Below are 48,666 nucleotides of genomic sequence, written 5' to 3'. Positions count from 1 at the left end.
GGCACGGAACCGTGCGGCGAGCGGCCTTGCCGTGACCAGCACGAACGCGCCGAACAGCGACTGCGGCACGAGGCCCGTCAGGCCCTCGCCGGTGGTGGCGAGCACGGTCCCGTTCACCGCGACGTCCGCGACCATCACCACCACGCCCAGGACCACCCCGGCCCGACGGCGCAGCAGGAGCAGCGCCACGACCAGCGGGTCGACAAGGGTCAGCGCCACCCAGAACGCGCGGACGCCGGCGGGGAACCCGGCGTAGACGTCGGCGCCTCCCAGCACCAGGTCGACCACGTGGGTCGTGGTGCCCACGAGGAACCCGGCCATCCAGAGCAGGCGCACCACTCCCAGGGCGCGTACGGACCACCGTGACGGGGGCACCACCCCAGAATGAGGCATGGCCCGCCTGCTGCACGTCGTCCGGTCCGTCGTCGCGCCGATCACCCGGACGCGCGCGTTCCGGGCCGTCGCCCCCGCCGCAATGCCGCCCCTGGAGCGCGCGCTGGCGCGGCTCACGCGCGGCCGGTTCCAGCTCTCCGCCGTGCTGGTGCCCTCGCTGGTGCTGCACACCGTCGGGGCCCGGTCCGGCGAGCCGCGCGACACCTACCTCATGTACACGCCCGTGGGCGGCGGCCGGCTCGTGGTCGCGGGCACGTCGTTCGCGCGCGACCGGCACCCCGCGTGGACGTACAACCTGCTCGCGCACCCGGACGCCGCCGTCAGCATCCGCGGCCGGCGCTTCGACGTCCGCGCGACACCCGTCACCGACGACGGCGAGCGGGACGCGCTGTGGGCGCGCATCGAGGCGCAGTGGCCCGGGTATCGCGCCTACGAGCGCGAGTCGGGTCGGGTGGTGCGGCTGTTCGTGCTCGAGCGGGCGGCCTGACGGTCAGGCGCCCCGAGCCCGGTACGCGGTGGGCGACATCCCGTGCGTCCGGGCGAACCGGCGCGAGAAGTACAGCGCGTCGTCGTACCCGCACGCCTGCGCGACGGCGGCGACGGGCAGGTCGGTGGAGTCGAGCAGCTCGCGGGCCCGCGCGAGCCGGAGCCCGGTCTGGTACTGCAGCGGCGACGTGCCCACCCGGGCGCGGAAGCGCGCCCCGAGCTGGGACGGGCTGAGGCCGACCATCGCCGCGAGCGACCCGACCGACGTGCGGTGCGGCGTCGTCGCCCGCAGGTGCTCGACGACCCGCTCGACCGGGTCGGGGGCCGGGCCGGGGGAGCGCCGCCCCGTCGCGACGACGTGCGCGAGCGCGTGCCACGCCGCCCCCGCGGCCCCGACCAGGCCGCCGGCCGTGCCGTCGTCGAGCGCGTCGATCACCTGCGAGACGAGGCTCGCGAGGGCGGCCGGGTCGCGCAGGTGGGAGACCGGCCCGCCGGCGGCGGCGCGGGCGGCCCCCGCGAGCTCGTCGGCGTCCCGGCCCGCCGTGTGCAGCCACCAGAGGGTCCACGGGTCGCGCTCGGCGGCGGCGTACTCGTGCGGCGTCCCGGCCGGCACGAGCACCACGTCCCCGGGCCGGACGTCGAACCGGCCGTCCGGTGTGCGGCACCAGCCGGCGCCGTCGGTGCAGACGAGCAGGACGTGCTCCCGGGCGCCGTCGGGTCGCGACCGCCCGTGGCGGGCGGCGTGCGGGAAGAACCCGGCGTCCGTCACCACGAGCCGGCCCGTCACCGGGCGCGCGAGCGCCGTGCGGACCGTCGGGCGCGGCACGACGACCATGCGCTGACCGGCGAAGCCGTCGCGCAGCGCGCCGCCGCTCTCGACCGTGCGCTCGACCGTCGTTTCGTCCATGTGCGCCAGGGAATCGCCCATCGTGCGGCGCCGTCAAGCGGCCTACGTTCGTCGCATGCCAGGAGAAGAGTCGCGGATCGTCCTGCCGTCCGCCCCGGACAGCCTCGCCGACCGGCCCGTGCGCGGGTGGCGCGAGCCGGTGTCCATCGACACGTATGACGTCGGCGAGCCGGACCGGTACCCGGCATACCTGGACCAGCGGGTGTACCAGGGGTCGTCGGGGGCGGTGTACCCGATGCCGTTCGTGGACCGCGTCGAGCAGACCAAGGCACCCCGCGAGTGGGACGCGATCCACCTCGAGAACGCGTACGTACGCCTCATGGTGCTGCCCGAGCTCGGCGGGCGCATCCACGTGGGCGTGGACCGCACGCGCGGCTACGACTTCTTCTACCGCAACGACGTCATCAAGCCGGCGCTGGTCGGCCTGCTCGGGCCGTGGCTCTCGGGCGGCGTCGAGCTGAACTGGCCGCAGCACCACCGCCCCGCGACGTTCCTCCCGACGGAGGCGTGGGTCGAGCACGAGCCGGACGGGGCGGTGACGGCGTGGTGCTCCGACCACGACCCGTTCGCGCGCATGCAGGGGATGCACGGCGTGCGGCTGCGCCCGGACAGCGCGCTCGTCGAGCTGCGGGTCCGGCTCGTCAACCGGACCGACGACGTGCAGACGTTCCTGTGGTGGGCCAACGTCGCCGCCGCGGTGCACGACGACTACCAGGCGTTCTTCCCGACCGACGTCGCCGTCGTCGCCGACCACGCCAAGCGCGCCGTCACCACCTTCCCCGCGGCGTCGGGCCGCTACTACGGCGTCGACTACCCGGCGCAGCGCACCCCGGAGCGCCCCGACGGCGACCGCCTGGACCGGTACCGCAACATCCCCGTACCGACGTCGTACATGTGCCTCGGCTCCCAGGACAACTTCTTCGGCGGCTACGACCACGCCGCCAGCGCCGGGTTCGTGCACTGGGCGGACCACCGGGTCTCGCCCGGCAAGAAGATGTGGACGTGGGGGAACGCGCCGTTCGGCTGGGCCTGGGACCGGCACCTCACCGACACGAACGGCCCGTACGTGGAGCTCATGGCGGGCGTCTTCACCGACAACCAGCCCGACTTCGCGTTCCTGCGCCCGGGCGAGACGACGGCCTTCTCGCAGTACTGGTACCCGATCCAGGACGTCGGCCCGGTGCACCAGGCGACGCGGGACGCCGCGGTGCGGCTCGACGTCGAGCCGTCGTCGGCCGAGCCTGTCGCGACCACGCTCGTCCGTCTCGGCGTGGCAGTGACGTCCCCGCGGCCGGGGGCGCGGGTGGTGCTGCGCGCGGGTGGCGAGGTGCTGCTGGACGAGCGGGTCGACGTCGCGCCGGGCGCTCCGTGCGTGCGCGAGCTGGCCGGGCAGGCCGGCGTCGACGCCACCACCTACGAGCTGGTCGTGGAGCACGACGGCGCGACCCTCGTGAGCTGGCGCCCGCGGCCCGCGGCGGACCCGGACGCCGCGGTCCCGGGGCCCGCCACCGAGCCGCCCGCGCCCGCGGAGATCGGCTCCGTCGACGAGCTGTACGTCACGGGGCTGCACCTGGAGCAGTACCGGCACGCGACGCGGTCGCCGGAGCGGTACTGGGCGGAGGCGCTGCGCCGCGACCCCGGGGACGCACGCTGCGCGACGGCGCTCGCGGCCCGGCGGGCGCGCGCGGGCCGGCTCGACGAGGCCGAGCGGCTGCTGCGCACCGCCGTCGCACGCCTCACGGCGCGCAACCCCAACCCGCGCGACGGCGAGGCGCACTACCGGCTGGGCGTGGTCCTCGCCCGGCAGGGCCGGGCGGCCGAGGCGCGTGAGGCGCTGGGGACGGCGTCCTGGGACCAGGCGTGGCGGGACGCCGCGGCCGTCGCCACGGCTCGCCTCGACCTCGCCGAGGGGCGCGACGCCGATGCCGCGGAGCAGCTGGACGCGCTGCTGCGCCGCAGCCCCGAGCACGTGCAGGGGCGCAACCTCGCGGCGATCGCCGCGCGACGGGTCGGGGAGCCGGACCGCGCCCGCGACCTCGTGCGCGGGGCGCTCGCCGTCGACCCCCTCGACGCGTGGGCGCGCGACCTCGGCGCCCGGCTCGGGCTCGCCGTCCCGGTCGGCCCGACCTCCGAACCGACCATCGCGCTCGACGTCGCGCTGGAGCACGCGTCGGCGGGAGAGGCGGCGGCCGCCGTCGGGCTGCTGGAGGACGTCGCGACGCGCCCGTCCCCCCGCGGGCAGCGGGACGTGCGGGCCCTCGCCCTGCTGCACCGCGCCGACCTGGAGCTGGCCCGTGGCGACCGGGCGGCCGCGGCGGACGCGCTCGCGCGGGCCCGGCGCGCCCCGCGCGACTGGGCGTTCCCGGCCGCCACGGACGACGACGCCCTCGCGCGGCTGCGCCGGGCGTGGCCGCAGGACCCGCTCGTGGCCGGGCTGGCCGGCCACCGCCTCTACGCGGCGGGCCGGCGCGAGGACGCGGTGGCGGCCTGGGAGGTCGCGGCGTCGGGCGACGGGACCGACCCCGTCGTGCTGCGGAACCTCGGGGTCGCGGCGTACAACGTGCGCGGGGACGCCGCGGCGGCCGCCGGCTGGTACGCCCGTGCGCGGGCCCTCGCCCCCGACGACGCCCGCCTGCTCTACGAGGCGGACCAGCTCGAGGGGCGGCGGGGCACGCCCCCGGAACGACGGCTGGCGACGTTGCTCGACCGGCCCGACCTGGTCGGCGCGCGGGACGACCTGTCGGTCCAGCTCGCGGAGCTGCTCACCGCGCGCGGCCGCGCGGCCGAGGCGCTCGACGTCCTGGGCGGCCGGGCCTTCCAGCCGTGGGAGGGCGGCGAGGGCCGGGTGCTGGCCGCCTGGGACGCCGCGCACCTGGCCCTCGGCCGCCAGGCCCTGGACGGCGGCGACGCCACCTCCGCGCTGGCGCACGCCACCGCGGCCCTGACGCCCCCGGAGTCCCTGGGGGAGGCGCGCCACCCGCTCGCAAACACCGCCGACCTGCACCTGCTGCTCGGCGACGCCCTCGCCGCGCTCGGGCGCGGCGACGAGGCCCGGGACGCCTGGCGCACCGCGGCCGACCAGCAGGGCGACTTCGAGGGCATGGCCGTCCAGGAGTTCTCGGAGCGGACGGCCGCCTCCGTGGTCGCGCTGCGCCGGCTGGGCCGTGACGACGACGCGCGGCGCCTGCGCGACGGGCTCGCGCGCTACGTCGAGGAGGAGGCGGGCCGCCGGGCGACCGTCGACTACTTCGCGACGTCGCTGCCCGCCATGCTGCTGTTCGCCCACGACGTGCAGGAGGACCACGACGACCGGGTCCGGGCCCTGCGCGACCAGCTCGCCGCCCTCGACCGGCACGCCGCTCCCGCCTCGGCCTGACCCGCCCGACCCGACCCCGCTTCTCGAAGGAGAGAGCCCATGCCCGACGCCCTCGACAGCCGACGGACCGTCACGCACCGCGTGCGGGTCGACCGCCCGTCCCCGCCACACCGCGACCACCTCGAGCTGGGAGACCCGCCAGGCGCGTCGGACGCGGTGGCGGTGACCAGCCGGTACCTCGAGCGGGCGGGGCTGCCCTGGTTCCCCGTGACGGGCGAGGTGCACTACTCGCGCATCCCGCGCGAGCGCTGGTCCGAGGTGCTGGGGCACGCGAAGGCGGGCGGGCTGGACTCCGTCGCCACCTACGTGCTCTGGCAGGCGCACGAGCCCGCGCCGGGCGACTTCCGCTGGGACGGGAACCTCGACCTGCGCGCCTTCGTCGAGACGGCCGGCCGGCACGGGCTCGACGTCGTCGTGCGGCTGGGGCCCTGGGCGCACGGCGAGGCACGGTACGGCGGCTTCCCCGACTGGCTGGTCGAGCGCGGGCTGGCCACGCGCACGAACGACCCCGCGTACCTCGAGCTGGTGCGGGCCTACTACGCGCAGGCGGTCGCGCAGCTCGACGGCCTGACGCACGCCGAGGGCGGGCCGGTCGTCGGGGCGCAGGTGGACAACGAGCTCTACGACCAGCCCGAGCACCTCGCCACCCTGCGGTCCCTCGCCGAGGAGCTGGGCCTGCGGGTGCCGGTCTGGACGGCGACGGGGTGGGGCGGGGCGCAGGTGCCCGCCACCCTGCTGCCGCTGTACAGCGCGTACGCGGACGGGTTCTGGGAGGACGCCGAGACGGAGTGGCCGCCGTTCTCGCCCGTGCACTTCCGGTACAGCACCGTGCGCGACGACCTCAGCGTGGGCGCCGACCTGCGCGAGGCCCTCGACGGCATCGTCGTCGCGCCGGGTGCGGTCCCGCTCAAGGACGACGACGCCCTGCCGTACGCGACCTGCGAGCTGGGCGGTGGGATGCACGTCGCCTACCACCGGCGGCCGCTCGTCACGCCCGACGACGTCGCGGCGCTCGCGCTCGCGAAGATCGGCAGCGGCTCCGTCTGGCAGGGGTACTACATGTACGCGGGCGGCACCCAGCGCGTCGGACCGCAGGGCACGGAGCAGGAGTCGCACGCCACCGGGTACCCCAACGACGTGCCCACCCGCACCTACGACTTCGGCGCCCCCGTCGGCGAGCACGGCCAGGTGCGGCGTCACCACCACCTGCTGCGCCGTCAGCACCTGTGGCTCCAGGCCGACGGCGCGGCGCTCGCGGCCATGACCACGACGGTGGGCGGGGGGAGCGCGGACGCTGACGAGCTGCGCTGGTCGGTACGGTCGGACGGGCACCGCGGGTACGTCTTCCTCACCACGTACCAGCCCGCGCGCCGGCCGCTGCCGCCGCAGCCGGGCGTCCAGGTCGCCGTCGAGCTCGACGACGCGAGCGTGACCGTGCCCGTGCGTCCCGTCGACCTGCCCGCGGGCGTCTCGGTCGCGTGGCCGGTGCGGTACCCGCTCGGCGAGGGGCTGGTGCTGCGCAGCGCGACGGCGCAGGTGCTCACGCGGATCGACGTCGGGACAGGCGGCGGGGCCGGACGGGAACTCGTCGTGCTGGTCGCGACCGACGGCGTGCCGGTGGAGCTGGTGCTCGAGCGGGACGGCGGCGGGGAGGTCGGGGCGAGCGGGCCGGTCGAGGCGCGCACCGAGGCCGGCGCGACCGTCCTCGACCTGGTCGGCGACCCAGGGCCGAGCGCGGTCGTGCGCCTGCGCGGCCCGTCCGGCGACGTCGACGTCCTGGTGCTCGACGAGGGGTCCGCGAACCGCCTGTACCGGCTCGACGTCGGCGGGCGCGAGCGGCTGGTGCTCGCCGACGCCCCGGTGCACGCGCTCGACGGTGCGCTCGTCGTGCACACCGAGGACCCGGCGGTGACGGTGTCGATGCTGCCCGCGCCGGCGTCCCTGACGGCGTCGACCGCGGGCGCCGACGTCACCGCCGACGCCGCCACCGGCACGCCCTGGTCCACGTGGACGCTCTCCGTCCCCGGGGCCGGGCGCCGCCGGCTCGCGACGGACCTGCACCCGGACGCCCCCGCCCCGCCGGCGCCGGCGCACGGCGGGCCGATGGGCCGGCTCAGCGCGCCGACCGACTACTCGGGCGCCGCCCGCGTGCACCTGGACGTGCCCGCCGACGCGCTGGACGGCGTCGACCGCGCGCTGCTGCGGGTCGCGTGGACGGGCGACGTCGGGCGGGCGGTGGTGGGAGGGGAGGTCGTGAGCGACCACTTCTGGCACGGCCGCGACTGGGACGTCGACCTCACGCCGTGGCGCGACGACGTCGCCCGCGACGGCCTGACGCTGGAGCTGCTGCCGTGGCGCGCCGCGACCGGCGTCTGGGTGGACCCGTCCGTGCGTGCCGTGCCCGACGGGATCGCGGTCGCCGCGGTCGACGTCGTGCGGGTGGCGCGGGTGGTGCTCACCGCGGGGGAGGGACGGTCGTGGACCTGAACCGGCGCGACCTGCTGCGGCTGCTCGGCGTCGCCGGCCTCGGTGTCGCGAGCGGCGGGATCCTCGGGGGCTGCTCGTCCACCACCGCGGCCGCGCCGGTCCGTGCGGGGGCGGTGTCCCTGGGGCTGTGGACGCACGACCCGGGCTACGCGAGCTACTTCACGCAGGCGGCGACGGACGCCGCCGTCGTCGGCGGCAGCGCGTGGACCTTCGGCGTGGACGTCACGTCCGTCGCGCCGGCCGACATCGTGTCTCGCCTGGTGACGCAGGCGGTCGCGCAGCGGCCGCTGCCGGACCTGGCCGGGCTGGTGATCGACCAGTTCCCGCGCGTCATGCGAGCGGGGATCGCGGAGAACCTGTTCGTCGACCTCACCTCGCTCACGGCGTCCTTGGGCGACCGGCTGCTGAAGACCCAGCCGTACACCGTGGACGGGAAGGTGTACGCGCTGGAGTCGGACAACTCGATCTCGGTGATGTTCTACCGGGCCGACCTCTTCGACGAGCTGGGGATCCCGGCGGACGTCGGGACCTGGGAGGAGCTCCTCGAGGTCGGGGCCGAGGTCGCCGCGGACACCGGGCAGGCCATCGGCATGGTCGCCAACGGCGACAACGGGTCCATCGTCAACGGGTTCACGCAGCTGCTGCTGCAGCGCGGCGGGAACCTCTACGACGCCGACGGGAACCTCGCGGTCCTGTCCGACGAGGCCGTCGAGGTGCTCGAGCTCATGGCCGAGGGCGTCCGGACGGGCGCGTTCGTCGCGCTGGCGGACCCGTACGGCGGCGCCGCCGCGGCGGCCCTCAAGGGGAGCCGGCTCGTCGCGACCGTCATGCCGAACTGGTACGAGGTGTACGGCCTCCAGGCCAACGCCCCCGACCAGGAGGGGCTGTGGCGCGCCCGCACGATCCCGCGGTTCGCGGGCGGCGGGCACGTCGCCTCCACGATGGGCGGCACCGCTTTCGCGGTGCTCAAGGACCAGCCCCGCACCGACGCCGCGACCGACTTCCTGCAGCGGGCCTACCTGTCCGAGGAGGGTCAGCTCGCGCGATACTTCGCCGGCGCGTACATGCCCACCCTGGTGGACCTCTACGACGCTCCCGAGTTCCAGGAGATCACCGACCCGTACCTCGGCGGCCAGCGCGTCTTCGAGGTCTTCTCCGCCGCCGCGGCCGACATGCCGCTCTTCTACCAGTCCGCGGGCGCCTCGGTGCTGCGCGACAGCCTCGGCGGTCCCATCCTGCGCGCCATCAACGGACAGGTCGGTGCCGAGGAGGCGCTGCGGGCCGGGGTGCGCACGTACGAGAGGCAGGTGCAGCAGTGAGCATCCTGACCAGGCCGTCGACGGGGACGGCCACCCGGGACGCCCTGCGCGCCCCCCGACGCGGGAACCGGCGGCAGTGGGCGCCCTACCTCTTCATCTCCCCGTTCTTCCTGCTGTTCACCGTCTTCATGGTGGTGCCGGTCGGCGCGGGGATCTTCCTCAGCCTCACCGACTGGGCCGGCCTGGGCAGTCCCGAGTTCGTGGGGCTGGCGAACTACTCCCGCCTGCTGCGCGACGCGAGCTTCGGCGCCGCTCTCGCGAACACGGCCTTCTACACCGTGTTCGCGATGGTCGTGGTGCTGCCGCTGGCGCTGCTGATCGCGCTGGCCCTCGACGCGAAGGGGCTGCGGCTGCGGGACTTCTTCCGCCTCACGTACTTCATGCCGGTGGTGCTCTCGCCGATCGTCATCGCCCTGATCTTCGGGCTGATCTTCGACGGCGAGTACGGGCTGCTCAACGCCACCCTCGAGGCCCTCTTCGGGTTCGGCGGCGTCTCGTGGCTCACCGACCCGTGGTGGGCGCGCGTCGTCGTGGTGGTGCTGGTGCTGTGGCGCTGGACCGGGTACCTCACGATCTTCTTCCTCGCCGGCCTGCAGAACATCCCGCGCGAGCTGCACGAGGCGGCCGAGCTGGACGGCGCGGGCGTGGTGCGCCGCTTCTTCGCCGTCACGCTGCCGCAGCTCAAGCCGGTGACGGCCTTCATCGCCGTGACCATGCTGGTGAGCACCGCGCAGATCTTCGAGGAGCCGTTCCTGCTCACGCAGGGCGGCCCCGGCGAGGCGACCCTGTCCGTCTCGATGTTCGTCTACCGGGCCGGGTTCCAGCGGCAGGAGCTCGGCTACGCCGCGGCCGCCGGCGTCGTCATGTTCGTCATCGTCTTCGTGCTGGGCCGCATCGGCACCCGGGCGTTCGGCGTCGGGAGGAACCGATGAGCACACCGACCCTCGCGCGGACACCCCGCGCCGACAACCCCGTGGCGGGGCCGGCGGCCCACGCCCCGCGGCGCTTCCCCCCGGGCCGCGTCGCGCTGTACGCGGTGCTCGGCCTGCTGACCGTGGTCTACGTGGCGCCGCTGCTGTGGGCCCTGTCCTCGTCGTTCAAGGACCGCAGCGACATCTTCGCTTTCCCGCCCGCGCTGATCCCGGACCCGGCGACGCTCGACAGCTACGCGAACCTGCTCGCCACGCAGCCGTTCTGGCGGTGGATGCTGATGAGCACCGTCGTGGCCGCCGTCAGCACCGTCGCCACCGTCTTCCTGTGCTCCCTGGCGGGCTTCGGGTTCGCCAAGTACGAGTTCCGCGGCAAGCGGGTGCTGTTCGACGTGATGTTCTCGTCGCTGGCCATCCCGTTCGCGGTGATCGTCGTCCCGCTGTTCGTCCTCGTCGCGAAGCTGGGGCTGGCGAACCCGTTCTTCGCGCTCGTCGTGCCCTGGGTGGCGCCGGCGTTCGGGATCTTCATGATGCGCCAGTACACCGAGCAGTCGGTGCCCGACGAGCTCCTCGACGCGGCCCGCATCGACGGGTGCTCCGAGCTGCGGACGTTCGTGTCCGTCGTCATGCCGCTGCTGCGGCCGGCGATCGGGGCGCTCGCGGTGTGGAGCTTCCTCAACTCGTACAACACGCTGCTGTGGCCCCTGGTGATCATCGCCGAGCCCGAGTTCTACACGCTGCCGCTCGGGCTGCAGGCGCTTTTCGGCGCCGAGGGGCGGCAGTACGACCTGGTGATGGCGGGGTCGGTGCTCGCCGCCGTCCCCGCGCTGATCGTGTTCTTCGTGCTGCGCAAGCAGCTCGTCAACGGCCTGACCGCAGGGGCGGTGAAGGGATGAGCGAGATGACGGAACCCCGGATGGTGACGGACCGGTCGGTGCCGGGCACTATGACCGCCGCCGGCGCGGCCGTGCCCGCGCACCTGCCCCGACGGCTGGCGATCACGCTGTGGGACTTCTCCTGGTACGTGCGCACCGGGCCGGGGGAGCCCTTCGAGGACCTCGACGCGGCGTTCGCCCGCGCCGCGGAACTCGGGTACAACGCGGTCCGGGTCTGCGCGATGCCGTTCCTGCTGTTCCGCTCCGGCCTGGGCACGACGGCGCTGCGGCTGGGGCCGATCGGCGGGGGCTACGCGTCGCGGGTGCGCTGGTACGACGTGCGCGAGCCGACGACGATCGACGCCCGCGCGCACCTGCTGGAGCTGTTCCGCGGCGCGGAGCGGCACGGCATGACGGTGATCGCGTCGTCGTGGGAGTACCAGCAGAGCCCGGCGTTCGCGGCCGACCGCGCCTGGTACGACGCCCTCCGGGCCGTGGATCCCGAGGACCGTCTCACCGTGCTCGGCGAGGCGATGGCCGACCTCGTGGACCTGCTGCGGGACGAAGGGCTCGACCACGTGCTGGCGTACGTCGAGCCGCACAACGAGGTCCAGGCCGGGCACCTCACCGCCGGGTTGCCCGGCGTCGAGGACCCGGTGGTGGAGCTGCGCGACCGTCTCGAGCGCGGCATCGCCGCGTTCTCCGCGCGGCACCCCGACGTGCTCTGCGGCCCGAACTACGCCGCCGTCCCGGTCACCGCGATGCGGGGGCTGCCGCGCAACGCCCAGGTGCTCGGCGTCCACCCGTACGTCTACGGCGTCCTGGACGACCTGGTGCACGAGTTCGCGCTGCGCGGCGACCCCGCCGACTTCCCGCAGGCGCGGGCCGACGCCGAGCTGCTGCGGCCGGGCGCGCCGCGGCTCGGCGAGTGGGCGCCGCCGGCGGACGAGGAGTGGAAGCGTCGCGCGTCGATCGTCGGGCACGCGGAGATCTACGTGCACGACTGGTGCGACCCGCAGGCCGTGGACCGGTGGCTCTACGAGCGGTACGGCGCGCACCGCGTCGCGATGGCCGAGCGGCTGCGGGAGTGGATCGGCGTCGCCGCGGACCACGCCGCACGGCTCGGGATCCCGCTCGTGCTCGGCGAGGGCTGGGTGGGCTACACCCCGCGCGACACCCGGTTCGAGGAGGGACCGGTCGGGGCGCAGATCTGCCGCGACGCCGTGCGGCACGCGGCCGACGTGGGCGCGTGGGGCTCCGTCGTGTGCTCCAACGCGGCGCCGCAGCACGCCATGTGGCTCGACGCCGACCTGCAGCGCGAGTGCACCGCCGTCATCCGCGGCGAGCCTGCCTAGGGTGATCGCATGGCCGACGCGAACGACCCGTACGAGCTCGTCCCCACCGCCCCGGACGTCGAGGCCTACGTGCGGCTGCGTCGGGACTCGGGGCTGAGCCCGAAGACGCCCGAGCAGGCGGGGTACGCCCTCGCGAACAGCTGGGCGTTCGTCCACGTGCGGCACCGGCCGACCGGCGAGGTCGTCGCGATGGGGCGCGTGCTCGGCGACGGCGGCTGGTACTTCCACGTCGCCGACATGGCGACCCTGCCCGGTCACCAGCGGCAGGGCCTGGGGCGGCGGGTGCTCGGATGGTTGCTCGACCAGATCGCCGAGCGGGCGCCCGCCGACCCGTACGTCACCCTCATGGCGGACGCGCCCGGCCGTCCGCTCTACCGCAGCATGGGCTTCGTCGAGTCCGCGCCGCACAGCCTCGGGATGGTCCTGGCCGACCGGCCCTGAGTCCTCGGGCTGCCGGGTACGTCCCGGCGCGAGAGCATCGGACGATGGCGACCGACGGCGACATCCAGAAGACCATCAGCGACCTCATCGCCCGCGAGCGCGACCTGCGGGAACGACTCGGTAAGGGCGAGATCGACGCGAGCACCGAGCACGAGGAGCTCGCCGCGACGGAGACCCGGCTCGACCAGTGCTGGGACCTGCTGCGCCAGCGGCAGGCGGCGCGGGAGTTCGGCGGCGACCCGGACCAGGCGAAGGTCCGCCCCGCGGAGGTCGTGGAGCGCTACCGCGGGTAGAGCCGGGGGCGGGAACGTGGGGCCGGTGCGTCGAGAGCTCGATGCCCGTCCGAGGGCGCGCCCGTCACGCCTCCGCGGCCTCGAGCCGGCCCGACGCGACGGCGTCCAGGAAGGCGGCGTAGTCGCGGTCGTTCTGGTCCGCGTAGTCCGCGGCGAAGTCCGCGACCGCCCGGTCGAAGACGTCGCCGTGGCCGAGGTAGGCGGCGATCGCGACGCGGTCGCCGGAGCGGGCGTGCGCCCGCGCGAGCGCCTCTCCGCAGAGCCGGGCGTAGGCGCGCGCGCCCGCGGCGTCCATCGCCTCGACGTCCACCCCGCCCTTCCAGTCGTAGAGCTGGCGGAGGTAGTAGTCGCGGACCACGCCGTCGACGCCGGCGACGCGCTGCCAGCCGAGGAAGACGTCGCCGGCCGCCTGCATGAGCCGCTGCCCGCGCACCACCCGCTCGCCGTGGTTGTCGTACCGGCTCGGCGGCAGGAAGCGCTCCAGCACCGAACGCTCCGCCTGCTTGGCCTGCAGGACGAGGGTGTCCGTCTCGTCGCGGCCCCGCAGCAGCACCACCCACGCGCGCGTGCCGACGCTGCCGACGCCCACGACCTTGCGCGCCATGTGCACGTAGGAGAACTCCGCCATCGGGTGCCGCTCGGGCTGGAGCGTCGAGACGTACGACGCGATCAGGCGCCGCATCCAGTCCTCCGCCCGCTCCCGGTCGCGCGCGAGGGGTACGAGGTCCTCGACGGGGACGACGAGCGGCGGGCTGGCCGCGAACCGCGGCTCGCCGCCGACCACCTCGACGAGCTTGGCGGTCGCGCGCGTGCTGTCCTTCGTCCGGGCCTTCGCGAGGTCGGCCTCCAGCCGGTCGACCTGCTTGCGGCCGACCCGCTTCGCGCGGTGCTCGGCCTCCACCCAGGCCACGACACGGTCCGTGTCGAGCCGGTCGTACCACCCCTCGAGCACGCCCGACTCCCCCAGCCGCAGCATGCGCTCGCGGTAGGCCCGCACGACGGCGAGGTCGATGTCGCGACGCTGGTCGGCGTCGAACCCGCGGTGTCGGCCCGCCACCTCGACGCTGGCAGCCAGCCGCTTGACGTCCCACTCCCACGGGCCGGGGAGCGTCTCGTCGAAGTCGTTGATGTCGAACACCATCGCCCGTTCCGGCGTGCCGAAGACGCCGAAGTTCGACAGGTGCGCGTCGCCGCAGACCTGCGTGACGATCCCCGACACGGGGGTGCGGGCCAGGTCGGTCGCCATGAGGAGGGCCGCGCCCCGGTAGAAGGTGAACGGCGAGACCATCATCCGCCGGTGCCGGATCGGCACCAGCCCCGGTACCCGGGTGGTCTCCTGCTCCTCGAGCAGGGCGATCGGGTCGGGGCGGTCCGGCGGGGGCGTCCATCCCGCGTGGGACGACCTCGGGACGCGGCGGCGGGCGCTCCTGCCGTGCTCTGCGCGGCGCGCGAACTCGGTGGGCGGGGGCGGCGGCTCGGTGACCCCGGCCGTGCTCGCGCCCGTGTCCCGTCGGATACTCATGGGGCCACCTCCGCCACCTGGTCGGTCCTGGCCGCGTCCGCGCCGTGAGGAGCCGGGTTTCCAGCGTCACGCTGCCACCGAGCGCCCGCAGGACGAACGAGGGCGAAAGCGTGCCCGGGCCAGGAGGGCGGCAGCGAACGGCGCGTCGTGGCACCCCGGCGGGCGCGGGAGGACAGTGGGACGGGCACGCCCCCTTCACCCCGAGAGAGGTGCACACCGATGAAGAAGCTCCCCCGTCCGGCCACCACGAAGAACCCGCCCGAGCAGTTCACCGGCGACGTCTGGCTCGACCCGATCGCCACGCCGCAGGAGGCCGACCAGCGGATGGTCGTGGCGCTCGTGCGGTTCGCGCCCGCGGCGCGCACCGCGTGGCACTCGCACGCCCGCGGGCAGACGCTGCACGTCGTGTCCGGCGTGGCGCTCGTCGGCACGCGCGACGGTGTCGTCGCCGAGGTCCGGCCCGGCGAGACGGTGTACTGCCCGCCGGGGGAGGAGCACTGGCACGGCGCGTCGCCGGACGACTTCATGGAGCACCTGGCGATGCTCGAGAACGCCGACGACCCGGCGACCACGACCACGTGGCTCGAGCACGTCACGGACGAGGAGTACGCCGCCGCACCGTGGCTCGACGTCTGAGCGGCCCCTCAGATCAGCAGCGGCGCCAGGCCGAAGCCGATGGCGACGGCGGACGCGACGGCCACCAGCCCCGGCACCATGAACGAGTGGTTGAACAGGTACTTCCCGATGCGGGTGGTGCCCGTGTCGTCGAGCTCGATGGCGGCGACCACCGTGGTGTAGGTCGGCAGCAGGAACAGGCCGGTGACGGCGGGGAACGACGCGACCATCGTCGTCGCCGCCACGCCCATGCCGGCGGCCACGGGCATGAGGGCGATCGTCGTCGCCGCCTGCGAGTACAGCAGCGCGGACGCGAGCAGGAGCACGACGGCGAGCATCCACGGGTAGCGCTGGATGATGTCGCCGCCCAGCTCCTCGATCTCGGCGGTGTGGCCCTGCACGAACGTGTTGCCCAGCCACGCGACGCCGATGATGCAGACGGCGGCGCTCATGCCGCTGCGGAACGTCTGCTGCGTGATGACGGTGCTGACGTCGATCTTGCAGAGCAGGGCGATGAGCAGGCCCGCCAGCAGCATGAACGTCATGATGGCGCCGCTGCGCGTGATGGTCGGGTCCTCGATCAGCCCGACCGAGTCGGACACGGCCGTGGAGTAGAGCACGACGACGAGCAGCGCCGCCGCGAAGACGACCAGCGACAGCAGCGCCCGCGGCTTCGCGACGAACTCGGTGCGCTCGCGCCGCTTCACCAGCCCCTTCGCGAGCCGCTCCTGGTACACCGGGTCGTCCTGCAGCTCGACGCCCTGCCGGGACGCGACGACGGCGCCGACCATGCAGCCCACCAGCGTGGACACCCCCGCCACCGTGAGCAGGGTGAGGTAGTCGACGCCCAGCGGCTCGACGACGGCGGCCATCGCCACCACCGCCGCGGAGATGGGTGACGCCGCGATCGCCATCTGCGACGCCACCACCGCGATGGACAGCGGCCGCGACGGCCGCACGTTCGACTCCTTCGCCACCTCCGCGATCACCGGGAGCGTGGAGAAGGCGACCTGACCGGTGCCGGAGAACACCGTCATGACGTAGGTGACGAGCGGCGCGAGGAAGGTGATGCTGCGCGGGCGGGCGCGCAGCAGCACCTCCGTCTTCGCCACGAGGTAGTCCAGCCCGCCGGCGGCCTGCATCGCGGCGATGGCCGCGATGACGCACATGATGATGCCCAGCACGTCCCAGGGGACGCCCGTCGCCGGGTCGACCTCGAGCCCGAGCAGACCGAGGACGATGACGCCGGCGCCGCCCGCCAGCCCGATCCCGATCCCGCCGAGGCGCGCGCCGATGAAGACGAAGACCAGGACGACGGCGAACTGGAGGAGGATCACCGGGCGGCCTCACCCTCCTCGTCGGGGGCGTCGTCGTGCTCGTGCTCCGGGTCGGACGGCGCGCCCGTCGCGTCGTCGGACTCCACGACGCGCGAGGAGTCGCCCTCCTCGCCCAGCGGCGGGATGCCGCGCTCGTCCGGCGCGTAGAAGCGGCCGCTGTAGCGCGGGTGCAGGAAGTTCTCGGTGGTGAGGATCGAGTCGACCTCCTCGGCGGTGAGCAGGCCCCGCGCGACGACGACGTCGCGCACCGAGGCGCCGGTGCGGGCGGCCTCCTTGCCGACGAGGTCGCCGTTGTGGTGCCCGATCACCTCGTTGAGGTACGTGACGATGCCGATGGAGCCGAGCACGTGCTGGCGCATCACGTCGGCGTTGGCCGTGATCCCCACGACGCACTTGGTGCGCAGCGCGTCGCACGCGTTGGTGAGCAGCCGGATCGACTCGAACACGGACTCCGCCAGGACGGGCTCCATGACGTTGAGCTGGAGCTGCCCGGCCTCGGCGGCGTGCGTGATGGTGACGTCGTTGCCCATCACCTTGAAGCACACCTGGTTGACCACCTCGGGGATCACCGGGTTCACCTTGGCCGGCATGATCGACGAGCCGGCCTGCAGCTCGGGCAGGTTGATCTCGTTGAGCCCTGCGCGCGGCCCGGAGGACAGCAGGCGCAGGTCGTTGCAGATCTTCGACAGCTTGGCCGCGAGCCGCTTCACCGCGGAGTGCACGGCCAGGTACGCGCCGTTGTCGTACGTGGCCTCGACGAGGTTCTCCGCCGGCACGGTGCCGAGACCGCTGACCTCCGCGAGCCGCCGCGCCGCGACCTTCGGGTAGCCGGGCGGGGTGTTGAGGCCCGTGCCGATCGCCGTCGCGCCCAGGTTCACCTCGAGCAGCAGGTCGGCCGCGTTCCGCAGGCGCTTGACCTCCTCGGCGACGTTCACCGAGAACCCGGCGAACTCCTGCCCCAGGCTCATCGGCACCGCGTCCTGCAGCTGGGTGCGGCCCATCTTCGGCAGGTCCGCGAACTCCGACGCCTTCTCGTCGAACGCCCGCGACAGCCGCCGCACGGCCACCACGAGCGACTCGGTCAGGGCGTGGACGGCCAGGCGGAACCCGGTGGGGTAGGCGTCGTTCGTGGACTGGGACTTGTTGACGTGGTCGTTCGGGTTGATGACGTCGTAGCGGCCCTTGGGGAAGCCGGACAGCTCCAGCGCGAGGTTCGCGACGACCTCGTTGGTGTTCATGTTGACGCTGGTGCCCGCGCCGCCCTGGAACACGTCGATCGGGAACTGGTCCATGCACCTGCCCTTGACCAGCACCTCGTCGCACGCGCCGATGATGGCGTCCGCGACGTCCCGCTGGATGGCGCGCAGCTCCCGGTTCGCGAGCGCCGCCGCCTTCTTCACCATCACCATGCCGCGGATCATCTCGGGCACGTCGTTGATGGTCGTTCCCGAGATGGGGAAGTTCTCGATCGCCCGGACGGTGTGGATCCCGTAGTACGCCTGCGCAGGGACCTCCTTCGGTCCGAGCAGGTCTTCCTCGACGCGCACGTCAGCCGTGGGTTCAGCCATGGGGCAGACGCTAGCAACGGGGGCAGCCCGACGCCGCGCCAGTGCCGCCGTCCCCGCGCAGAATGGCCGGAGGAGCGCCGGAGCGAAGGAGTCGCCATGACCTACCAGATCGGCTACATCGTCGGGAGCCTCGCCCAGGGATCGATCAACCGCACGCTGTCGCGGGCGCTCGTCCGCCTGGCCCCCGCGGACCTCGAGTTCACGGAGATCCCCATCGGGGGCCTCCCGCTCTACAGCTGGGACTACGACGCCGACTACCCGCCCGAGGGCCGGGCCTTCAAGGCGGCGGTCGAGGCGTCGGACGGGCTGCTCGTCGTGTCGCCGGAGTACAACCGCTCGATCCCGGGCGCGCTGAAGAACGCCATCGACTGGGGCTCCCGCCCGTGGGGGCAGAACTCCTTCGCGCGCAAGCCCGTCGGCATCATCGGAGCCTCCCCGGGCGGGATCGGCACCGCCGTCATGCAGTCGTCGATGCGTGCCGTCCTCAGCTTCCTCGACGCGCCGCAGCTCAACTCCCCGGAGGCGTACATCACCTACGTCGCCGACGACTTCGGCCCCGACGGCGAGGTGACGAACGAGAGCACCGCGGGCTTCCTGCGGCACTACATGGACGAGTACTGCGCGTTCGTGCAGCGCGTGCTCGCCGTCACCGCGCCCGGGCACATCGGCGACAGCGACCCGGCGTCGGCCAAGTAGCCGGTCGAGCACGTCCCCCCGCGCGGGGGGACGGGATCTCCCCCGCTCGGCGGTGGTGGGCGGGGCGGCCCAGCGGCCATGATCGTCGCCATGGCCTCGACCGTCGCCCCGACGCACGCTCCCCGGCCCGCCCGCGCGTGGGTCGCCCCCGCGCCGATGGCCGCGCTGCTCGGCCTCTTCCTCCTGGCGTCGCCGCTGCAGGTGGAGGACGCGCCGCTCGCCGTCGAGCAGCCGGACGGCACCTGGGACATCCCCGCGGGGACGCCGTACCTGGTGAACACGTCCTGGCCGGAGAGCGGGTACTTCCTGTGGTTCGTGGCCTGGGCCGCCGGCCTGAGCTGCGTGACCGCCGTCCTCGTCTGCCGCCGTCGCCCCGTCCTCGCCACGCTCCTGGCGGCCTGGCCGTTCGTGACGATCCCGCTGCTGGGGACGTTCGTGTGGGGGTGGTGGCTCGCCCTGCTGATGATCACGTGCCTGGTGGTCCAGGACTCGTGGCGCCGCGCCGTCGTGCCGCTCGTGGCCACCCTCGCCGGCGCCTGGCTCTACGCGCTCACCAACGTGCCCGCGGCGCTCCCGATCGGCCCGGTGAACGCCGGCAGCTACGACGGCGCGCCCTCGCCCGCGGCGGGGGCGATCTACACGGTGGCCGTCGGGCTCGTCGTCGGGGTCGCCGCCGTCGTCCGGGTGGTGCGCGCGTCGTCGCGGCGCTCGCGGGCGGCGGCCGCGACCGAGCGGCACGCGCTGGAGGTGGAGTCCGTCGCCGTCGAGCGCGCGCGCCTCGCCCGCGACCTGCACGACGTCGTCGCGCACCACGTGTCGCTCGTGGCCGTGCGGGCGGAGTCGGCCCCCTACACGTACCCGGACCTGGGCGACGACGCCCGCCGCGTGCTCGCCGACATCGCCGGGGACGCACGCCAGGCGCTCGGCGAGCTGCGCCAGGTGCTCGCCGTGCTGCAGCGCACCGACGGCGGCACCCGGGCGCCGCAGCCGACGGCCTGCGACATCGCGGGCCTCGTCGAGCAGGCCCGGGCCGCGGGCCAGGACGTCACGCTGACCGGGGAGTGCGAGGACGTGCCCGCCGCGCAGGGCTACGTGCTCTACCGGGCCGCGCAGGAGGCGCTGACGAACGCCCGGCGTCACGCGCCCGGCGCGCCGACGACGATCACGCTCGCGCTCGTGTCGGACGTCGCCGGGCTGCGGGTCACCAACCCGGTCGACCACCCGGCAGGGCCGGGCGACGTCGTGCCCGGGGGCGGGCTGATCGGCATGCGGGAGCGGGTCGAGGCGCTCGGCGGCGTCGTGACGGCGGAGCGGGAGGGGGCGGCGTTCGTGCTCGTCGTCAGCCTGCCGGTCGGTCCGCGCGAGCCGTCCCCTGCCGTCCCGCGCGACGCGGCGGGCGTCTCATGACCCGGGTCGTCGTCGCCGACGACCAGCCGGTCGTGCTGCACGGGTTCGCCGCGATCCTCGGCTCCGCCCCCGACCTGGAGATCGTGGGGACGGTGGGCGACGGGGGCGCACTGCTCGACGTCGTCGCCCGCACCGAGCCGGACGTGGCGGTCGTCGACGTCCGGATGCCGGTGCTGGACGGCATCGCCGCGACCGCCCGGATCGCGGTCGACCACCCCGGCACCCGCGTGCTGGTCCTCACGACCTTCGACCTCGACGAGTACGTGTACTACGCCCTGCGGTCCGGGGCGAGCGGGTTCCTGCTCAAGGACGTCACGGCGGAGCGGCTCATCGAGGGCGTCCGCCTCGTCGCGGACGGGTCGATGCTGCTCGGGCCCCAGGTCACACGCCGGCTGGTGGACGACTTCGCGCACCGGGCCGCGGCGCCCCGCCGTGAGGTGCCCGGGCTGGGCTCCCTCACGCCGCGGGAGCACGACGTCCTGCTCGCCGTCGCGCGCGGCCTGTCGAACGCGGAGATCGCCGACGCCCTGTTCATCGGGGAGCAGACCGTCAAGTCGTACGTGTCGGAGGTGCTGCGCAAGCTCGGGCGCCGCGACCGCGTGCAGCTCGTCATCGCGGCGTACGAGAGCGGTCTGGTCGGGCGGTCGTGAGAGGCTGGCGTCGTGCGCGCGGACGTGTGGCTGTGGGCGGTGCGGCTCTTCAAGAGCCGGTCGTCGTCGGCCGCCCTGCTCCGGTCGGGGCGGGTGCGGGTGAACGGCACGGTGGCCAAGCCGTCGACGTCCGTCACCGTGGGCGACACCGTCACCTGGCGTGACCCGCTCCGCGACCGCAAGGTCGTCGTCGTCGAGCTGCTGCCCAAGCGGGTGGGCGCCCCGTTGGCGGTCAAGGCGTACCGCGACGAGAGCCCGCCGATGCCTACCCGCCAGGAGCGCGAGGCCGTCGGCGTCCGCGACCGCGGCGCAGGCCGGCCCACCAAGCGCGAGCGCCGCGAGATCGACCGCCTGCGCGGCGGCCACCGCTGACCCCCGACCTGTCAGGACCACGTGCACATCTTCATGTTCCTGGCCCTGACCGGTCGGCGGGTGGGCCCGGTAGCGTGCGGGAGATGACCAGCTCCCCTGACCACGACGACCACGCCGACCGCATCGCCGCGCTCCTGCGCGAGCACCCCGTCTGGGACGGGCACAACGACCTGCCGTGGGAGGCCCGCGACCAGGTCGCGTACGACTGGGCGCGGCTGGACGTCGAGGCCGGCACCGAGGGCCGCACGCACACCGACGTGCCGCGGCTGCGGGCCGGGGGAGTGGGCGCCCAGTTCTGGTCCGTCTACGTGCCGTCGAACCTGCCCGGCAGCGCGGCGGTCACGGCGACGCTCGAGCAGATCGACGCGGTGCACCGGATGGTCGCGCGCTGGCCGGAGCACTTCCGCCTCGCGACGAGCGCCGACGACGTCGTGGCCGCGTGGGCGGAGGGCCGCATCGCGTCGCTCATGGGCGCGGAGGGCGGGCAGTCCATCGACTCGTCGATGGGCGCGCTCCGCATGCTGTACGAGCTGGGCGTGCGCTACATGACGCTCACGCACAACCACCACAACCCGTGGGCGGAGTCCGCCACCGACGACCGGCCCGCGGACGGGCGCTTCGATCCGGGCCGGTTCGAGAACGCGGGCCTGACGCCGTTCGGCCGCGAGGTGGTGCGCGAGATGAACCGGCTGGGCATGCTCGTCGACCTGTCGCACGTCTCGGCGGGCACGATGCGCGCCGCCCTGGACGTCTCCGAGGCCCCGGTGATCTTCTCGCACAGCTCCGCGCGCGCCGTCTGCGACGTCCCGCGCAACGTGCCCGACGACGTGCTCGCGCGCCTCGCGGACAACGGGGGCGTGTGCATGGTGACGTTCGTGCCGAGCTTCGTCACCCCGGCCATCGGCGAGTGGCGGGCGCAGGCCGGTGAGGCCGCGCGGGCCGCCGGTATCGCGCCGAACGACTACGCCGAGTTCGACCGGTTCTCCACCGCCTGGGCCGAGACGCACCCCAAGCCGCCGACGACGCTCGACGACGTCGTCGCGCACGTCGAGCACGTGCGCGAGGTCGCGGGCGCGGCGCACGTCGGCCTGGGCGGCGACTACGACGGCGCCGGCGGCTTCGCGGACGAGCTGCGCGACGTCTCCGGCTACCCGGCCCTGCTGGCGGCGCTGGCGGACCGCGGCTGGTCGGACGCCGACCTCGGCGCGCTCACCAGCGGCAACGTGCTGCGCACGCTGCGCGGGGCGGAGGACGTCGCGGCCCGGCTGCGGGCGGAGCGGGAGCCCAGCGTGGCGCGCCTCGAGGACCTCGACGGCGGCTCCTGACGGTTGCCCGCGACGGCTGCCCGGCCGAGGGGGTGCCGAAGGGCTAGCGTGAGGCCATGACCGGCGCGCCCGTGCGGGTGTTCCTCGTCGACGACCACGAGGTGGTGCGCCGCGGCGTCGCCGACCTGCTCGGCATGGAGGCCGACCTCGAGGTCGTCGGCACCGCCGGGACGGCGGCCGAGGCCCTCGCGCGGGTCCCTGCCGTGCGGCCGGACGTCGTCGTCCTCGACGTGCGCCTGCCCGACGGCGACGGGGTCACCGTCTGCCGGGAGCTGCGGTCGCGCACCGACGTGGCGGTCCTCATGCTCACGTCGTTCGACGACGACCAGTCGCTCTTCGACGCGATCCTCGCCGGGGCGTCCGGCTACGTGCTCAAGCAGGTGCGCGGCACCGACCTGGTCGCGGGCATCCGGACCGTGGCGGCGGGCGGCTCCATGCTGGACCCGCGGGCCACGGGCCGGGTGATGGCGCGGCTGCGTGAGAAGACCGAGGCCGACGACCCTCTCGGCGAGCTCACCCCCCAGGAACGGCGCATCCTGGTCCTCATCGGCGAGGGCATGACGAACCGGCAGATCGGCGCCGAGCTGTTCGTCGCCGAGAAGACGGTGAAGAACTACGTGTCCAGCCTCCTGGCGAAGCTGGGCCTCGAGCGCCGGGTGCAGGCGGCGGTCCTCGCGGCGCGGCTCGATCAGCTCGGCCAGCCGGACGACTCCGAGAGACCGTCCGCCTCCTGACCCGGGGCGGCGACGCTGCTGCGACCGGGCACGAGGGGTACCCGCCAGCGCAGCGCCGTGCCGCCGGCCCGGCCCGGCTGCACCTCGAACGACCCGCCGAGCTCCGACGCGCGGCGGGAGAGGTTCGCGAGCCCGCTGCGAGGCGCGTCGGCGGCGATCCCGACGCCGTCGTCGACGACCGTCAGGAGGAGGTCGCCGTCGGCGCGCAGCCCGACCCGCACCCGCGTGGCGCGCGCGTGCCGCGCCGCGTTCGACAGGCTCTCCCGCAGCACGGCCACGAGGTGCGCCGCAACGGTGGACGGCACCTGGGCGTCGATCGGCCCCTCGAACCGGACGGTCGGGGCGAAGCCGAGCGCGTGGGTCGCGGCGTCGGCCTCCGCCAGGAGGAGCGAGCGTGTGCCGACCCGGTGCGGGAGGTCGCCGCCCGGGTCGCGCAGCCCGCGGATCGTGGTGCGGATCAGGTCGATCGTCTCGTCGATCTGGTCGATCGCCGACCCGACCCGGCCGGCCGTCTCCCGGATCTCCTCCGGGTCCAGCGGGCCGGGGGCGGCGAGGCGGCGGTCGACGGTCTGCAGGGAGAGCCCGGTCGCGTACAGGCGCTGGACCGCCAGGTCGTGCAGGTCGCGCGCGATGCGGTCGCGGTCGCGCACCACGGCGAGCCGGGCCGCGTCCGCGCGCCGCTCGGCCAGCTCGAGCGCGACGGCTGCCTGGTTCGCGAACGCCCCCAGCGCCTCGACGACGACGGTCGGGAAGGGGTCGGCGCCGCGCACGCGCCCGACGACGAGGACGCCGCGCGCCCGTCGCCCGCGGCCCACGAGGGGGAAGGCGGCGACCGGGCCGAGCGTGCCGTCCGGGTGCAGGGCGACGTCGGCGCGGTCGTCGGTGGTGGCGTCGGCGGTGACGACGGGCCGCCCGTCGACGAACGCCATCGCGCTGAACGAGCGCGGCGGGCTCAGCACCTGTCCGCGCAGGCTCTCCGCCCGGATCCCGACCGCCGAGCGGACCACGAGGGCGGGGAGCTCCCGGGCCGGGTCGTCGTCCACCGGCACGGCGATCCCGGCCGTGTCGGCTGCGGACACGCTGATCGCCTCTGCCGCGACGAGGTCGAGCACGCTGTCCGGGTCCTCGCCCGACAGCAGGCGCCGCGCGATCTCGTCGTCGGCCCGCAGCCACCGCTCCCGCAGCCGCGTCTCCTCGTAGAGGCGCGCGTTCTCGACGGCGAAGCTCGCGGCGGTCGCGAATCCCTCCAGGAGCCGCTGGTCGTCCTCGGTGAACTGCCCGCCGCCGTGCTTCTCGGTGAGGTAGAGGTTGCCGAACGGCTCCCCGTGCACCTGGAGCGGCACGCCGAGGAAGCTGCGCATGGGCGGGTGGTGCGGCGGGAACCCGACCGAGCGCGGGTCCGCCGCGATCTCCGGGAGCCGCAGCGGGACGGGGTGCCGGATGAGCTCGCCGAGGAGGCCGTGCCCCGTCGGGTACGGCCCGACGGCGCGGATCTCCTCCTCGGACATGCCGACGGTGAGGAACCGGGCGATCCGCCCCGCGTCCCCGAGCACGCCGAGGGCGGCGTAGCGGGCGTCGACGACCGCGGCGGCGGCCTGCACCACCCGGTGCAGCGTCGTCTCCAGCTCGAGACCGCGCCCGACGGACACGACGGCGTCCAGAAGGACGTCCATGTCCCGCTCCCGGCGACCCTGCCGCGGACTCACGGCACACAGGGTAGGAGCACTGCCAGTTGCACGCGCGTTGTCCCGGTCGTCCGGATCGGGACCATCGGCCGGGCCGTCGGGGCGTTCGGCACTGCCGGACGCCCCGACGCGCGTGGCCCACTGGTGCGGTCGGAGGGGGACGCCATGGCGATCAGCAGCGTGGACGGACTGGTCCGGGACGTCGTCGTGGGTGTCGACGGCTCGGAGGGCGGCTACCACGCGATGGCGTGGGCGGCCGGCGAGGCCGTGCGCCTGGCGGCTCGGCTCGTCGTCGTGCACGCCTACGCCCAGCCGGTCGGCGTCGGGCTGGTGGCGGCACGCGGGCCGGACCCGAGGGTCGAGGCAGAGGCGCTGGTCGCCCGGGCCCGGGTCAGGTACGAGCGCACCGCACCGGCGCGGACGACCGGCGCGGCGCCCGGCGGGGTCGAGCTCGTGGCCGTGCGCGGCGACGCCTGCGCCGTCCTCGTGCAGCACGCCCGCCGCGGCGCCGTCGTGGTGGTGGGGCGCCGGGGCGTCGGCACGTTCGACCGCGTCCCCATGGGCTCGATCTCGTCCACCGTGGCGGCGCTGGCTCCCGGCACGGTGGTCGTCGTGCCGCGGGCCGCCCGCGCCCTGGAGCCGCGCCGCGTCGTCGTCGCCGTCGACCCCCGTGAGTCCTCCGACCGGGTGCTCGAGGCAGGGTTCGACGAGGCCGACCGCGCCGGCGTGGCGCTCACGGCGGCGCACTCCGCCGACGAGGGGATGTTCGCGGGCGTCACCGACGGCGACCTGGCGTGGCTGGAGCGGCTGCGGGCCGAGGCGCGGGCCGACCTCGAGGCCCGGGTCGCGCGGTGGGGGGAGAAGTACCCCGCCGTCGACTGGACGGTCGAGACGCGCGGCGGCGTCGCGCCGGGCGCGCTGCTCGCCGCGCTGCGGTCGGACGACCTGGTGGTGACCAGCGGTCGCGCCGCCTCGCTGCAGGTCGGCCGCGCGCGCGGCGGGACCGACCGGATCGTGCGCCACGCGCCGTGCGCCGTGGCGGTGGTGCACGACTAGCTTGCCGCCGCGCGCCCGTCGACTCCCCCGGCGGGCCGCGGCGGCAGGAACCCGAGCGGCCGGGGGAGGTACGGGGTCCCGGGCGCTCAGGCGCTGAGGGAACGCTGCGACCAGCTGGTGCCGAGCGCGCGCAGGACGTCGCTCGGGTCGCGCCGTGTCGCGTCGGTGTATGCGCGCAGGGACATCACCGACGCGGTGAGCATGGTGGTGATCACCTCGCGCGCGAGGCGGGGGTCGACGCTCGCCTCGTCGAGCAGCTCCTGCACGACGCGCGAGCGGATGCCGAGGTCGGGCTCCGAGCACGCCGTGAGCAGGGCGATCGTCAGCGAGCCGGCGTCCGTGCCGGGGGTGCCTTCGCCGGCACCGGTGCTGTCAGTACCCATGGCGTCCCCCTCCGCGGCCCGACGGGTTCCGGTCTACCGCACGGGACGACGTCGCGCACCCCGGACGGGCTTGCGGCGCGCCGAGGGCAGGCGCAAGGATGCGCGCGATGATCCCCTCGCCCGCGCAGCGCCGACGTGCCGCGCCGCACCTGCTGCCCGCCCTCCTCGGCGTCGGCCTGACCGGCGCCCTCCTGCTGGCCGGGCCGGTCGCCGTCGCCGACGAAGGGCTCACGGAGGAGTCGCACAGCCGGTACGTGCTGCGGGCGAAGGACACCGAGCTGCGGGCCACGACGACCACCACCATCGGCAACGTCACGCCCGACCGCGGGCTGACGTACTACTACTTCACGAGCTACTCGATCGCCGTGCCGGCCGGCGCCGAGGACGTGCGCGCGACGAGCGGTGGCGCCGCCCTGCCGGTGCGGCTCGAGGCGACCGAGGACCCGAGCACCCGGTACGCCGTGGCGACGTTCGCGCCGCTGCGGTACGGACAGACGCGCACCATCGAGTGGAGCTTCGTCGTCCCGGGCGAGCCCGTGCGCTCGAAGGACTACACGCGCGTGGGAGACGGCTTCGCGACGTTCGCGGCGTCGGGCGTGGGGGACGTCGGCCGGACCACGGTCGAGGTGGTGCTGCCGGCGTCGATGACGTTCGACGCGACGTCCGACGCGTTCCGGTCGGAGCGGGACGGGAAGACCGTCACGTACACGGCGACGGAGAACACGGACAAGGACGGCATCTGGGCGGTCGTGTCGGCGCGCGACCCGAAGAAGGCGGACGAGAAGGACGTCGAGGTGGGCGGCACGACGCTCACCCTGCAGAGCTTCCCGGGCGACGAGAAGTGGACCGGCTTCGTGGCGAAGCGGCTGCGGCAGGGCCTGCCGGTGCTGGAGGACCTCGTCGGGCGGCCGTGGCCCGGCGGGCTCGACACGATCCGCGAGGACGTGTCGCCCAAGGTGCTGGGGTACGCGTGGTTCGACCCGGACAAGGACGAGATCGTCATCCCGGAGGACCTCGACTCCGCGACGCTCTACCACGAGCTCGGGCACGCCTGGCTGAACCCGGACCGCCTCACGGAGCGGTGGCTGTCCGAGGGGGTGACGGAGGTGGTGGCGCAGCGCGTCGTGGAGCGGACGGGCGCGTCGAGCGACCCGTGGTCGACGCCCGACCGCCACGCCGACGTCGCCGTGCCCCTGTCGGCCTGGGACGCGCACCCGGGCGAGCTGGACGCGGACGCCGAGCAGTACGGGTACGCGGCGTCGTACACCGTGGTGCGGAAGCTGCTGGGCGGGCTCGACGACGACGCGTTCACCGCGGTGGTCTCGGCGGCCCAGGCGGGGGAGAGCGCGTACGAGCGCCCGGGCTCCATGGAGGAGAACGGCGGCCGGACCGACTGGCGGCGCTTCCTCGACCTGGTGGAGGAACGGGGCGGCGTCTCCGGTGCCCCGAAGGTGCTGCGCACGTGGGTGCTCGACGCCGAGCAGAAGGCCGTGCTCGAGCCCCGGGCCGCCGCGCGGAAGGCGTACGCGGCCCTGGACGAGGCCGACGGCGCCTGGGCGCCGCCGCTCGGGCTGCGCACGGCCATGACCCGCTGGGAGTTCGGCGAGGCGAAGGACGTGCGGTCCGCCCTCGACGGCGCGGCACGGGACGCCGGCGCCGTCCAGGCCGCCGCGGAGGAGGCCGGGCTGGGCGTCCCCGCGGCGGTGCGCGCGGCCTACGAGGGCGCGTCCGACGCCGACGCCTACGCGGAGCTCGCCACCCTGCTGCCCCGGGCCGCCGAGGTGACGACGCGCGTCGGCGCGGCCGTCCGCGCGTCGGACGCGGACCGCGACCCGGTGACGGAGCTGGGGGCGCTGGTGCTCGGCGTCGACCGGTCGGCCGAGCGGGCGCGGGACGACCTCGCCGCCGGCGACCTGGACGCGGCGGCCGAGCGCGCGGGCGCCGCGTCGGACCGGGCCGGGCTCTCGACGGCCGCCGGTGCCGGCCTGGTCGTGCTGGTGCTGGCGGCGGCCGGCGGGATGGCCGCGCTCGTGGTGCGCCGTCGACGTCGGTCCGCGGCCGTAGACCCGGCGGCCGCGGACCGTGCCGCAGCGGGGTCAGTCGTCGTGGAGGATGCGCTGGAAGAGGGCGTGATCCTGCCAACGGCCGGCGATCCGGAGGTAGGACGGCGCGGTGCCGATGCGGTCGAAACCGGTCCGCGCGAGCACCTTCTGTGACGCCGCGTTGCGCAGCAGGGTCGCCGCCTGGACGCGGTGCAGGCCCAGGTCGTCGCGGGCGTGCGCGCACGCGGCCTCGACGGCCGCGGTCATGACGCCGCGCCCGGCGAGCGCGGCGTCGACCCAGTAGCCCAGGTGGGCGTTGCGGAACGCCCCGAGCACGATGTCGGACAGGTTCACGCGGCCGACGACCTCGCCGTCGCGCTCGAGCACGAGCGGCACCGACCGGCCGTCCTCGTGCGACCGCAGTTCCGTGGCGACGAGCGCGGCCTGCCGGTCGCCGTCGTAGAACTCCGGCGGCCGCACGGGCTCCCACGGCTCGAGGTGCGTGCGGTTGCGGGTGTACGCGGCCGCGAGCGCCGGGCCGTCGTCGGGGCGCAGCAGGCGCAGGGCGACGCCGGCGGGCAGCGGGGCGCCGGACGGGGTCGAGGGCGTTCCGGTCGCGGGCACGACGGCGAGCCTAGCCCCGGGCCTGGGCCCGCAGTGCCGCGAGCGCGGACCGCACCTCGTCGGCGACCGGGCGGGCCTGCCCGGAGGCGATCCACGCCTCGAACCCGACGCGGAACGCGCCCACGCCGGCCTCGGCGACCATCGAGGCGTCGGGTTCCGGGACCCCGCGGTCGCGCAGGGCTGCCGCGGCGGCGTCGCGCAGCGCGGCGAGCTTGAGGAGCTCCCGCTCCTGGAGGCGCGGGGTCACGGCGATGACGGCGGCGCGGCGGGCGGCGAACTCGCGGCGCTCCTCGAGGACCTCGACGGCGGTGGCGACGGCCTCGCCGACGACGTCGAGGGGGTCGTCGGCGGCGGGCGCGGCGGTGATCGCCGCCCCGACGGCCGCCTCGAGCTCGTGCCCGCCGTCGAACAGCACCTCGCGCTTGTCGGCGAAGTGCCGGAAGTACGTGCGCTCGGTGACGCCGGCGCGCTCGGCGATCTGCGCGGTCGTGGTCTGCTCGAACCCCTGCTCGGCGTAGAGGTCGAGCGCGGCGCGCGTCATGCGCCCGCGCGCGTCGGGTTCCCATCGGGCCATGGTGGACAGTCTAGTGATGACAGTTGCTGACATGCAGGTGTAGCGTGGTTGATGTCAGCAACTGACATCACGGGCCGCGCTGCGGCCCACGAGAGGAGAACCCATGCGCGTCTTCGTCACCGGAGCCTCCGGCTGGATCGGCTCCCACACCGTTCCCCACCTGATCGCCGCCGGGCACGACGTCGTCGGCCTCGGCTACTCGGACGACTCCGCGCGCCGGGTCGAGGCCCTGGGTGCGACCGTCCATCGCGGCGGGCTCGACGACCTGGAGAGCCTGCGCGCCGGCGCCAAGGACGCCGACGCCGTCGTGCACCTGGCCTTCAAGCATGACTTCGACGACTACGTGGGTGCCGGCCGCGTCGAGCGCGCCGCCGTCGCGACCTTCGTCGACGAGCTGGCGGGCAGCGGCCGCGCGCTCCTGCTGGCCTCCGGCCTGGTCGGGACCCCGGGCGTGAGGATGACCGAGAACGACAGGTCCGTGTTCTCCGGCCCGGACGCCCCGCGCGGCGGCTCCGAGGGCCTGGCCCTCGACGCCGCGGACCGCGGCGTGCGGTCGGTGGCGCTGCGGTTCTCGGCCACCGTGCACGGGGTGGGAGACCACGGCTTCACGGCCGTGCTGACGCGGATCGCGCGCGAACGGGGGGTCTCCGGCTACGTCGGCGACGGGTCGGGCCGGTGGCCCGCCGTCCACGTCGACGACGCCGGGCGCCTCGTCGCGCTCGCGGTCGACAAGGCGTCCGCGGGGTCCGCGGTGCACGCCGTCGCCGAGGAGGGCGTGCCCTCCCGCGAGATCGCGGAGGCGATCGGCCGCGCCGTGGGGGTGCCCGCCGTCTCCGTCGACCCGGCGGACTCGGCCGCACACTTCGGCTGGCTCAGCCGGTTCTGGGGCATGGACGCCGTCGCGTCGAGCGCGATCACCCGCGAGCGGCTGGGCTGGGAGCCCGTCGGCCCGACCCTGGTCGAGGACCTTGCCGCCGGCGCCTACGACCACGTGGCGCGCGGCTGACTCGGCGGCGTCAGCCCTGCCGGTCCTCGTCCGCCAGCCGCGGCTCGGTGCGCAGCGCCGGGCGCAGGCCCGCCTTGTCGGCGTAGAACGCGCGGATGTCGTCCATGTCGGCGCGCACGTCGCCGGTGAGGCGGAGGGTGGGGCCGAGGCCGGTCGTCATCGTGGTGCGGTCGACGTACCCGAGCGTCACCGGCAGGTCCGCGGCCCGGGCGATGCGGTAGAAGCCGGACTTCCACCCGTCGCCCGACCGCGTGCCCTCGGGCGTGACGACGAGGTGGAACACCTCGCCGGCGCGGACGTGGGCGAGCACGTCGTCGACCACGCGGCTGGGGTCGCGACGGTCCACGGGGATGCCGCCCAGCGCGCGCATGAGCGGACCGCGCCAGCCGGCGAACAGGGTGTGCTTGCCCAGCCAGCGCACGTCCAGGCCGAGCCGCCACGCGATGGCGAGCATGAGGACGAAGTCCCAGTTGGACGTGTGCGGCGCGCCCACCAGCACGCCCGCCTGCGCCGGGGCGGGCTCGCTGCGCAGGGTCCAGCGGCTGAGCCGCCAGTAGGTGCCGGCGAGCGCCCGCCGCAGGGTTCTGAGCATCGGGCGACTCTACCGGCCCGTCTGGCAGAACCCGTGTCGGAGGGCCGCGCCATGCTGCCGGGATGAGCGAGCACGGCGTCCACCACACCATCGACTACCTCGAGCTGCCGGTGACCGACCTCGCGGCGGCCCGGGAGTTCTACGCCGCGGCCTTCGGCTGGGAGTTCGTCTCCTACGGGCCGGGGTACGCGGGCATCCGCACGGCCGCGGAGCAGGCGCCTGCCGAGGCGGGCGGGCTGCGCCTCGCGGAGGCCGCCGACGTCTCCCGGGGCGGGCCGTTCGTCCTGCTGTACTCCGACGACCTCGACGCGACGCTGGCCGGCGTGACGGCCGCGGGGGGTCGGGTGGTCGAGGGCCCGTACGAGTTCCCCGGCGGCCGCCGCTTCCACTTCCTCGACCCCAGCGGCAACGAGCTCGGGGTGTGGGCGACGGCCTGACCAGGCACTGGCAGGCTCGTGCCGTGACCGCCGCCGCGAGCCCCCTCGTCCCGCTCCGTGTCGCCCTCCTCGGGTCGGGCGCGGGGAGCACCGCCGACCACGTCCTGGGGTCGGGCGCCGCCGACGTGCGGCTCGTGCTCGGGAACAACAGTCGGTCAGGGATCTTCGACGTCGCCCGGCGGCACGGCGTCCCGACCGCCCACCTCAGCGGCGTCACGCACCCGGGCCCGGGCGACCTCGACACCGCCGTCCTCTCCGCCCTCGACGGCGCCGGGGCCGACGTGGTGGTGCTCGCCGGGTACATGAAGAAGCTCGGGCCGCGGGTCCTCGCCCGCTACCAGGGTCGGATCCTCAACACGCACCCTGCGCTGCTGCCGGAGTTCGGCGGCGCCGGCATGTTCGGCGACCACGTGCACGAGGCCGTCCTGGCCTCCGGCCGCACGGTCTCCGGTGCGACGGTCCACGTGGTGACGGCGGACTACGACGAGGGACCCGTCGTCGCGCAGACCGAGGTGCCGGTCCTCCCCGGCGACGACGTGCCTGCCCTGCGCGCCCGGGTGCAGGCCGCGGAGAAGGCGCTCCTCGTCGACGTGCTGCAGGCCTGGCGCCCCTGAGCGGGTCAGGCCTCAGCCGCGCGCGAAGGCGAGGCTCTCGGCGACGACGGACACGACCGCGTCGACCTCCGCGGCGTCGCGCGGGCCGTAGATCATGTACTCGGTGCCGAAGTCCTCGTACTGGTGCGGTTCCGCCCACCCGAGCGCGACGAGCTCCTCGCCGCGCTCGTGCGGCAGCACCAGGTGCACGCTCGTGTCGGTCACGCCGTGCAGGTGCACCGGCTCGAGGCGGCGGCCCGGCGCGAGGTTCGTCGCCGGCTCCCGCTCCCGCTCGAGGTCGGCGAGGAAGACCGCGCGCGAGGACTTCGGCGACACCTGGCTGTGGCCCTCGACGACGCCGTCGAGCGCGAAGACGCGGGCGACCAGATCGCCCCACAGCGCAGGGGACGAGCGTTGGGTGAGCTGGCGGTGCGGGCCCTCGTCGGACGTGTCAGGACGGTCGCCCGGGCGGGCGGTGGTCAGGTGCGGGGAGGTCGGCACGGTGGCACCGTACCCGCCCCGGCAGCCGGGACGTCAGCCCACGACAGCCAGGGCGAGCACGCCGGCCGCGACGGCGAGCGGCGCCACGACGGCGCCCTGGGTGACGACGCGGCGCATCAGGCCCGCCGGGGCGGAGAACGTGTGCCGCCGGTACTGCTGGAGCCACAGCAGCGTGGCGAGCGACGCCCAGGGCGTGATCAGCGGCCCGGCGTTGACGCCGACGAGCAGCGCCGCCAGCCGGGCGTCGTCGCCCGTCACGGTCGGGGCGAGCGCCAGGTAGGCGGGCAGGTTGTTCACCGCGTTCGCCGACGCCGCGCCGACGGCGGCGACCTGGGCGAGGGACCCTGCGTCGTCGCCCGTGCCCACGAGCGGGGTGAGCAGGTCCGTGAGGCCGTGCGCGTGCCACGTGCCGACGGCGGCGAACAGGCCGGCGGTGACCACGACCGTGCGCCACGGCACGAGCTCGCGGACCGGCACGAGCAGCGGCACCCGGCGCCACGCCGTCGCCGCCCCGAGCGCGACGACGGCGCCCAGCGCCACGGGCAGGACCGGCAGCCCGGCCGCGAAGCCGGCACCCATGAGGACGACGACGACCCCCGCGATCCACAGCAGCACCGGGTCGGCGGCCCGGCGAGGCTCCGGCAGGGCGTACGTGCCGCGCAGCGCCGGCGCGTGCAGGACGGCGAGCGCGGCGACCACGACCACGAGCACCGCGGCGGCGGGCGCGACCATGACGCCGAGGTACCCGGCGTCGAACGACGGTGCGGCCATGAGGTTGGTGAGGTTGGAGACCGGCAGCAGCAGCGATGCCGTGTTGGCGAGCGCCAGCACGGTGAGCGCGAGGGGGAGCGGGTCGCGGCCGGCGCGGCGGGCGACGGCCACGACGGCCGGGGTGAGCAGCACGGCCGTCGTGTCGAGGGACAGGACGACGGTGCAGAGGGCCGCGACCGCGGCCACGAGGAGCCACAGCGCCGGCGCCCGCCCGCGGGCGAGTCGCGCGGCGCCGTCCGCGACGGCGTCGAACAACCCCGCGCCCGCGCAGAGCTCGGCGACCACCGTGAGCAGGACGACGAAGCCGAGCACCGGCCCGGTCAGTGCGGCGAGGGCGCGGGCCTCGGCGGCCGGCAGCGCCCCCGACAGCGGCAGGACCACCACGAGCACCAGGGCGGGCACCCACAGGGGCGGCAGGAGCCGTCGCGCGGGGCGTGTCACGGGCCGAGCGTAGACGCCGGCCCGACCTCAGCCGTATCGACCGACGATGTAGTGATCGACCCCCCGCCGGCAACTGAGGGGTATGAGCACTCGACGCCGACGCCCCGGGGACGCCTCCGCGCCCCTGATCTTCGCGCTCGTGGCGCTCGGCTGCGCCACCGTCTGGGTCGTGTGGCTGGGCGTGCTGATGCTCACCGACGTCTCGGGGCCGCAGCCGGCCGGCTGGGGGCTGGCGGCGGGCGGGGTCGCGGTGCTGGTCGCCGACGGTCTGCTGGTGGCGTCGCTGCTGCGCGGCCCGACGCGGATCGTGGCGCACGACCCGTCCGGCACACGGTGGTCGTTGCGCGCGGCCCCGGTGCCGGTGCGCCTGGCGACGTCGGAGCCCCTCGAGCCCGGGTCGCGCGGGGCGGCCCTCGCGGCCCAGGTCGTGCGTGCCGCCACCCGGCCCGGCACCGCGGACCGGGTCGACCGGGCGCGCGCCGTCCTGGTGCTGCGCCAGATCCTGGAGGTCGCGCAGGCCTCCGACGGGCGGGGCGGCTCCGGCGGCGACGCCGAGTGGGCGCGGGTGCGCGCGGCCGTCGTGGACCTGACCCTGCGGGCGTCGGACCACCCGCCGCACCCGGTCACCCCGCTGCCGTGGGAGGAGCACCTCGCCGCGCCGCAATGAGCTGCCTGCGGCGCCCGTCCGGCCTGATCAGGGGCTCGCCGGGCGGGCGTCGCCGGCGTCGGTCATTCCTCGTGCCGCGTCCCGTCGTCGAGGTACCAGACCAGCTCCGCCTCGTCGAGGGCGTCCCCGTCGCCGGTGCTCCACGCGACCCAGTACCCGTCGGACAGCTCGGCGGGGATCACGCTGCCGTCCTCCGTCTCCAGCTCGACGCTCGCGACGTCCTCTCCGGCGAAGCCCGTCAGCACCTGGGCGCCGTCCGTCGAGGTACCGATCTCCACCGCCGCCACGTCCCGCGCCGGGGCGGCGTCAGCCTTGCCGTTCGTCACGGTCCAGGCCTGGTACGGCGGGGACGCCTCCTGGACGCACATGACGAGCTCGCGCCGGTCGTTCATCATCGCGGTGAGCCCGAGGTCGTCGTAGCGTCGCTCGATCAGCGGTCGGAGGCCGCGGACGTCGGGGCCGTCGGTGCACCGCTGACGACGCTGCTCGGTCAGCGCCGTGGCCGGCTCCCCGTCCTCCGGCCAGGCGCTGTCGAGCGACAGTGACCGCTCGGCGTCGTGCTCCCGCCACTCCAGGGAGACGCGGGCGTCGGTCGGCACGCGGTCGCCGGGCATCATGACGGTCCAGCCGGCACCGTCCCGGACGGCGTCGACGACGAGCACGGACCCGGGGGAATCGACGTCCTGCGGAGGTTCCACCTGGAGCCGGACCGCCCCGGCGCCCGGGCCGACGTCTCCCCAGACGACGTACCAGTCGTCGTCCAGGACCCCACCGAGGGTGACCTCCCCGTCCGACGCCGTGGGCGCGGGATCGGTCCACAGCGTGCTCGTCGACGTCGTGCCCCCGACGCCGCTCGCGTACGAGCAGAAGCCTGTCATGCCGGTGGTCGGCGACCGCAGCATCGTCAGGTCCGCCCCGCCGACGGTGTCGTGGGCGAGCGTCGCCCAGGCCGGGTCGAGCTCGGACCCTCCGGGCACCGCGGACGCCATGAGGTTCGCGGCACAGGAGTCTGCCGGGGAGGCGGGCCCGGGCGCCGGCTGCTGCGCCAGCACGAGCCCGACGCCGACGACACCCACGACGCCGGCCGCGGCGGCCGCCCCGAGCCGCACGCGTCGCCGGCGGCGCTCGCGGGCGGTGCGGCCGCGGCCGAGCGGCACGACGACGTCGTCGTCGACCACGGGGAGCAGGCCGCCGCCGTCGCCCTCGTGGCGCGCGCGGGCCTCGTCGAGGTCGAGCACGTGCGCGTCGCCGACGCGTCGGCTGCGGGAGGGTCCGGACCCGTCGCGGCCGCCGCCGAGGGACTCGTCGAGCACCTCGTCGAGCGCGGCGCGGGCGGCGTCGAGCCGCGCGGGGTCGGGGGACGTGGTGGGGGCGAGGCGGGCGAGCCGCTCGTCGATGCCGGCGGTGCTCATGCGGACCTCCTCGAGGACGCGGCGGAGCGAGGAGTGTCGGTGTCACCGATGGCGGGACGGGCGGCGGGGCTGTCGGCCGGGCCGCCGGCAGTGCTGTCCGCAGAGCCGGCGAGCCGCCGTCGGGCGCGGTGCAGCCGGACGTGGAAACGCGGCGGTGCTGCACCCGGCGACGTCGGCCGCGTCGGCGGGCGCGAGACCGTCCCACGCGACCAGGAGGATCGCCTCCCGCTCGCGCTCGCCGAGGCGGGCGAGGCCGCGCAGCAGGGCGTCGCGCTCGACGGCGAGCGCCTCGGGGGCGGCCTCCGGCAGGGGAGCGGAAGCCGCGAGGGCGGCGAGCTCGTCGTCGAGGCGGCGCCACGCCACGAGGAAGGTCTCGGAGAGCACGTCCTGCGCCATGTCCGGGTCGGTGTGCCGCCACAGGTACGCCTGGACGCGGACGGCGTGCGCGCTCCACAGCGCGGACAGTCGTTCGCGCCGTGCGGCAGCGCCGTCGGGAGCGTCGTCGGGGGTGCTCACACGACGTAGTGTCCCGGGCCGGTCGCTCCTTACACGCGATCTCGGGCCGTCAGGCGGGCTGCTCCCCGGGCTTCACGGCGAGCACGGGGCACGCCGCGGTGAGCAGGATGCGCTGCGCGACGGAGCCCATGAGCAGCTTGCCGACGGGGCTGCGGTGCCGCAGCCCCACGACGACGAGGCGCGCGGAGAGCTCGGCCGCGACGTCGAGCACCTGCTCCGCGACGTCGCGCCCCATCTCCTGCCGCACGACGTGCGGCAGCCCGGTGCCCCGCAGCCGCTCGGCCAGGTCGGCGAGCCCGCCGGGGGCGGCGAACCGCTCGTCCACCAAGGCGTCGCCGCGGGTGCCGTTGACGACGGCGACTCCGCGCCTGCCCGCGGCGGCACCCTCGGCGGCCCACGCGATCGCGTGCTCCAGCGCGGCGTCGCCGAACTCGTCGGGCGTCCAGGCCACCACCACCCAGCCGTCGGCCGGGGGCGGGGTCTGCTCCTGCTCGCTCATCGCGTGCTCCCTTCCAGCTCGGTCTCGGGCTCGGCCTCCGCGACGATCCGCGACTCGGTCCTGTTCCGCCACCGCGACAGCAGCGGGCGGGTCAGCAGCACCAGCGCCAGCACCGCGTAGATGGCGATGGCGAGCGGCTCGCTCCACAGGATGGCCGGGTCGCCGCCGGAGATGGTGAGCGCCTCGCGCAGCTTGGTCTCCATGAGCGGCCCGAGGATGACGCCGAGGATCAGCGGCAGCACCGGCAGCCCGAACCGGCGCATCGCCATCCCGAGCAGGCCGAACACGAGCAGCAGGGCGATGTCGAACGGGTCGAGGTTGGTGGCGTAGGCGCCCAGGCAGGCGAAGAACAGGATGCCCGCGTACAGCTGGGGCCGCGGGATGCGCAGCAGCCGCGCCCACAGCGGCGCGAGCGGCAGGTTGAGCACCAGCAGCAGCAGGTTGCCGATCAGCAGGCTGGCGAGCAGCGTCCACACCATGTCCGCGTGCTCGGTCATGAGCTGCGGGCCGGGCTGGATGCCGTACCCCTGCAGCGCGGACAGCATCACGGACGCCGTCGCCGTCACGGGCAGGCCGAGCGCCAGCATCGGCACGAGCATGCCCGCGGCCGAGGCGTTGTTCGCGGCCTCCGGTCCGGCGACGCCCTCGATGGCGCCCCGGCCGAACTCGTCCTTGGCGTCCGCCCGCCGCTTGGCCACGCCGCGCTTCGCCAGGCTGCGCTCGGTGACGAACGACAGGAACGTCGGCAGCTCGGCGCCGCCCGCGGGCAGCGCGCCGAAGGGGAACCCGTACGCGGTGCCGCGCAGCCAGGGCTTCCACGACCGGCGCAGGTCCGCGCGGCCCAGCCACGGCTGCCCGACCGGCACGACGCGGGCGGGCTTGCGCCGCAGGTGCGCCGCGACCCACAGGGCCTCGCCGAGGGCGAAGATGCCGACGGCCACCACCACGATGTCGAGGCGGTCCACGAGCTGCGTGACGCCGAACGTCAGGCGCGGCTGCCCGGTGTTGAGGTCCAGCCCCACCAGGCCGATCGTCAGGCCGACGAACAGCGACATGAGGCCGCGCAGCGGGCTCGCGCCGAGCACGGTCGCGGTCATGACCAGCGCCAGCACCATGAGCGCGAAGTACGACGGCGCGCCGATCTCGACGGCGACGTCGGCCAGCGCGGGCGCGAACATCGCGACGAGCAGCGTGCCGATCGTGCCGGCCACGAACGACCCGAGGGCGGCGGTCGCCAGCGCCTGCGCGCCCCGCCCGGCGCGGGCCATGAGGTTGCCCTCGAGCGCCGTCATCACGGACGCGGACTCGCCGGGCGTGTTGAGCAGGATCGACGTCGTCGACCCGCCGTACATGCCGCCGTAGTACAGGCCGGCGAACATGATGAACGCCTGCGTGGGCTCCAGCCCGAACGTCACGGGCAGCAGCAGCGCGATCGCCATCGCCGGCCCGATGCCGGGCAGCACGCCGACGAACGTGCCGAGCAGCACGCCCACCGCGGCGTACAGCAGGTTCATGGGGGTGAGGGCGGCGGCGAGGCCGTCCGCCAGCAGTCCGAGGTTGTCCATCAGAGCCTCACAGGATCCCGTCGAGGACGCCGGGGGTGAGCGGGATGCCCAGCCCGACGACGAAGCCGTACCAGCTGGCCACGGCGAGCACGAGGCCCACCAGCACGTCGCGGATCACCGTGCGGCTGCCGAGCGCCCACGCCGACCCGGCGAACAGGACGGCGCCCGCGAGCGCCCACCCGAGCCAGCTCACGGTGGCGACGGTCAGCAGGATGACGCCGACCAGCTTCAGCACCGTGGGCCAGTCGGCGGGGGTCGTGACGTCGACGTCCTCGCCCGCCTCCGGCTCGGGGCGCGAGCCGCGCGCGGTCGCGACGGCCAGCAGGATGCTCGTCACGGCCAGCCCGGCGCCGATCACGAACGGGAAGATGCGCGGGCCCACGGGGTCGGCGAACCCGACCTCGAGCGTCGCGGCGTCGTAGACGGTGTACGCGCCGACGACGAGCAGCACGGCCGCCAGCCCGTACTGGGCGGCGTCGACGCGGGGCGTGGCCGTCGTCGGCGTCTCCTCCTGGGTGCTCACAGCAGGTTCAGCTCCTTCAGGGTGGTCGACACCCGCTCGTCCTGCTCGCGCAGGAACTGCTCGAAGTCGTCGCCGGTGGTGAAGGCGTCGGTCCAGCCGTTGTCGGCCAGGGCCTCCTCCCACTCGGGCGAGTCGTGCATGCGGGTGAGGTAGTCGACGAGCCGGTCGCGCGCCTCGTCGCTGATGCCGGGCGGGGCGACGACCCCGCGCCAGTTGGTGAAGACGAGGTCGATGCCGGACTCGGTGAGGGTCGGGACGTCGGCGAAGGCGTCCCCGGCGACGCGCTCCTCGCCGGAGACGGCGAGCACGCGCAGCTCGCCCGCCTCGATCTGCCCCTCGAACTCGGCGAGGCCGGAGAACCCGACCTGGATCTTGTGGCCCAGCAAGGCGCTGGTCAGCGGGCCGCCGCCGTCGTAGGGCACGTACCGCAGGTCCTTCGGGTCGACGCCGGTCGCCTTGGCGAGCTGCATGGGGAACAGGTGGTCGGGGCCGCCGGGCGACGACCCGCCGCCCACGACCACGGAGCCCGGGTCGTCCTCCCACGCGGCGACGAGGTCGTCGATGGTCTCGAACGGCGAGTCCGCGGGGACGAGCACGCCCCCCTGCTCCTCGATGAGCTGGGCGATCGGCGTCGCGTCGTGCGGGCGGGCGTCCACGCCGAACGAGTACGTGGAGCCGACCACGCCGAGCCCGAGCGTCATGAGGAGCCGCTCGTTGCCCGCCTCGCCCATGAGCCGCGACATGGCGACCGAGCCGCCCGCGCCGAGGATGTTGGTGACCTGGATGTCGCCGCCGGTGATGCCGTCGCGGTCCAGGACGCCGACGGCCGCGCGGCCGGTCTGGTCGTAGCCGCCGCCAGGGCTGTTGGGGATCCACATGTCGAGGTCGGTCGAGTCGTCGCCGCGCGTGACCCCGCAGGCGGCGGTCACGGCGACCAGGGCGGTCGCCAGGGTCGCGGCGACGGCGGCGCGCAGGCCGCGTCGTCGGCGGGATGTCGTCGTCGACACCGGGTACTCCAGACTGTCGGTGCTGCGGGGCGGCTGTGCCCCGGGTGAGATCGTCACAGGTGACCGCCGGGCGCGTCATCATTGGGCAACCAAAGGAGGTTGTGGAACTTGCGGTCACGACGTTCGCGCGGCACCCGGCGGCACCTGACGCTCGGCGGTCAGGTGCTGGCGCTCCAGCTCGCCGTGCTGCTCGTCGTCGTCGCCGCGGCCGCCGTCGTCTTCCTGGGGCAGGCCGACGCCGCGTTCCGCGACGACCGCGCGGACCGCCTCGAGGTGGCGGCCGAGGGCCTGGCGGGCATCCCGGCGGTGCAGGCGACGCTCGTCGCCGACGCGCCCGACACCCAGGCCCTCGCGTTCTACCTGCAGAGCCGCGCGGCGTACGTCGACGCCCGCAACGCCTACCTCACCGACCCCGAGGGCCGGATCCTCGTCGCCACGGACCCGACCCGCAGGGGCGAGCGTCTCGACCTGCCCGACGACGCCGCCGCGCGCGCCGGCAGCGGCGACGTCGACGACGTGGCGGGGCGCTCGATCGCGGCGTGGGTGCCGGTGTACGGCGGCAGCGACCCGGTGCCGCAGCCGCGCGCGCCGGAGCCGGTCGCCGTCGTCGTGCTGGCCGACCCGTACCCGCCGCTGACGGAGCGGCTCTCGGACGCCGGCGGCGACGTGCTCGTGGTGCTCGGCATCGGCACCGCGCTCGCGGCGGCGGGGTCGTGGCTGCTGGCGCGCCTCGTCAAGCGGCGCACGCGCGGCCTGGAGCCTGCCCAGATCGCGGCGCTCGCGGACCACCGCGAGGGCGTCCTGCGCTCGATCCGCGAGGGCGTCGTCGTGCTGGGCGACGACGGCGCGGTGAGCCTCGTGAGCGACAGCGCCCGCGAGCTGCTCGGCCTCGCGGACGACGCGCCCGACCCGACCGGGCGCCGCCTGGAGGACCTGGGCCTCGACCCCGCCGTCCTGGACCTGCTGCAGGGCACCGACGAGGTGCACGACGCCGTCCTGGTCGCGGGCGACACCGTGCTGGTGCTCAACCGGCGCCGCGTGCTGCACGACGGCCGCCCGGCCGGCACGGTGACCACGCTGCGCGACCGCACCGAGCTGCTGGCGCTGCAGAGCGAGCTGCACGCGCGCGAGAGCGTCACGGAGACGCTGCGCGCGCAGACGCACGAGTTCAGCAACCAGCTGCACACCGTCTCCGGGCTGATCGAGCTGGGGGAGTACGACGAGGTGGGGCGGTTCGTGGAGCGGCTCACGCGGCGGCGGGCCGACCTGAGCGACGTCGTGACGACGCGCGTGGCCGACCCGGCGGTGGCGGCGCTGCTCATCGCCAAGGCGACGCTCGCGGACGAGCGGCACGTGGAGCTCGTCGTCGACCCGGGCAGCGCGCTGCCGCGCCTCGACCCGGACCTGTCCGCGGACGTCGGCACCGTGCTCGGCAACCTCGTGGACAACGCCGTCGACGCCGCGGCCTGGGCCGCGGGCCCGGACGCGCACGGCGTCTCGGCGCCCGCCATGGTCCGGGTGCGCCTGGCGCTGGACGGGCCGGCGCACGACGTCCTCGTCGAGGTCGCGGACACCGGGCCCGGCGTGCCGCCCGAGCAGGCCGACACGATCTTCCGGCGCGGGTGGAGCACCAAGCCGCACGGCGCGACCGGCCGCGGCGTGGGGCTCGCGCTCGTGCACGTGCTGGCGCAGCGCCGCGGCGGGCGGGTGACGGTGCACAATGGCGACGCCCCGGCCGGGGAGGGCGGCGCCGTGTTCATCGCACGGCTGCCGCGGGCCGTCGCGGGCACCGGACGGACCGATCAGGGGGAGCAGCAGGCGTGAGCCTCGACGTGCTGGTGGTGGAGGACGACTTCATGGTCGCGTCCATCCACCGCCGCTTCGTGGAGCGGGTGCCGGGGTTCCGGGTGGTCGGCGAGGCGCACTCGGGCGCCGACGCGCTCGCCGCCGTCGAGGCGCTGCACCCCGACCTCGTCCTCCTCGACGTGCACCTGCCCGACATGAGCGGCATCGAGGTGCTCCGCCGCCTGCGGGCCGCGGGCCACGACCTCGGCGTCGTCGTCATCACCGCCGCCCGCGAGGCCGACACCGTGCGCGCCGCCGCGGCCGGCGGGGCGGCGCACTACCTCGTCAAGCCGTTCGCGTCCGACGACCTCACGGCGCGCCTCCAGGAGTTCCGCCGCGCCCGCGCCGCGCTGGCGGGGCTGGACGACGACGGCGCCGCCGGCAGCCCGGCCGACATCCAGGCCGACATCGACGCCGTCTTCGCCCGCCCGCCGCAGGCGTCCGCGCCGCGCGACCCGCTGCCCAAGGGCCTCAGCCAGGAGACCGCCGACGCCGTGCTCGCCGCGCTCGCGGACGGCGCGGAGCTCAGCGCCACCGAGTGCGCCGACGCCGTCGGCGTCAGCCGCGTCAGCGCCCGCCGCTACCTGGAGCACTTCGCGACGACGGGGCGCGCCGCGGTGCGCCTCAACTACGGCACCGCGGGGCGCCCCGAGCGCCGCTACCGGCTGCGCTGAGCCGGCGGCGGCGCCCGCCGGGCGTCAGGGAGCGGACGCCCGGCGACCGATCAGGAGCCCGAGCCCGGCCCGTACACGAACGCCTCGATCATGCCGCCCTCGACGAGGTCCACGCGGGCGCACGAGGCGCCGTCGTCGACCACCTCGGTCGTCGGCACCTCGAACTCCTCGTCCGCGTACGCCTCGTCGACGACGGCACGGGCCTCGTCGAGCGAGACGCACTCGTCCACGATCCGCTCGCGCAGGGCGTCGATCGTCGGGTCGTCGTCGGGCCCGTGGAGCCGCGCGAACGGGTCGTCGGACGCGAAGACGACGACCTGCCGATCCCCGGCGTGCACCTCGCCGTCGGAGCACGGCGGCGCGGCGCCCGGCACGGCGTCGGGCGCCGGCGCGGACTCCGGCGTGACCACCGTCCAGTCCTGCAGACCGAGCCGCTCGATCTCGCCCTGCGCCCAGGCGACGGCCTCGGGGACCGTGCGGCACCCGCTCCTGCCGCCGTCGACGGTGTCGGCCACGCTCCTCTGGAGCTCGACGACGCCGCCCCCGACCGCCTGCGTGCCCTCCAGCCGCTGCACGCCCTCGGGCACCTGGTCGGCGGGGGCCACGATCGTCTGGCCGTCCCACGCGAAGGCGACGGGGTCCTCGATCGGGGGCAGCCCCTCCTCGGCGAGCAGCGTGGTGCAGTCGGCGTACGGGTCGCCGGTGATCCACGAGCCGGCGGCGTCGAGGTGCAGGCCCTCGGCGGCGTCCGCGTCCCAGACGTGCACGCAGGCGACGCCCTCGCCGCTGGAGCCCTGGAACGCCTGGATCGCCGCGTACGCGACCCCGCCCCCGGTGAGGGCGGCGGCCAGGCCGATCGCCACCGCGCCGCGGCGCCCGAGCCGGCGTCGCCGGGGGAGCGGGTCGTCGGCGGTGGGGAGGGTCGGCGCCGTCACGCCGTCGGTGCTCGTCATGGTGATCTCCTCGCGCAGGGCGGCGAACGCGGCCTCGTCCACGGCGTCGAGGTTCGCCCGGCGAGCCGGGTCTGCGGCGCTCAGCCGCTTCGTCAGGTCGCTCATCACGCCTCCTCGGTTCCGGGGCGGGCCGGTGCCCACCCGCTGATCACCTGTCCGGCCGGGTCCGTGCGTTGCACGGCCCGGTCGGTGCGCCGCACGCGGGGGACGTCGTCCGCCGCGGCGAGCGCGGCCAGCTGGTCGGCGAGCCGTCGTCGTGCACGGTGCAGCCGGACGCGGACCGCCGCGCGGGAGATGCCGAGCACGAGGGCGATCTCCTCCCGTGCCAGCTCCTCCCACGCGACCAGCCGCAGCAGCTCCTGGTCCTCGTCGCCGAGGCGCGCGAGCGCCCGTTCGACGTCGCCGACGTCGTCGTCGGACGGCGGCGGCACCGCCTCGACGACCTCGGCCCGCAGGCGGTCGGCGAGGGCGAGGCGGCGTCTGGTCCCGCGGTGGAGGTTCGCGAGGACACGGCGCGCGACGCCGAACATCCACGGCCGCGCGTCCGCGCCCGCGGGGACGTCCTCGATGCGCCGCCAGGCGACGAGGAACGCCTCGGCGACGACGTCGGCGGCGTCGGCGGGGTCGGCGACGCGCCGCACCGCGTAGGCGAGCAGCGGGCGGTGGGTGGCCTCGAAGAGCGCGGTGAAGCGCGCCTCGTGGTCGGGCGGTTCGGGGGCTGGCATCGGTGGCCCTTCGGCGGGGAGACGGTGACGACGGTGTCATGTCCTGCTCGGGTCAGAGCGTTGCAGGCACGTCCGGCGACCGGTCGTCGCCCAGCACGCGCGCCGTGATCCGGGGCAGCGCGTCCGCCAGCGCGGCGGGCCGCGGGGTGCGGGTGACGAGGGTGATGCGCACCGTCCCGGGCACCGGCGACGGCACCACGCGGTCCCCGGGGACCGCGTACCAGCGGGCGGTGAGCTCGGGCATGAGGGCGGGGCAGCCCAGCTCGCGCGCGATGCGGAGGGTGGCCTCGGTGGTGGGGCCGCGGCGCGGGACGGCGCCCAGCGCGGACAGCCGCCGGTGGGTGGCCTCGCCGGCCAGGTCGATGAGGCTGTAGACGACGGTGCGGCCCGCGAACGGCCGGCCCCCGGCGGCGAGCGGGGCCACGCCGTCGGGCAGCACGACCACCCGCGGCGACTCGCCCAGCGGGGTGCGCTGCAGGCCGCGCGGCACCACGATCTGCTCCGCGACGGTGACGATCGCGGCGTCCAGGGTGCCCTCGTGCACCTGCCGCACGAGGTTCGGACCGTGGTCGACCTCCGGCAGGATCGTGACCTCGGGCAGCTCGAGCTCGACGGCCGTGAGCACCATCGGGCTGAGGGCCTGGATGGTGCCGACCGACAGGGTCGGCGCGGCGACGGCGGCGAGCACCTGGTCGGGCAGGGCGTCCAGGTCGGCCAGCAGCCCCGCGGCCAGGCGGGCGAGCTCGCGGCCGGCCGGGGTGGGCCGGGCGCCGGTGGTGTCGCGGTCGAACAGGGGCGTGCCGACGCGGCGCTCCAGGGCGGACAGGCGGCGGCTCGCGGACGGCTGCGCGACGAGCAGCTCGCGGGCGGCAGCGCCCACCGAGCCGTGCCGCGCGACCGCCTCGGCGAGCTGCAGGTCGTCCACCGTCAGGCGGGAGGTCATGCCCTCAGCGTATGAGCGAGAGGCCCGCGACGCCGTCTACCGGCGTCGTCCGCGGCGGCCGAGGATCGAGGTATGCGCCGTCCCCTGCAGATCCTCACCGCCATCACCTTCGTCACCTGGGTGGGTGCGCGGGTCACGGCCGTCGCGCTGCCGCTCGTGGCGCTCGCCGAGACGGGCGAGGCGTGGGCCACCGGCCTCGTCGGCGGCATGTCGGGGCTGCCGCTGCTGACGGTCGGCTGGTGGGGCCGCGGCCTGCGCGAGCGGCTCGTGTCCGGGCGGGCGCTCGCCGTCGTCATGCTGGTGCAGGTGGCGGGGCTCGCGATCGTGCCGGTCGCGGCGCTCGTCGGACACGTGGGAGCGGTCAGCCTGTGCGCGTCCGGGCTCGTGACCGGTGTCGCCGGCGCGCTGCTCGGCCCCGCGGAGCGTGCGCTCGTCGCCGACCTCGCGGACGCCGGACGCCACCGCCCCGACGGTTCGGGCGGTACCGCCGCCCGGTGGCTCGCGTGGCAGGACCTCGCGCACCGGGTGTCGATGATCTTCGCGCCGCCCCTGGGCGCGTGGCTGGTCGTGGCATGGGGCGCGGAGCCGCTGCTGTGGTGCCAGGCCGCCGTCGTGCTCGCGGCGGCCGCGGCGATGCGGGGAGTCCCGCGGGCGGAGGGCCGCGCCCCGGCGCGGGGAGAGGCGGCGCGGGGCGAGGCGGTGCGGAGCGAGGCGGAGCCGACGGCGGTGCTCGCCGTCCTGCGCGCGCACCCGCAGGTCGCGGTGGGCATCGTGGCGGCGGGCGTCGGCGGCCTGTGCTGGTTCGGCTTCAGCCTCGGGCTGGCCGTCCTCGGCGTGGAGCACGGGATGCCCGGCGCGCTCGTCGCGGCGGGGATGAGCGGTTACGGCGCGACGTCGGTCGCCGCGTCGCTGGCGGCGCCTCTGGTCGTCGACCGGCTGCCGCGCCTTGCGACGGCGGTCGGGACGTGGGCGGTGCTCGGGCTGTCGTTCGCGGCGCTCCCGGCGGTGGTGCCGAGCGTGGCGGGCGTCGCGCTCGTGTCCGCCGTCGGCGGCCTGGCGACGCCGTTCGGGATCGCCGCGCTCAACGCGCTGATCAGCGAGCAGACCTCCGGGCCCGAGCGGCGCGCGGCGTTCACCGCCGAGACCGTGCTGCACTCGGGTGGCGCCTCGCTGGGGCTGCTCGTGGGCGGCGCGGTCATCGGGTGGGTCGGCGCCGGGTCGGTGCTCGTCGTCGTGGGCGGGGTGCAGGTCCTCGTCGCGGGCGTCGGGCTGCTGGCGGCCCGGGCCCTCGGCGCCCGCGGGCGGGCGACGGCCGAGGTGCCGGCCGCCGCCGTCAGCGGCTGAGGGGCGCCGCGCCGGGCTCGGGCTCGTCGTAGGCCGCCCGTGCCGCCTCGACGTCGGGCAGGACGGACGTGGACCACGACAGCAGGGCGTCCACGAGGTCCTGGAGCGTGCTGCCGAGCCCCGAGACGCGGTACTCGACAGCCACCGGGCGGGAGCTGAGGAGCCTCCGCTCGACCATGCCGTTGCGTTCGAGCCGCCGGAGCGTCGCGGTGAGCGACTTCTGGGTCACGGCGGGGATGCTCCGGCGCAGCTCGTTGAACCGCTGCGGTCGTTCGCAGAGCGACTCGAGCACCTGGAGCGACCACCGGTCGAGCACCTGGTCGAGCAGCTCACGGTGGGCGGGGGCGAGGGCGGCGGGGGAGGTCTCGTGCACGACACCTAGTCTCGTTGAAGTGGCCTGAGGAGACCAGGTAGACACGGGATACCTGATCGCCCCACCGGAAGGACGTCCCGTGACCGTCGACCTGCGCACCCCGCCCGGCATGCTCCAGCCCGTCCCGTCCCGTACCACCACGTCGCGATCGGCCTCGGGTCCCGGCAGGTGCACGTGGCCGGGCAGGTCGGCCGCGACGCCGACGGGTCCCCGGCCGCCGTCGGCGACCTCTCCGGCCAGGTCGCCCGGGCGCTGCGTCACGTCGCCCGGGGGCTGGCCGGCGCCGGGGCCGGGTTCGGTGACGTGGTCCGCCTGCGCTTCCTCGTGGTCGGCTGGCGCCCCGAGATGTACCCCGACCTCGTGGCGGGGATCGAGGCGGTCGTCGAGGAGCTCGGCATCCCGCAGCCGTGGCCGCCCGCCACGCTCGTGGGCGTGGAGAGCCTGTTCGAGCCGGACGTGCTCGTCGAGATCGAGGCCACCGCGGTGCTGGACTGACGAAGCCGGGCGCGAGAGATGAAACCCTGGGGCCATGCGTCTCCTTCTGCTGCGACACGGCCAGACCCCCTCCAACGTGGCGGGGCTGCTCGACACCGGCGCACCCGGCCCTGGGCTGACCCCGCTGGGCGAGCAGCAGGCCGCCGCCGTGCCGGCCGCGCTGCGGGGGCGGCGGATCGACGCCCTGGCGGTGTCGTCGCTGGTGCGGACGTCGTACACCGCCGGCCCGCTGGCCACCGACCGCGACCTGCGCCCCACGGTGCTCGACGGGCTGCGCGAGGTCGAGGCCGGAGCCCTCGAGATGTCGTCCGACCTCGCCGACCATCACACCTACCTCGAGACGGTGTTCGCCTGGTCGCGCGGCGATCGGGCACGCCGCATGCCCGGCGGGCCCGACGGCGACGCCTTCCTCTCCCGGTTCGACGACGCCGTCGGGGCGCTCGCGGCGGACGGCCACGACGTCGTCCTCGCCGTCTCCCACGGCGCCGCCATCCGCTCGTGGTCGGGCGCGCGCGTCCGCGGCCTCGACGTCGACGAGCTGGCGTACACCCCGCTCGCCAACACCGGCCTCATCGAGGTCGAGGGCGACCCGGTGTCCGGCTGGCAGCTGGTGGACTGGCGCCGCGAGCCCGTCGGCGGCGCGCAGCTCGACGCCGTCGTCGCCAACGACCCGACCGGCGAGCCCGTCGACGACTGACGGGCGGCTCACCCCACCAGGCTCGCGGCGAGGGTGCCGATCATCCCGAGCCCCAGCAGCCCGAGGACGCCGCCCGCCGCCCTGGTCAGCCACGGCAGGAGGCGGGCCAGACCCGCGAGCGCCCGCTCGGAGCCCAGCGCGACGGCGACGAACAGGTCCCACGCCAGCACGACGGCGACCATCCAGGCGCCGTAGAGCGTGCGGGCGCCGGCGGACGCGGCGGTGAGGGTGGCGGCGAGGCTGGCGTAGAACAGCGCGTTCTTCGGGTTGAGCAGCCCGGACGCGAGGCCGAGGCCGAGGTTCCGCGTCCACGAGGTGCGCCCGACCCTGACCGGGGCGGCGAGCTCGACATCGGCCCGGGCGCGCAGGAACGCGATCCCCATGACGATCAGGAACACGCCGCCTGCGCCCTGGACCGCCAGGAGCACCGTGGGGTTCGTGACGACGGACAGCCCGCAGAACGCCACGGTGACGAAGACGCCGTTCGCACAGGCGATCCCGACGCACGCGCCGCTGGCGCTGCGCCAGCCGCTGGTCATCGTGGTGCGGGCGATCAGGAAGAAGTCGACCCCGGGGATCAGCAGGGCGAGGAAGTGGGCGACGGCGACGGCGAGGAACTGCTCCATGCGGGCATGC

Annotated in this window: 49 protein-coding genes and 1 pseudogene; 27 read left to right on the top strand and 23 right to left on the bottom strand. The window is 75.5% G+C overall.

The annotated features are described in order from the left end of the window. Window positions 1-336 (bottom strand): hypothetical protein (locus ACFWEK_RS00250; RefSeq protein WP_430552684.1); only part of this gene is annotated, 336 nt, incomplete at its 3' end. A gap of 55 nt (window positions 337-391) precedes the next feature. Between ACFWEK_RS00250 and ACFWEK_RS00245 the strand changes: the two genes are divergently transcribed. Further along, on the top strand, window positions 392-880 hold the full coding sequence (locus tag ACFWEK_RS00245) for a nitroreductase family deazaflavin-dependent oxidoreductase (RefSeq protein WP_430552683.1): 489 nt from the start codon (window positions 392-394) through the stop codon (window positions 878-880). A 3-nt stretch (window positions 881-883) separates the two neighbouring features. Here ACFWEK_RS00245 and ACFWEK_RS00240 read toward each other — a convergent pair whose 3' ends face one another. Further along, entirely contained in the window at window positions 884-1,786 is a 903-nt protein-coding gene (locus ACFWEK_RS00240) for a helix-turn-helix domain-containing protein (RefSeq protein ID WP_430552682.1), read from the bottom strand. A 55-nt stretch (window positions 1,787-1,841) separates the two neighbouring features. Between ACFWEK_RS00240 and ACFWEK_RS00235 the strand changes: the two genes are divergently transcribed. From ACFWEK_RS00235 to ACFWEK_RS00200, 8 genes are read left to right on the top strand one after another with little or no spacing between them, the layout of a single operon-like run. Beyond that, entirely contained in the window at window positions 1,842-5,162 is a 3,321-nt protein-coding gene (locus tag ACFWEK_RS00235) for a DUF5107 domain-containing protein (RefSeq protein WP_430552681.1), read from the top strand. A 39-nt stretch (window positions 5,163-5,201) separates the two neighbouring features. After that, window positions 5,202-7,649 (top strand): beta-galactosidase, encoded by a 2,448-nt coding sequence (locus tag ACFWEK_RS00230; protein ID WP_430552680.1) that lies wholly within the window; start codon window positions 5,202-5,204, stop codon window positions 7,647-7,649. Next, the gene (locus ACFWEK_RS00225; protein WP_430545936.1) at window positions 7,640-8,968 is read left to right on the top strand and encodes an ABC transporter substrate-binding protein; all 1,329 of its coding nucleotides are present in this window, start codon (window positions 7,640-7,642) and stop codon (window positions 8,966-8,968) included. The genes ACFWEK_RS00230 and ACFWEK_RS00225 overlap by 10 nt, the downstream gene beginning before the upstream one ends. Beyond that, window positions 8,965-9,900, top strand: a complete 936-nt coding sequence (locus tag ACFWEK_RS00220) for a carbohydrate ABC transporter permease (RefSeq protein ID WP_430545937.1) — start codon at window positions 8,965-8,967, stop codon at window positions 9,898-9,900. The genes ACFWEK_RS00225 and ACFWEK_RS00220 overlap by 4 nt, the downstream gene beginning before the upstream one ends. Beyond that, window positions 9,897-10,793, top strand: a complete 897-nt coding sequence (locus ACFWEK_RS00215; protein WP_430545938.1) for a carbohydrate ABC transporter permease — start codon at window positions 9,897-9,899, stop codon at window positions 10,791-10,793. Before ACFWEK_RS00220 ends, ACFWEK_RS00215 begins: the two co-directional genes overlap by 4 nt. Next, window positions 10,790-12,127, top strand: coding sequence for a cellulase-like family protein (locus ACFWEK_RS00210; RefSeq protein ID WP_430552679.1), 1,338 nt, complete (start codon window positions 10,790-10,792; stop codon window positions 12,125-12,127). The genes ACFWEK_RS00215 and ACFWEK_RS00210 overlap by 4 nt, the downstream gene beginning before the upstream one ends. 9 nt (window positions 12,128-12,136) lie before the next feature. Then, on the top strand, window positions 12,137-12,568 hold the full coding sequence (locus tag ACFWEK_RS00205; protein WP_430545940.1) for a GNAT family N-acetyltransferase: 432 nt from the start codon (window positions 12,137-12,139) through the stop codon (window positions 12,566-12,568). 44 nt (window positions 12,569-12,612) lie between these two features. Further along, on the top strand, window positions 12,613-12,861 hold the full coding sequence (locus ACFWEK_RS00200) for a DUF2630 family protein (protein WP_430545941.1): 249 nt from the start codon (window positions 12,613-12,615) through the stop codon (window positions 12,859-12,861). Between the two features lie 64 nt (window positions 12,862-12,925). Here ACFWEK_RS00200 and ACFWEK_RS00195 read toward each other — a convergent pair whose 3' ends face one another. Further along, the gene (locus tag ACFWEK_RS00195) at window positions 12,926-14,383 is read right to left on the bottom strand and encodes a DUF2252 domain-containing protein (RefSeq protein ID WP_430545942.1); all 1,458 of its coding nucleotides are present in this window, start codon (window positions 14,381-14,383) and stop codon (window positions 12,926-12,928) included. A 219-nt stretch (window positions 14,384-14,602) separates the two neighbouring features. Here ACFWEK_RS00195 and ACFWEK_RS00190 point away from each other — a divergent pair, with 219 nt between their 5' ends. Beyond that, complete coding sequence (locus ACFWEK_RS00190; RefSeq protein WP_430545943.1) at window positions 14,603-15,019, top strand: cupin domain-containing protein; 417 nt, start codon at window positions 14,603-14,605, stop codon at window positions 15,017-15,019. Between the two features lie 8 nt (window positions 15,020-15,027). On the opposite strand, the gene ACFWEK_RS00185 is transcribed toward ACFWEK_RS00190, so the two are convergent. Further along, window positions 15,028-16,335, bottom strand: coding sequence for an anaerobic C4-dicarboxylate transporter (locus ACFWEK_RS00185; RefSeq protein WP_430552678.1), 1,308 nt, complete (start codon window positions 16,333-16,335; stop codon window positions 15,028-15,030). Window positions 16,336-16,469: 134 nt separating this feature from the next. After that, window positions 16,470-17,903 (bottom strand): annotated as a pseudogene (aspA, locus tag ACFWEK_RS00180) (aspartate ammonia-lyase); the annotation flags it as partial. Between the two features lie 96 nt (window positions 17,904-17,999). Here aspA and ACFWEK_RS00175 point away from each other — a divergent pair. From ACFWEK_RS00175 to ACFWEK_RS00150, 6 genes are all read left to right on the top strand, one after another. Next, on the top strand, window positions 18,000-18,599 hold the full coding sequence (locus ACFWEK_RS00175) for an NADPH-dependent FMN reductase (protein WP_430545945.1): 600 nt from the start codon (window positions 18,000-18,002) through the stop codon (window positions 18,597-18,599). 90 nt (window positions 18,600-18,689) lie between these two features. After that, a complete protein-coding gene (locus tag ACFWEK_RS00170; RefSeq protein ID WP_430552677.1) occupies window positions 18,690-20,006 on the top strand; it encodes a sensor histidine kinase in 1,317 nt (438 codons plus the stop codon). Next, entirely contained in the window at window positions 20,003-20,656 is a 654-nt protein-coding gene (locus ACFWEK_RS00165) for a response regulator (protein ID WP_430552676.1), read from the top strand. The genes ACFWEK_RS00170 and ACFWEK_RS00165 overlap by 4 nt, the downstream gene beginning before the upstream one ends. Window positions 20,657-20,668: 12 nt before the next feature. Next, window positions 20,669-21,028 (top strand): RNA-binding S4 domain-containing protein, encoded by a 360-nt coding sequence (locus ACFWEK_RS00160; RefSeq protein WP_430552675.1) that lies wholly within the window; start codon window positions 20,669-20,671, stop codon window positions 21,026-21,028. A gap of 83 nt (window positions 21,029-21,111) precedes the next feature. Further along, entirely contained in the window at window positions 21,112-22,353 is a 1,242-nt protein-coding gene (locus tag ACFWEK_RS00155; protein WP_430552674.1) for a dipeptidase, read from the top strand. A 56-nt stretch (window positions 22,354-22,409) separates the two neighbouring features. Continuing rightward, on the top strand, window positions 22,410-23,087 hold the full coding sequence (locus ACFWEK_RS00150; protein WP_430545950.1) for a response regulator: 678 nt from the start codon (window positions 22,410-22,412) through the stop codon (window positions 23,085-23,087). On the opposite strand, the gene ACFWEK_RS00145 is transcribed toward ACFWEK_RS00150, so the two are convergent. After that, on the bottom strand, window positions 23,042-24,760 hold the full coding sequence (locus tag ACFWEK_RS00145) for a GAF domain-containing protein (protein ID WP_430552673.1): 1,719 nt from the start codon (window positions 24,758-24,760) through the stop codon (window positions 23,042-23,044). The genes ACFWEK_RS00150 and ACFWEK_RS00145 overlap by 46 nt on opposite strands. Before the next feature lie 177 nt (window positions 24,761-24,937). Here ACFWEK_RS00145 and ACFWEK_RS00140 point away from each other — a divergent pair, with 177 nt between their 5' ends. After that, complete coding sequence (locus ACFWEK_RS00140; protein ID WP_430552672.1) at window positions 24,938-25,828, top strand: universal stress protein; 891 nt, start codon at window positions 24,938-24,940, stop codon at window positions 25,826-25,828. Window positions 25,829-25,914: 86 nt separating this feature from the next. On the opposite strand, the gene ACFWEK_RS00135 is transcribed toward ACFWEK_RS00140, so the two are convergent. After that, window positions 25,915-26,211, bottom strand: a complete 297-nt coding sequence (locus tag ACFWEK_RS00135; protein ID WP_430545953.1) for a hypothetical protein — start codon at window positions 26,209-26,211, stop codon at window positions 25,915-25,917. Window positions 26,212-26,318: 107 nt separating this feature from the next. On the opposite strand from ACFWEK_RS00135, the gene ACFWEK_RS00130 reads away from it, so the two are divergent. After that, a complete protein-coding gene (locus ACFWEK_RS00130; protein WP_430552671.1) occupies window positions 26,319-28,427 on the top strand; it encodes a hypothetical protein in 2,109 nt (702 codons plus the stop codon). Here ACFWEK_RS00130 and ACFWEK_RS00125 read toward each other — a convergent pair. Together ACFWEK_RS00125 and ACFWEK_RS00120 are read right to left on the bottom strand one after the other, a co-directional pair. Next, the gene (locus ACFWEK_RS00125) at window positions 28,308-28,877 is read right to left on the bottom strand and encodes a GNAT family N-acetyltransferase (RefSeq protein WP_430545955.1); all 570 of its coding nucleotides are present in this window, start codon (window positions 28,875-28,877) and stop codon (window positions 28,308-28,310) included. The genes ACFWEK_RS00130 and ACFWEK_RS00125 overlap by 120 nt on opposite strands. Window positions 28,878-28,887: 10 nt before the next feature. After that, window positions 28,888-29,451 carry a TetR/AcrR family transcriptional regulator gene (locus ACFWEK_RS00120; protein WP_430545956.1) on the bottom strand — a complete coding sequence of 188 codons (564 nt, stop codon included), beginning with the start codon at window positions 29,449-29,451 and terminating at the stop codon, window positions 28,888-28,890. A gap of 103 nt (window positions 29,452-29,554) precedes the next feature. On the opposite strand from ACFWEK_RS00120, the gene ACFWEK_RS00115 reads away from it, so the two are divergent. After that, window positions 29,555-30,457 (top strand): SDR family oxidoreductase, encoded by a 903-nt coding sequence (locus ACFWEK_RS00115; RefSeq protein WP_430545957.1) that lies wholly within the window; start codon window positions 29,555-29,557, stop codon window positions 30,455-30,457. 10 nt (window positions 30,458-30,467) lie between these two features. Here ACFWEK_RS00115 and ACFWEK_RS00110 read toward each other — a convergent pair whose 3' ends face one another. Continuing rightward, the gene (locus ACFWEK_RS00110) at window positions 30,468-31,049 is read right to left on the bottom strand and encodes a 1-acyl-sn-glycerol-3-phosphate acyltransferase (protein WP_430545958.1); all 582 of its coding nucleotides are present in this window, start codon (window positions 31,047-31,049) and stop codon (window positions 30,468-30,470) included. Between the two features lie 62 nt (window positions 31,050-31,111). Here ACFWEK_RS00110 and ACFWEK_RS00105 point away from each other — a divergent pair, with 62 nt between their 5' ends. After that, complete coding sequence (locus tag ACFWEK_RS00105) at window positions 31,112-31,486, top strand: VOC family protein (protein ID WP_430552670.1); 375 nt, start codon at window positions 31,112-31,114, stop codon at window positions 31,484-31,486. Window positions 31,487-31,509: 23 nt separating this feature from the next. Next, window positions 31,510-32,100: a phosphoribosylglycinamide formyltransferase gene (locus ACFWEK_RS00100; RefSeq protein WP_430552669.1), complete on the top strand. Its 591-nt coding sequence runs from the start codon at window positions 31,510-31,512 to the stop codon at window positions 32,098-32,100. A gap of 12 nt (window positions 32,101-32,112) precedes the next feature. Here ACFWEK_RS00100 and ACFWEK_RS00095 read toward each other — a convergent pair whose 3' ends face one another. Continuing rightward, complete coding sequence (locus ACFWEK_RS00095) at window positions 32,113-32,580, bottom strand: luciferase family protein (RefSeq protein ID WP_430552668.1); 468 nt, start codon at window positions 32,578-32,580, stop codon at window positions 32,113-32,115. 33 nt (window positions 32,581-32,613) lie between these two features. After that, on the bottom strand, window positions 32,614-33,792 hold the full coding sequence (locus tag ACFWEK_RS00090) for an SLC13 family permease (protein WP_430552667.1): 1,179 nt from the start codon (window positions 33,790-33,792) through the stop codon (window positions 32,614-32,616). Between the two features lie 82 nt (window positions 33,793-33,874). On the opposite strand from ACFWEK_RS00090, the gene ACFWEK_RS00085 reads away from it, so the two are divergent. Next, window positions 33,875-34,459 carry a hypothetical protein gene (locus tag ACFWEK_RS00085; RefSeq protein WP_430545963.1) on the top strand — a complete coding sequence of 195 codons (585 nt, stop codon included), beginning with the start codon at window positions 33,875-33,877 and terminating at the stop codon, window positions 34,457-34,459. Between the two features lie 62 nt (window positions 34,460-34,521). Here the strand turns inward: ACFWEK_RS00085 and ACFWEK_RS00080 are convergent, their stop codons facing one another. From ACFWEK_RS00080 to ACFWEK_RS00055, 6 genes are read right to left on the bottom strand one after another with little or no spacing between them, the layout of a single operon-like run. Further along, entirely contained in the window at window positions 34,522-35,871 is a 1,350-nt protein-coding gene (locus ACFWEK_RS00080) for a hypothetical protein (protein ID WP_430552666.1), read from the bottom strand. Window positions 35,872-35,913: 42 nt separating this feature from the next. Beyond that, entirely contained in the window at window positions 35,914-36,387 is a 474-nt protein-coding gene (locus ACFWEK_RS00075; protein WP_430552665.1) for an RNA polymerase sigma factor, read from the bottom strand. 49 nt (window positions 36,388-36,436) lie between these two features. Beyond that, the gene (locus ACFWEK_RS00070) at window positions 36,437-36,886 is read right to left on the bottom strand and encodes a universal stress protein (RefSeq protein ID WP_430545967.1); all 450 of its coding nucleotides are present in this window, start codon (window positions 36,884-36,886) and stop codon (window positions 36,437-36,439) included. After that, on the bottom strand, window positions 36,883-38,451 hold the full coding sequence (locus ACFWEK_RS00065) for a tripartite tricarboxylate transporter permease (protein ID WP_430552664.1): 1,569 nt from the start codon (window positions 38,449-38,451) through the stop codon (window positions 36,883-36,885). Before ACFWEK_RS00065 ends, ACFWEK_RS00070 begins: the two co-directional genes overlap by 4 nt. Before the next feature lie 7 nt (window positions 38,452-38,458). Further along, window positions 38,459-38,974 carry a tripartite tricarboxylate transporter TctB family protein gene (locus tag ACFWEK_RS00060; RefSeq protein ID WP_430552663.1) on the bottom strand — a complete coding sequence of 172 codons (516 nt, stop codon included), beginning with the start codon at window positions 38,972-38,974 and terminating at the stop codon, window positions 38,459-38,461. Next, window positions 38,971-39,981 (bottom strand): Bug family tripartite tricarboxylate transporter substrate binding protein, encoded by a 1,011-nt coding sequence (locus ACFWEK_RS00055; protein ID WP_430552662.1) that lies wholly within the window; start codon window positions 39,979-39,981, stop codon window positions 38,971-38,973. The genes ACFWEK_RS00060 and ACFWEK_RS00055 overlap by 4 nt, the downstream gene beginning before the upstream one ends. 108 nt (window positions 39,982-40,089) lie before the next feature. Between ACFWEK_RS00055 and ACFWEK_RS00050 the strand changes: the two genes are divergently transcribed. Together ACFWEK_RS00050 and ACFWEK_RS00045 are read left to right on the top strand one after the other, a co-directional pair. Continuing rightward, the gene (locus tag ACFWEK_RS00050; RefSeq protein WP_430545971.1) at window positions 40,090-41,805 is read left to right on the top strand and encodes an ATP-binding protein; all 1,716 of its coding nucleotides are present in this window, start codon (window positions 40,090-40,092) and stop codon (window positions 41,803-41,805) included. Next, window positions 41,802-42,500: a response regulator gene (locus ACFWEK_RS00045; RefSeq protein ID WP_430545972.1), complete on the top strand. Its 699-nt coding sequence runs from the start codon at window positions 41,802-41,804 to the stop codon at window positions 42,498-42,500. Before ACFWEK_RS00050 ends, ACFWEK_RS00045 begins: the two co-directional genes overlap by 4 nt. Window positions 42,501-42,550: 50 nt before the next feature. Here the strand turns inward: ACFWEK_RS00045 and ACFWEK_RS00040 are convergent, their stop codons facing one another. The 3 genes from ACFWEK_RS00040 to ACFWEK_RS00030 are packed head-to-tail and all read right to left on the bottom strand — an operon-like array spanning window position 42,551 to window position 45,121. Next, on the bottom strand, window positions 42,551-43,558 hold the full coding sequence (locus tag ACFWEK_RS00040; RefSeq protein ID WP_430552661.1) for a hypothetical protein: 1,008 nt from the start codon (window positions 43,556-43,558) through the stop codon (window positions 42,551-42,553). Beyond that, entirely contained in the window at window positions 43,558-44,178 is a 621-nt protein-coding gene (locus ACFWEK_RS00035) for an RNA polymerase sigma factor (RefSeq protein ID WP_430552660.1), read from the bottom strand. Before ACFWEK_RS00035 ends, ACFWEK_RS00040 begins: the two co-directional genes overlap by 1 nt. 52 nt (window positions 44,179-44,230) lie before the next feature. Continuing rightward, window positions 44,231-45,121 carry a LysR family transcriptional regulator gene (locus ACFWEK_RS00030; RefSeq protein WP_430552659.1) on the bottom strand — a complete coding sequence of 297 codons (891 nt, stop codon included), beginning with the start codon at window positions 45,119-45,121 and terminating at the stop codon, window positions 44,231-44,233. 72 nt (window positions 45,122-45,193) lie between these two features. Between ACFWEK_RS00030 and ACFWEK_RS00025 the strand changes: the two genes are divergently transcribed. Next, a complete protein-coding gene (locus tag ACFWEK_RS00025) occupies window positions 45,194-46,465 on the top strand; it encodes an MFS transporter (RefSeq protein WP_430552658.1) in 1,272 nt (423 codons plus the stop codon). Here the strand turns inward: ACFWEK_RS00025 and ACFWEK_RS00020 are convergent. Beyond that, window positions 46,455-46,838: a winged helix-turn-helix transcriptional regulator gene (locus ACFWEK_RS00020; protein WP_430545977.1), complete on the bottom strand. Its 384-nt coding sequence runs from the start codon at window positions 46,836-46,838 to the stop codon at window positions 46,455-46,457. The genes ACFWEK_RS00025 and ACFWEK_RS00020 overlap by 11 nt on opposite strands. A 168-nt stretch (window positions 46,839-47,006) precedes the next feature. On the opposite strand from ACFWEK_RS00020, the gene ACFWEK_RS00015 reads away from it, so the two are divergent. Then, on the top strand, window positions 47,007-47,333 hold the full coding sequence (locus ACFWEK_RS00015) for a RidA family protein (RefSeq protein ID WP_430552657.1): 327 nt from the start codon (window positions 47,007-47,009) through the stop codon (window positions 47,331-47,333). A 34-nt stretch (window positions 47,334-47,367) separates the two neighbouring features. After that, the gene (locus tag ACFWEK_RS00010; protein WP_430552656.1) at window positions 47,368-48,030 is read left to right on the top strand and encodes a histidine phosphatase family protein; all 663 of its coding nucleotides are present in this window, start codon (window positions 47,368-47,370) and stop codon (window positions 48,028-48,030) included. 8 nt (window positions 48,031-48,038) lie between these two features. Here ACFWEK_RS00010 and ACFWEK_RS00005 read toward each other — a convergent pair. Next, window positions 48,039-48,666 (bottom strand): LysE family translocator (locus tag ACFWEK_RS00005; protein ID WP_430552655.1); only part of this gene is annotated, 628 nt, incomplete at its 5' end.

Origin of the sequence: Isoptericola sp. NPDC060257 (assembly GCF_042726645.1) — a bacterium.
In the GTDB taxonomy this organism is placed as follows: domain Bacteria; phylum Actinomycetota; class Actinomycetes; order Actinomycetales; family Cellulomonadaceae; genus Isoptericola; species Isoptericola nanjingensis.
This window is presented reverse-complemented; position numbering and strand designations above follow the sequence as displayed.

Coding starts and splice junctions, on each gene's coding strand:
- ACFWEK_RS00215 (WP_430545938.1), top strand. CDS start 9,897: ATGAGCACACCGACCCTCGCGCGGACACCCCGCGCCGACAACCCCGTG.
- ACFWEK_RS00105 (WP_430552670.1), top strand. CDS start 31,112: ATGAGCGAGCACGGCGTCCACCACACCATCGACTACCTCGAGCTGCCG.
- ACFWEK_RS00065 (WP_430552664.1), bottom strand. CDS start 38,451: ATGGACAACCTCGGACTGCTGGCGGACGGCCTCGCCGCCGCCCTCACC.
- ACFWEK_RS00195 (WP_430545942.1), bottom strand. CDS start 14,383: ATGAGTATCCGACGGGACACGGGCGCGAGCACGGCCGGGGTCACCGAG.
- ACFWEK_RS00130 (WP_430552671.1), top strand. CDS start 26,319: ATGATCCCCTCGCCCGCGCAGCGCCGACGTGCCGCGCCGCACCTGCTG.
- ACFWEK_RS00035 (WP_430552660.1), bottom strand. CDS start 44,178: ATGCCAGCCCCCGAACCGCCCGACCACGAGGCGCGCTTCACCGCGCTC.
- ACFWEK_RS00175 (WP_430545945.1), top strand. CDS start 18,000: ATGACCTACCAGATCGGCTACATCGTCGGGAGCCTCGCCCAGGGATCG.
- ACFWEK_RS00190 (WP_430545943.1), top strand. CDS start 14,603: ATGAAGAAGCTCCCCCGTCCGGCCACCACGAAGAACCCGCCCGAGCAG.
- ACFWEK_RS00155 (WP_430552674.1), top strand. CDS start 21,112: ATGACCAGCTCCCCTGACCACGACGACCACGCCGACCGCATCGCCGCG.
- ACFWEK_RS00085 (WP_430545963.1), top strand. CDS start 33,875: ATGAGCACTCGACGCCGACGCCCCGGGGACGCCTCCGCGCCCCTGATC.
- ACFWEK_RS00165 (WP_430552676.1), top strand. CDS start 20,003: ATGACCCGGGTCGTCGTCGCCGACGACCAGCCGGTCGTGCTGCACGGG.
- ACFWEK_RS00120 (WP_430545956.1), bottom strand. CDS start 29,451: ATGGCCCGATGGGAACCCGACGCGCGCGGGCGCATGACGCGCGCCGCG.
- ACFWEK_RS00070 (WP_430545967.1), bottom strand. CDS start 36,886: ATGAGCGAGCAGGAGCAGACCCCGCCCCCGGCCGACGGCTGGGTGGTG.
- ACFWEK_RS00140 (WP_430552672.1), top strand. CDS start 24,938: ATGGCGATCAGCAGCGTGGACGGACTGGTCCGGGACGTCGTCGTGGGT.
- ACFWEK_RS00080 (WP_430552666.1), bottom strand. CDS start 35,871: ATGAGCACCGCCGGCATCGACGAGCGGCTCGCCCGCCTCGCCCCCACC.
- ACFWEK_RS00110 (WP_430545958.1), bottom strand. CDS start 31,049: ATGCTCAGAACCCTGCGGCGGGCGCTCGCCGGCACCTACTGGCGGCTC.
- ACFWEK_RS00025 (WP_430552658.1), top strand. CDS start 45,194: ATGCGCCGTCCCCTGCAGATCCTCACCGCCATCACCTTCGTCACCTGG.
- ACFWEK_RS00245 (WP_430552683.1), top strand. CDS start 392: ATGGCCCGCCTGCTGCACGTCGTCCGGTCCGTCGTCGCGCCGATCACC.
- ACFWEK_RS00040 (WP_430552661.1), bottom strand. CDS start 43,558: ATGAGCGACCTGACGAAGCGGCTGAGCGCCGCAGACCCGGCTCGCCGG.
- ACFWEK_RS00235 (WP_430552681.1), top strand. CDS start 1,842: ATGCCAGGAGAAGAGTCGCGGATCGTCCTGCCGTCCGCCCCGGACAGC.
- ACFWEK_RS00135 (WP_430545953.1), bottom strand. CDS start 26,211: ATGGGTACTGACAGCACCGGTGCCGGCGAAGGCACCCCCGGCACGGAC.
- ACFWEK_RS00115 (WP_430545957.1), top strand. CDS start 29,555: ATGCGCGTCTTCGTCACCGGAGCCTCCGGCTGGATCGGCTCCCACACC.
- ACFWEK_RS00205 (WP_430545940.1), top strand. CDS start 12,137: ATGGCCGACGCGAACGACCCGTACGAGCTCGTCCCCACCGCCCCGGAC.
- ACFWEK_RS00030 (WP_430552659.1), bottom strand. CDS start 45,121: ATGACCTCCCGCCTGACGGTGGACGACCTGCAGCTCGCCGAGGCGGTC.
- ACFWEK_RS00240 (WP_430552682.1), bottom strand. CDS start 1,786: ATGGACGAAACGACGGTCGAGCGCACGGTCGAGAGCGGCGGCGCGCTG.
- ACFWEK_RS00010 (WP_430552656.1), top strand. CDS start 47,368: ATGCGTCTCCTTCTGCTGCGACACGGCCAGACCCCCTCCAACGTGGCG.
- ACFWEK_RS00210 (WP_430552679.1), top strand. CDS start 10,790: ATGAGCGAGATGACGGAACCCCGGATGGTGACGGACCGGTCGGTGCCG.
- ACFWEK_RS00170 (WP_430552677.1), top strand. CDS start 18,690: ATGGCCTCGACCGTCGCCCCGACGCACGCTCCCCGGCCCGCCCGCGCG.
- ACFWEK_RS00200 (WP_430545941.1), top strand. CDS start 12,613: ATGGCGACCGACGGCGACATCCAGAAGACCATCAGCGACCTCATCGCC.
- ACFWEK_RS00150 (WP_430545950.1), top strand. CDS start 22,410: ATGACCGGCGCGCCCGTGCGGGTGTTCCTCGTCGACGACCACGAGGTG.
- ACFWEK_RS00145 (WP_430552673.1), bottom strand. CDS start 24,760: ATGGACGTCCTTCTGGACGCCGTCGTGTCCGTCGGGCGCGGTCTCGAG.
- ACFWEK_RS00230 (WP_430552680.1), top strand. CDS start 5,202: ATGCCCGACGCCCTCGACAGCCGACGGACCGTCACGCACCGCGTGCGG.